We start from the raw sequence: 51507 nt of genomic DNA on the forward strand, positions 1-51507 counted from the left end.
AAAGCCCCATTCGCTGCCTTCGCGGTCGCGCTCGATCTGGTTGAGCGTGACCATGCGCAGGAAGGTGGGGCGGTCGGCCAGCGGCACGCCCATGTAGCGGCTGTGCACGTCGGCTACTCTCTGTACGGTGCTGGACAAGGCATCGACCTTGGCCGCGGGCAGGGTCTCATTGAGGATGGTGACCTGCGCGGTGCGGGTGATCGGGCCGCTGCCGCCGAACAACAGGATCGGCCGCGCGTTGTCGCTACGGAATCGCCCCTGCGCGCCTTCGATGGCCGGGCTGCCGTTGAGATACAGGAAGCGGCAGCCGGCGCAGTCTACCTGCAGGTCGTAGCGGCTTTGGCTGCTGCGCACGCGGGCCTTGGGGTCGAACGCCTGCGGCAGCCATGCGGACTGCTCGGTGAAGCGGGCGCTGTCGCCGTTGAAGGCCATCATGCCTTTGAAGTCGCCCAGGGCATCGTGCTTCGGGTACAGCGGGAACGCGCCGACGTACTGCACGCAGAGCGTGGTGGCGGGTTCGGCCAGGGTGTAGACGCGCGCTTCGCCATCCACGCCCGGGTCGTACCAGCCATCGAACCCTACGGGCTTGCCCTCGCCATCGATGACCCGTGCGACGTTGAGGCCGGCGTTGAGCACGAAGTGGGCTTGGGCGTTGGCGGGGGCATTGGATACGCATACATCGCCATCTACGCGGCCGGTCGCGATATCCACCCGCACGCTGCCGGTGGTGAGCGGCGTGGCTGGCTGCGCGGGCAGGGCGGCCTGGCTGATGGCAGGGACGAGCAGTGCGGCGACAACGGCGGGAAGCAGGGCCTTGCAGGGGTTCATCGGGCCATCCATGGGTGGATTGGGGTGAATATAGGGGGAATGTGGGTTTATGCCGAGGGGGAGCATCCACGCGGGGCGTGGATCTACACTGTGACTCCGTCCGATGGAAGCTCACCCATGTTCAGTGGAAAGGTTGCGGTGGTTACCGGTTCCACCAGTGGTATCGGTCTTGGCATCGCCACGGCGCTGGCACGGCAGGGGACCGACATCGTGCTGAATGGCTTCGGCGATGCGGCGGAGATCGAGCGCATCCGTACCGGACTGGAAGCCGAGTTCGGCGTGCGGGTGGCACATGACGGTGCCGACCTGTCCAAGGGTGAGGCGGTGCGCGCGATGATCGAGCACGCCGTTGCAAAGATGGGCCGCATCGACATCCTGGTGAACAACGCGGGTATCCAGCACACCGCATCGATCGAGGAATTCCCGGTCGAGAAGTGGGATGCGATCCTGGCGCTGAACCTGTCGGCGGTGTTCCATGCAACGGCAGCGGCCTTGCCGCATATGAAGCAGCAGGGCGCTGGTCGCATCATCAACATCGCGTCGGTGCACGGGCTGGTGGGCTCGGTGAACAAGTCGGCCTATGTGGCGGCCAAGCATGGCGTGGTGGGCTTCACCAAGGTGACCGCACTGGAGAATGCAGGCACTGGCATCACCGCCAATGCCATCTGCCCGGGGTGGGTGCGAACGGCGCTGGTCGAGCAGCAGATCACCGCATTGGCAGAGAAGGAAGGCACGGATCAGGAATCCGCTGCCCGCGCGCTGCTGGCTGAAAAGCAGCCTTCGTTGCAGTTCGTGACGCCCGAGCAGCTGGGCGAAATGGTGGTGTTCCTGGCTTCGGATGCGGCAGCGCAGATCACCGGCACGGCGTTGCCGGTGGATGGGGGCTGGACGGCGCGCTAGTTGGCTGGCTGCGCCTTACGCTGCAGCATCGGCAGCGCCACCAGCGTAACGAGAATGGTGAACAGCACCAGCGACGAGCCTACCGTGCCGAAGCCCAGGCCGCCCTTTTCCAGCGGCTTGGTGAGCAGGTCGCCGAAGGTGGCGCCGAACGGGCGGGTGAGCACGAAGGCGATCCAGAACAGGATGACCCGGTTGATGCCCTTGATGCGGCTGGCCAGCGCGGTGAGCGCGATGAGGCTGCCGATCAGCAGTGCGCCGCCGGTGAAGCCCAGCCCGGAATCGTCGGCAAGGAAGTCGCCCAGCGCTGTGCCGAGCGTGTTGGAGAACAGAACGGCGGTCCAGTAGAAGCCTTCGGCGCGGCGCGATGCGATGTTGCTGACCGAGATCGACTTCTCCGACATGCGCCAGGCCAGCAACACCAGCGCCAGGCAGCCGGCCAGCAGGCTGGCGCCGGTGGCGTAGCCCAGGCCGAGCGTGCGGTCGATCAGGTCGGACATCGTCGTGCCGGCGGTGCTGGTGGCGAGCACCACCGACCAGAACAGCACAGGATGGAAGCGCCGTGCCGACAATTGCATGCCCAGCAGGCCGGCGAAGATCGCCAGCAGGATGGCCGAGCTGGCCACGTAGCCCAGGTTGAGCGTCATCGACAGCAGATCGCCCGCAGTCTCGCCGAGGGTGGTGGCGGCGATCTTCATCACCCAGAAGCCAAGGGTGACCGCCGCCACTTTGCTGTGCAGGGAGTCTGCGTCTGAAGCACTCATCGAACGTCGCCTGGGGAGCCTGCCGGTGATGCTGTGGCGGGCGGCGTCGGAGCGCAGTCGGAACCGGGTTCGGTGAGGGTGAGCGTGGGGTTGGCGTTCAGCCCGCGCTGGCGGGAGCCGGCAGGCGAGCCAGCAGGGCGTCCCAATCGGCCACGAAGCAGCCGTCGCGACCACGATTGCACTCGGTGATCCACGCGTCCAGCGATTCGCTCTGTGCGCGGTAGTCGCTGACATCGCCCAGCACGGCGAAGTGCAGGCGGTAGTTCACCAGCATCTGCAGCCATTGCCCGGCCATACCGGAGCGCAGTTCGAAGAAGTCTGGCGACAGGCGTTGCACCGGAATGGCGATCCACTCGGCCTGATGCCCAAGGGCGTCGCCGACCAGATCACGCAGGCCGTTGCCGTCGAGTGCAGGGCCCTGCGACTCGACGCTTAGGATGCGGGTGCTGCCGATCTGTTCCAAAGAGGGAGGCATGAGGTGTCCTGAAGTCCGTGTCGTCTGCCCAGTATCGTCGCCTACGCCTTGGACAGCGAGCGGTCGCAGCATCAACGCCGCAGGCAAACGCGCTACGCTGCGTCCAGCACAGGGGAAGGGGAGAGGGACATTGGCCGGGTCGATTTCATCACTTGCCATGACGGTGGGCCTGTTGGCACTGTCCTGGCCGGTGTTCAGCGGCAACACGCAGCAACGCGCCGCCACGTATTCCAGCGTCTGCAGGCATGCCGAGTCAGGCGACCTGCTTGGCCTGGAGGTGTCATTCGTCAGCGATGTCGATGGCGGCTATGCCTTGGTCCAGCGCTACGAGGGGGCGGCCACTCCGCCGGAGCTGATGCAGGTCAAGCGGCGTGGCGATGACCTTGTGCTGGCGAGTGGTGCAACGGATGCCATTGCGCTGCACCAGGACGGCAAGCGCATGCAGCTGACCTACCTGGACGGCCAGCTGAGCGCGGCGGGCATGCCGTCTGACACCCTGACTCCCTCATCGCCGGTGTGGCAGGGGAAGAACGTCGCCGTCTGCAACTAGCGCGGCGACGCTCTTTCTGTACGGGGCGCGTTGCTCAGCTCGGCTTGGCAAACACATCCAGCCCTTTGCCAGTCTCCAACAGCGACTTCAGGCTCGACAGCACGATCGGCCAGCCCTGGCGGATGCCGGTATCCATGCCGCTGCCCGGTTCAAGCTCGTCGTGGGTAACGGTCAGCCGCACCATGTCCTGGTAGGGCACGATGTCGAAGGTGACGCGGCTGTAGGCAGCGGGATTGTCGGCCTGTGAGACGGCTGCCCAGGTGATGACCAGCCGCGAGGGCGGGGTGCTTTCCACCACTTCGCCGACCAGCTCGACCGAACGCGTTTCGTTGGCGCGCACATGCTGCCAGCGCGAACCGGGCTTCCAGTCCGAGACGTTTTCATGGCCCCAGTAGCGGCTGGCGATCTCGGGGCGGGTGATGGCCTCAAACACCTTTTGTGGCGTGGAGGCGATGTAGATCACGTGGATGAAGCGGGTAGTCTCTGCGGACATCGTCATTCTCCTTCCAGTTCGCGTTTCAGGTCATGCAGCAGGCTCAGGCGCTGCTGCTCGAACTTGCGTACCCAGCGCTCGTAGACTTCATGCAGCGGCACCGGGTTGACGAAGTGCAGCTTCTCGCGGCCACGGCGCACGGTGCTGATCAGGTTGGCGTCTTCCAGCAGGCCCAGATGCTGGGTGACCGATTGCCGGGCCATGTCCAGGTGCTCGCAGAGCTGGCCCAGGGTCTGGCCATTGTCTGCGCAGAGCAGGTCCAGCAGCGTCCTGCGCGTGGGGTCGGCCAGTGCCTTGAACACCTTGTCTGCATTCATGCGGGATGTCTTCAGTTCCAGTTGTCGATCCTGATGTCGTTCGGATTGGGCTGGCCCTTGCCGGTTTCCAGCAGGGCTTTGAGGCTCATCAGGAACACCGCCCACTTGGTGCTGCAGTGGGAGGTGAACTCGACGCGTTCCTTCCAGCCTTCGTGGGTGAACAGCACGATGCAGTAGTCGCCTTCCTGTTTCAGTGCGAAACGCGCATGCGTGCCGATCCATTCGGCGGGGCCGGCCAGGAACTTCCAGAGCACGAGTTCGCCAGGAACGAGCTGCTCCAGCTTCATCTGCATGGCGCCGATTTCCTGGCCGTTGTTGGTGAAGCGGACCTTCACCGTCCCTCCGACGTTGCGGTCGCCATGGGTGTCTTCGGCCCACCAGGCGGCGACGCCTTCGGGGGTCGCCAGTGCTTGATACACCTGGCTTGCGGGGGCCTTGATGCCGACCCTGTGTGCGATATCCACCATTGCAGGTTCCTCGCGATGGGCGGGCAGGTGCCGCCGTCGAGTGGACTATATGCAGGCAAATGCCTGCATGTCAAATCTGGTCGTTTGGAGGGACTTGCCAGGCATGGCCTGGCACTACTGCGTCACTGGGTCGCAGGCGGGCTGAAGCATGAGGGAGACGGGTTCGGCGCTAGAGTGGGGTGGACCCCCTCCAGGAAGGAGCAGTGCATGTACTACAGCAGTGGCAACTACGAAGCCTTCGCGCGCCCGCGCAAGCCGGTTGGTGTGGATGGCAAGAGTGCCTGGTTTGTGGGCTCGGGCCTGGCCTCGCTGGCCGGTGCGGCGTTCCTGGTACGCGACGGGCGCATGGCCGGTGAGCGCATCACCATCCTGGAGCAGCAGCAGATTGCCGGCGGCGCGCTGGATGGCCTGAAGGTGCCGGAAAAGGGTTTCGTGATCCGTGGTGGTCGCGAGATGGAGAACCATTTCGAGTGCCTGTGGGATCTGTTCCGCTCGATCCCCTCGCTGGAGATCGACGACGCCAGCGTGCTGGACGAGTTCTACTGGTTGAACAAGGACGACCCGAACTATTCGTTGCAGCGCGCCACCATCAACCGCGGCGAGGATGCGCACACCGACGGCCTGTTCACGCTGACCGAGCAGGCGCAGAAGGACATCATCGCGCTGTTCCTGGCCACCCGGCAGGAGATGGAGAACAAGCGCATCAACGAAGTGCTGGGCCGCGATTTCCTGGACAGCAACTTCTGGCTGTACTGGCGCACCATGTTCGCGTTCGAGGAGTGGCATTCGGCGCTGGAGATGAAGCTCTACCTGCATCGCTTCATCCACCACATCGGCGGGCTGCCGGATTTCTCGGCGCTGAAGTTCACCAAGTACAACCAGTACGAATCGCTGGTGCTGCCGCTGGTGAAGTGGTTGCAGGACCAGGGCGTGGTATTCCAGTACGGCACCGAGGTGACCGACGTCGACTTCGATCTGCAGCTGGGACGCAAGCAGGCCACGCGCATCCACTGGATGCGTGATGGTGTGGCCGATGGGGTGGATCTGGGCGCGGACGATCTGCTGTTCATGACCATCGGTTCGCTGACCGAGAACTCGGACAACGGCGACCACCACACGGCGGCACGCTTGAACGAAGGCCCGGCGCCGGCCTGGGACCTGTGGCGACGCATTGCCGCGAAGGATGCGGCGTTCGGGCGCCCGGACGTGTTCGGCGCGCATATCCCGGAAACCAAGTGGGAATCGGCGACGGTAACCACGTTGGATGCGCGCATTCCGGCTTACATCCAGAAGATCGCCAAGCGCGATCCCTTCAGCGGCAAGGTGGTGACCGGCGGCATCGTCAGCGTGCGTGACTCGCGCTGGCTGATGAGCTGGACGGTGAACCGCCAGCCGCATTTCAAGAGCCAGCCCAAGGACCAGATCGTGGTCTGGGTGTATTCGCTGTTCGTGGATACGCCCGGTGACTACGTGAAGAAGCCGATGCAGGACTGTACCGGCGAGGAGATCACCCGCGAGTGGCTGTACCACCTGGGCGTGCCGGTGGAAGAGATTGATGCGCTGGCCGCGACTGGCGCGAAGACCGTGCCGGTGATGATGCCGTACATCACGGCGTTCTTCATGCCGCGCCAGGCCGGTGACCGCCCGGACGTGGTGCCGGAGGGTGCGGTGAACTTCGCCTTCATCGGCCAGTTCGCCGAATCGAAGCAGCGCGACTGCATCTTCACCACCGAGTACTCGGTGCGCACGCCGATGGAGGCGGTGTACACGTTGCTGGACATCGAACGCGGTGTGCCGGAGGTGTTCAATTCCACCTACGACGTGCGCTCGCTGCTGGCTGCGACCGGACGGCTGCGCGATGGTAAGGAACTGGATATTCCCGGGCCGGCGTTCCTGCGCAACCTGCTGATGAACAAGCTGGACAAGACCCAGATCGGTGGGCTGCTGCGCGAGTTCAAGCTGGTGCAGGACGACTGAACCCCGCCGGGCGTGGCCCGGCGCTACCGGGAGAGCCTCGTCAGGTAACGCCGGGCAATGCCCGGCGAGCGTGGCGACGGAGAGATGGCATCAAGGCTGAGCCTGCGTGCCCCGGGGATCAGTCGGCCAATACGGTGTCGGCACCTTCGCGGTAGCTCGCGCGGGCGCTGCCACACACCGCATGGGTGGCCGCACTGGCGGGCAGGCCGGTGGCCTTGATGCCGCGCAGTTTGTCGCCCTCGAATACTTCGGCGTAGCGTTCGGCGGCCACCGTGCCGTCGGGCATTACGTACAGCAGGACGCGCTGCAACGTGGATTGCCCCTGCAGTGGCAGCGGCTGCCGGAACGCAGGCACCTGCACGCGCGTGCTGTGCCAATGCGCCGGTGCATCGACGGTCTGCCAGCGCACCTGCAGGGGGGCGTCCAGCGACAACAATGCGCCGCCGAGGGGGTAGCCGTAGGCCGTGCAGTCCCCGGGCACGTCCGGGATGCTCGCGATGGCCCTGTCACCAATGTCCAGTGCGGTGCCATTGACCTCCAGCCGCACGATCGGTGCACCGCCGTAGTTGTGGATTTTGAACAGCACCAGGCCTTCGAAGCGGCTGCGTTCCAGACCGTCGACAGTGAAGCCACTGAGGCGGGCGAGCGTGGGCGCGACCTCCACATGATCGCTGTAGTGGTAATAGAGGTACACGAGCTCCGGTGTGCCAGGGCGCCGCCATCCGGTGTTGAATGGCGCAAGGTCCGGATACGGCCGGCGCTCCAGGGGCACATCGGTGACAGCGCGATCTCCAGAGGGTGTGGCGTAGCGATAGTGGTCAGCGGAGCGCTTCAGGCGCCCGTCCTTATACGGGAACGCTCCGTCTGCATCGGACTGTGCATTGGGATAGCGATGGAAGGCCATGAACTGCCCGGGCGTTTCACCCTGCATGGGCAGGTCCGGGCCAGCGCCGGAGCCGGTGGATGCATACGGCGTGGTGTCCAGCCACAGCGGCTGCCCGCTGAGGTTGACGTGCAGCTCTGCGATGGAGGCACGCGAACCGCCACCAAGGCTGGCCCAACTGCTCTGCAGGGAATGCCACAGCGGAATGATGAGCATGGCGGCGACGGTCGGCACGAACATCAGCGCGTGTACCCGGCCGGGCACCTGACCGCGCTGCCGCACCATGTAACGCAGCCACGCCAGCAGCAGGACAAGCAGCAAGGGGAGGCCGACCCAGATCGCGACGGTGGCCAGCGCCACGACGCCCCAGCCCAGGTAGGGCGTCGCCACCGCGATGAGCGAGAGCGCGGTGATAAGCGCGGCCAGCAGCAGCGACACGCCGATGCCGACGCGGTAATTCCGGTAGGGGCTGTCAGTCATCACCGTTCCATCGGCAGTGTGGGGCGTGCGCCTATCTTGCGGCGGTGGGGGCGCCGTGGGAAGCCGGGAAAGAGGGCACTCAGCAGCCGACCAGGCGGTCGGCACCGATGCCGTTGCGATGCTGGCTGCGGTATTCGGTCGGGCTGGCGTCGGCCTGGCTGCGGAAATGGCGGCGGAACGACTCCTGCGAGCCGAAGCCGGCCTGTTCGGCGATCCACTGCAGTGGCCGGTCCGTGGTTTCCAGCAGCTCGCGGGCGTAGGCCACGCGTTCGCGGATCAGCCAGTCGATCGGCGACAGGCCGGTGGCTTCCAGGAACTGCCGTTGCAGGGTGCGTTGGCTGAGTGCGGCCTGCTCGGCGAGGCTGCCAAGCGAATGTGGCTCGCGCAGGTTGCGGCGCATCCACTCCATCAGCTTCGCCAACCGCGTGGGCTCGCCGTTGGGAATGGCACGGCTGACGCGCTGGCTGCGCCCGGCATCGCGCCACGGTGCCAGCACCAGCCGTTCGGCGACGAGGTTGGCCACGCGCGCACCGTAATCCTTGCGCACCATGTGCAGCATCATGTCCATGCCGGTGGCCGAACCAGCGGAGGTGATGATGCTGCCGGTATCCACGTACAGCACATCCTCGCGCACGTCGATGCGCGGGAACGCATGCGCCAGCGCTTCGGTGAGGCGCCAGTGGGTGGTGGCTTGGCGGCCATCGAGCAGCCCGGCCCAGGCCAGCACGAAGGCGCCGGAGCAGATCGAAGCGATGCGTGCGCCACGTGCGTGGGCACGGATGAGGGCATTGAGCAGCGCCTGGGGTGGACGCTCGCTGGGCTCGCGCCAACCGGGAATGACGATGATGTCGGCGTCGTCGACGGCATCGAGTGTGTAGGGCAGCTGCACCTGGGTGCTGCCGAGCATGCGCAGCGCACCCGGTTCGCCCGCACACAGCTGGGTGCGGTACCAGGCCACGCCGAGTTCCGGCCGCACGGGTGCGAACAGGCCGACCGCACAGCCGAATTCGAACAGCCCCTGGCCGTGGCAGGCGACGATGGCAACGAGCGGCGCGGTGGGATCGGCGGGAGGGCTGGGCATGGCCTGATGCTACGGGTCGAGGTGCGCGGCGCGGAGTGGTGCGCGGGCATGAGGTGATGCCTGTGGAGCATGTGCGCGGGGGGCGTTGATCGGAAGCAGGCTGGGGATGGCCATCGGGCTTGGGACAACCGACTGGGTAGAGTCGACTGTTAGTCGACTATCGCGCGTAGCGCGGGCATCCAAGCGGTGTCGCCAACAGCAGTCGACTAACAGTCGACTCTACCCTGCGGTTCGCCGTTCGTCCGTCGCCATCCATGGAAGCGCCATCGGGCGGCGTGGCGCCCAGCGTTGCCTAACCTCATTACCAGCAGTCATGTGGGTGGCCGGATGTTACGGCTGGGTGACGCGTTCATGCCTGTCGCGGTGGGTGAACAGGCCCTTGAATGGAAGCGTGTTTCCGGCCCACCCCCACGAGCCCCCATGCCTGCCGCCCACACTCCTGTCCTGAGCTCTCTTGCCGTCCTGATCGCGGCCACCCTCGCCACGTCGCCCAGCCATGCCGCTGAAGCCGATGCGGATCCTGCCACCACGGCCGCATCCGCCAATGTCGCGGCATCCACGCTGGATGCCGTGGTCGTTACCGGTTCGCGCACCAGTACGCGCACGGTGAAGAACAGCTCCACGCCGATCGATGTGATCTCCGCCGAAGACCTCACCGCCACCGGCCAGGCCAACCTGCTGGAAGCACTGCAACGCGCGCTGCCGTCGCTCAGCCAGATCGGTGGCTACCAGAGCGACCAGGAGAGCCTGATCCGCGGCTACCAGCTGCGCAACCTGTCGCCGGGTTACACGCTGGTGCTGGTGAATGGCAAGCGTCGCAATGCCAGCGCCTACGTCAGTGGCGCAAACGGTGGCGGCTTTCCGGGCCATGCCTGGGCCGACCTGGCGCTGATTCCGGTCTCGGCCATCGACCATGTGGAAGTGCTTCGCGATGGTGCATCGGCCATCTATGGTTCGGACGCGATCACCGGCGTGGTCAACGTGATCCTCAAGTCGCAGGCACATGGTGGCGAACTGGCCGTGGAAAGTGGGCAGAGCACCGACGGCGATGGATCGCGCACCAGCGTGCGGGCCAACGTGGGCCTGCCGTGGGGCGCCGATGGCTTCGTCAACCTGTCCGGCGAGACCACGCGGCAGCACCATGCGATTCGTACCCGCCGTTACATCGATGGCTACCTGAGCTATCCGGCAGTGGATGCCAACGGCAATCTGGTTGCACTGCGCCCGAACAACCGGTTGCCGGCCGGCGCCTCGCCCAACCCGGCTGAAGCCACCCGCAATGCCGAGGCCAACACGATCCTCAGCTCCCCTTCGTATGCGCTGAAGGCGTTTGCGGTGAACGTGGGCCATGGCCTGGGTGACAGCGCGCAGTTCTACGCCAATGCCACCGCCAGCGATCGCACCGCGCAGGCGATCCAGAACTTCCGCCTGCCGGCGACCATCTTCACCACCTACAAGGCACCCGGCGTGTTGAGTGTGTTCCCCGATGGCTTCCTGCCGGTGCTGGAAACCAAGGAGAAGCAGTACACCGGCACCGCGGGCGTGAAAGGCCAGATCGCGGGATGGGACTACGACGCCAGCCTGACCGGCAACCGCAGCACGGTGCGTACCTACACCCGTAATTCGGTGAACTACTCGCTTCCTTACCCGGGATCGCCCACGGATTTCTATGACGGCAAGCTGGACTACCAGCAGGGTATCGCCAACCTGGACCTGCGCCGTGGCTTTGAGGTGGCAGCGTTCGCCTCGCCGCTGGAAGTGAGTGCGGGCGCCGAGTACCAGCACGAACAGTACGAACGCGGAGCAGGGCAGTGGGAGTCGTATACCGGCTTCGGTGCGGCCGCCTTCGTGGGCTACTCCACCGCCGATGCAGTGAAGGCTACACGCAACAGCAAGGCAGTCTATGTGGGCGCGGCCACCAACATCACCTCGCGCTGGTACCTGGATGCCGCCGCGCGCTGGGAAGACCATTCCGACTTCGGCAGCGTTTCCACGGGCCGCCTGACCACGCGCTTCGACTTCACCGATGCGCTGGGCGTGCGGGCCACGGTCAGCAACGGCTTCCATGCGCCCAGCCTGGGCGCGCAGTTCTACCAGGCCACCGGCAGCTGCCCCTGCGGCACAACGCTGGTGGCGCAGGTGTCGTCGCCGGCGGCGATCGCACTGGGTGCCACACCGCTGAAGCCCGAGAAAGCCACCAACTACAGCCTGGGCGTGACCTGGGACCCGAGCCCGGCCTTCCACCTGGCAGTGGATGCCTATCAGATCGACATCCGTGGCCAGCTCGGGCAGTCCAGCCAGATCGGCTACAACGCACAGGACCCGGCGCGCGTCACCGACAACAGCGGCACGGTGCTGAGTGCGGCGCAGAAGAACACCATCGATGCGCTGCTGGGGTCGGCCGGCATCAGCATCCTGCCTGGTGATGCCTTCTACGCCAGCTACTTCACCAATGTGGGCAATACCCGTACCCGTGGCGTTGAGCTGACCCTGGAAGCGAACCAGGAAACGGCATGGGGCAAGCTGCGCTGGAGCTACGCGGCCAACGTGGGCCGCACCACCATCCAGAAGGTCAGCGACATTCCGGCGGCGCTGCAGGGACTGCCGAACATCAACCTGCTGACCAAGAGCAGCGAGTACGCGCTGCGCTTCCGTACGCCGAGCTACACGCAGGTGGCAGGGCTGGGCTGGCAGAACGGGCGTTGGCGCTCGAATGTGGACTTCACGTATTACGGCCCGATCAAGCGCCTGAGCAACGGCGTGGAGTACAAGCAGCCGCCGGTGCTGGTGACCAATCTTTCTGGTGCCGTGGAACTGGGTGCGGGCTGGAGTGCGGCGCTGGGCATCAACAACGTGTTCGACAAGCGCACCCGCAAGGTGCCGGAGTACGCGCGCAGTGCCACCGATGTGGCCAGCATCGAGACGACCTGGGACAACGGCGATGTGCTAGGCAACGTTGGGGCGTACTGGTATGGGCGGATCAATTACCGGTTCTGACCTGGAGCAGTCGAGCATGGCTCGACTCTACAAGGGCGGGAAGCAGCCGAGCATGGCTCGGCTCTACAAAAGGCGAACGGCGGCCGGACGTAGTCCGGCATCATCGAGGAGCAGTTCATGTCTTCTGCATTGAAGGTGGTTGCAGTGGTGGGGTCGCCGACCAGTTCGGCGACGTCGCGCACGTTGCTGCTGGTGCGGCATCTGCTGGAGTCGCTGCAGCAGCGGGTGCATGCGAGTGTGGATCTGGTGGAGCTGGCGCCGATCGCGCGCTCGCTGGGGCAGTCGTTGTCGCGCGATGAAGCGGAGCCCGCCGTGGAGCAGGCGCTGCAGACGATCGAGTCGGCCGGGCTGCTGGTAGTGGCCGCGCCGGTCTATCGGGGGTCGTATCCGGGGCTGTTCAAGCACCTGGTCGATTTCATCGGGTTGGAAGCGCTGGTGGATACGCCGGTATTGCTGGCGGCAACCGGCGGTAGCGAGCGCCATGCGCTGGTGATCGACCACCAGCTGCGGCCGTTGTTCAGTTTCCTGCAGGCGCACACGCTGCCGATCGGGGTGTATGCCACGCCGGCCGACTTTGATGGCGAGCGTATCAACAGTGCAGCCTTGCAGGCACGCATCGCGCTTGCGACCGAGCGCGCGGCCGGGCATCTGGCAGCGCAGGCGCTGGCGGTACCGGCGCCGCTGCGACGGATCGCCTGACGGCATAACCGGCGGCGCTTTGCTTATGGCCAAGGCGCATCTGCATGGCCGGATCTGACCGCCGATTGTCGCCTGGCATCGCCGTCCCGGCGGCCGTCATCTCTAGCATCGATATCGAAGCGGCATCGCATTGCCGCCCCCCCGATGAGGACGCCCCCGTGAGTCTGGACGCAACCGACAAGCCCATCCTGTTCCTGCTCGACCGTGAGTTCGAGGACGGACAGATTCCCGGCCAGCGCTTCTTCTGCCGGCACAGCCTGCTGCTGGAAGGCGCGCTGTCGAGCATCGACGGCCTGGACGCGCAGCTGGATGTGCGCCGCATCGGCTTCGCGCGGCCGCGCCGCGAGGTGATTGCCGAGATCGGCGAGCAGGACCAGTCGTTGCCCAAGCTGGTGCTGCCGCAGGGCGTGCGCAGCGAACTGGCCAGTGGCGCGCATCAGGATCGCCAGTACATCTCCGGCGCCGAGCCGATCCTGGCCGCGCTGAACGGATTGCTCGGCATTCCCGTGGCCCACCCCTGAGCGAGGACGCGACGATGAGCTATCAGATCAGCGTGCTGGACAAGAGCCCGGTGGCCGAGGGCGCCTCGCCGGAGCAGGCGCTGCGCAACAGCCTGCAGCTGGCGCAGCGCGCTGAGCAGCTTGGTTATCACCGCTACTGGTTTGCCGAGCACCATGCCGCGCCGACCTTGGCCAGCCCCGCTCCGGAAGTGCTGGCGGCCTGGGTGCTGGCGCAGACCCGGCGCATCCGTATCGGAAGCGGCGGAGTGATGCTGCGCCACTACGCGCCGTACAAGGTGGCGGAGAACTTCAACCTGCTGGCGGCGTTGGCGCCAGGGCGCGTGGACCTGGGCGTGGGCAAGGCCCCCGGTGGCCTGCCGGCCTCTACGGCGGCATTGGCAGCGGGGCGACCGGCGTTTGCCGATTTCGACCAGCAGCTGCGCGACCTGGAGGGCTACCTTTCCGGCACCGAAACCGAGGCGCAGGCGCGCCCGATCCCGCAGCAGGCGCCGGATCGCTTCCTGCTCGGTGCCAGCCCGCAGAGTGCGCAGCAGGCGGCCGAGCTGGGCTGGCGCTTCGTCTACGCCGCGCACTTCGATGGTGATCCGAAGCACATTGAGGTCGCGTTCGACGCCTACCGCAGCGTCTCCTCGCAGCCGCCACTGCTGGCCACGGTGGCCTTCGCCGCACCTACGGCCGAAGCGGCTGCGCGTCACATCGGTGCGCTGCGCGTCTACAAGCTGCACCTCGGCCCCGGCCAGACGGTGAACCTGCCCAGTCCCGAGGCGGCCGCCGAATATGCGCGCCAGGTAGGCGTGGCCGACTTCCGCATCGAGGAAACCCGCCCCAGCGTGCTGTCCGGCGATGCGCAGCATGTGCGTGACGAACTGGATGCGCTGCACCGGCGCTTCGGCGTGGGTGAGTTCATCCTCGACGCGCCGGTGGCCGACCTCGACGCACGCCTGACTTCCCTTGAGCTGCTGTCGCCCGCGCCACGCGCGGCGGTGGCCTGACCTGCAGGAGCGATTCCCATGAGCACCACCCCGCGCCACATTCCGTTCGGCATCATGCTGCAGGGCCCCGGCAGCCACATGCATGCCTGGAAGCATCCATCCAATCCGGCTGATGCCAGCGTCAACCTGCAGTTCTACATCGACATCGCGCGCACCGCCGAGGACAACGGCATCGCCTTTGGCTTCGTGGCCGATGGCCTGTACATCAACGAGAAGTCGATCCCGCACTTCCTCAACCGCTTCGAGCCGATCTCGCTGCTGTCGGCGCTGGCCACCGCAACGAAGAAGATCGGCCTGGCGGGCACGCTGTCGACGTCCTACAGCGATCCGTTCACCGTAGCCCGGCAGTTCGCTTCATTGGATCTGCTCAGTGGCGGTCGCGCCGGCTGGAACGTGGTGACCTCACCGCTGGAAGGCTCCGGCCGCAACTACGGCCGCCCGCATCCGGAGCACGCCCTGCGCTACCAGATCGCCGATGAGTATCTGGACGTCGTGCAGGGGCTGTGGGATTCGTGGGATGACGATGCCTTCGTGCGTGAGCGTGACAGTGGCACGTTCTTCGCGCCGGAGAAATTCCGCCGCCTCGACCACAAGGGCCGCTTTTTCCAGGTGGAAGGCCCGCTCAACATCCAGCGTTCGCCGCAGGGCCAGCCGGTGATCTTCCAGGCGGGTTCGTCTGACGATGGCATCGCGCTGGCCGGCAAGTACGCCGATGCAGTGTTCACCCATTCTCCATCACTGGAAGAAACCCGCGCCTTCACCCAGAAGGTGAAGAACTCGGCGATCGCGCACGGCCGCAGTGGCAACGACGTGAAGATCTTCCCGGGCATCGGCCCCATCGTCGGCCGCACCGCCGAGGAGGCCGAAGCCAAGTACCAGGCGATTGCCGCGCTGGCCACGCTGGAAGATGCGCTGGCCTACCTCGGGCGCTTCTTCGATCACCACGATTTCAGCCAGTACGACCCGGATGCACCGTTCCCGGAGCTGGGTGACATCGGCAGCAATTCGTTCCGCTCCACCACCGACCGCATCAAGCAGGACGCGCGCGAGAAGGGCCTGAGCCTGCGCCAGGTGGCACTTGAAGCGGTGAGCCCACGGCCGAACTTCATCGGCACACCGGAGCATGTGGCCGACGAGCTGATCCGCTGGTTCGATGCCGGCGCCAGCGATGGCTTCATTCTCGGCTTCGCCGCACAGCGCGAAGGCCTGGACGATTTCGTGACCCAGGTGCTGCCGATTCTGCAGGCGCGCGGCTACCACCAGCGTGAGCTGGAAGGGCAGACCCTGCGCGAGCATCTGGGCCTGCCGTACAAGGCCAGCCGTCATTCAACCGACGCCGAACCAGCGCGGAAGGTGGGGTAAGGCGATGAGCGGAGAGAGTTCGGTAGCGCCGGGCCACGCCCGGCGAAATCCCGCGTCCATCGGCGTGCTGCCCGAAATCGCAGCACGCGCCGAGGCCGCCATCGCGATCCGCCACGATCTGCACCGGCACCCGGAGCTGGCCTTCGAGGAGCATCGCACCAGCGCTCGCGTGGCCGAGCTGCTGCAGCAGTGGGGCTACGAGGTGACCACCGGCCTCGGTGGCACCGGCGTGGTCGGCACGCTGCAGCGCGGGCAGGGCAGCCGTCGGCTGGGCCTGCGTGCAGATATCGATGCATTGCCGATCCACGAAGACTCCGGGCTGGCCTACGCCAGCCAGAACGAGGGGCTGATGCATGCCTGCGGCCACGATGGCCATACCGCCATCCTGCTGTCGGCCGCGCATTACCTGGCCCACCACGGGCGCATCGACGGCACCCTGCAGCTGGTGTTCCAGCCTGCTGAGGAGACTGGTTCGGGCGCGTCGAAGATGATTGCCGATGGACTGTTCGAGCGCTTCCCGGTGGATGCGATCTATGGGCTGCACAACTGGCCGGGCGTGCCGGTGGGTCACTTCGGTTTCGTCGATGGGCCGGCAATGGCATCGGTGGACTGGGCGCGGCTGAAGGTGATCGGCAAGGGCGGTCATGGCGCCGAGCCACAGGGCAGCGTCGATCCGATCCTGGTGGCGGCGCACATCATCACCGCGCTGCAGAGCGTGGTGTCACGCAATGTCGATCCACGGCAGATGGGCGTGGTCACCGTCGGTTCGATCCACGGCGGGCAGGCCGCCAATGTGATTCCAGACGTGGTCGAGCTGAAGCTGACCGTTCGCGCCTATCTGCCTGAGGTGCGCGATACGCTGCGGCGCCGCGTCACCGAACTTGCCGAGCAGACCGCTGCAGCGTTCGGTGCGCGCGCCGAGATCGAGTTCCCGCGCGGCTTCCCCAGCGTGATCAATCACCCGCAGCAGACCGCCTACATCCGCGAGGTGGCGGTGCAGGGCTTCGGTGCCGAACAGGTCGTTCCCGAGTTTGCGCCGCGCACGGCCAGCGAGGATTTCGCCTTCCTGCTGCAGGCGCGGCCCGGCAGCTTCGTGTTCGTGGGCAACGGTGACAGCGCCCCGCTGCACAGCCCGCGCTATGTGTTCAACGACGCGGCCATCGCACCCGCCGCCAGCCTGTGGGCACGGCTGGCCGAAGACTATCTGGTGAAGGACGCGACATGAGCAGCAACGAACGCTTCCTCTATACCTCGGTGGATGATCCGCTGGCACGGCCACTGTTCGATGGCCTGGAGCAGGAGTACGACAGCCGCTACGCCGACGTGCGCCGCCGCATCGGCGGCAGCGCCCGCGAGGAACTGCAGCGCTACCCGGCGCAGGCCTTCGCCGCACCGGTAGGGGCGTTCGTGCTGCTGCTGCGTGATGGCGCTGCCATCTCGGGTGGCGCCTTCATGCCGCATCGTGATCCGGATACCGCCGAGTTCAAGCGCATCTGGACGCTGCCCGGGCTGCGCCGCCAGGGCATCGCGCGGCGCGTGTTGCAGGAGCTGGAAGACCAGGCGGCACGCCAGGGCTATCGGCGAGTGTTCCTGACAACCGGCTTCCGCCAGCCCGAGGCGGTCGGCCTGTACCTCAGCCATGGCTACACCGCGCTGTTCGATCTGGACGCGGATCCTGAAACCATCGCGCACCTGCCGTTCGAGAAGCTTCTTGGGCAACCGGCGCCAGTGCTTTCGCCGTCCCAGACAGTGCTGCACGGAGCCCACGCATGAGTACGCCGTCGTCTGCGCTTGAGGGGATCACCGCGCGTCCAGCGCCAGCGCCCGAGTTGAAGGTCGTACCGGCCCGGCATCCGCTGCAGGTGGTTGGCACGGTGCTGGCGCTGGCGCTGATCCTGATCGGCCTTCAATCAGTACTTGGCAATCCGCGCTGGGGCTGGGGCACCTTTGCCGAATGGTTCTTCGCGCGTCCGGTGCTTGAAGGCCTCGGCCGCACGTTGCTGCTGACCGCGCTTGGTACCGGCCTCGGTTTCGCGCTGGGTACCTTGCTGGCGCTGGCCCGCGTATCCGGCTCGCCGCTGCTGTCGGCGGTGTCGTGGGGCTACGTGTGGCTGTTCCGCTCGATCCCGCTGCTGGTGCTGTTGCTGCTGCTGAACAACCTGGGCTACCTGTACAGCACCATCGAGCTGGGCGTGCCGTTCACTGGCATCAGCCTGTTCTCGTACCCGACCACGCAGCTGATCGGCGTGTTCACCGCGGCCGTTCTGGGTCTGACCCTGAACCAGGCAGCGTTCTCGGCCGAGGTGATCCGTGGCGGCATTCTCTCGGTCGACCACGGACAGTATGAGGCGGCCGCTGCCCTTGGCCTGCCGCGTGGTCGCCAAGTGCGACGCATCATCCTGCCACAGGCAATGCGCTCGATCCTGCCGGCCGCGTTCAACGATGTGATCGGCCTGGCCAAGAGCACGTCGGTGGTCTACGTGCTGGCGCTGCCGGAGCTGTTCTACACCGTGCAGGTGATCTACCGCCGCAATCTGGAGGTGGTGCCGCTGCTGATGGTGGCCACAGTCTGGTACCTGGTGATCCTGACCGTGCTGTCGCTGCTGCAGCGGCGCGTGGAGCAGCGCTTCGCGCGCGGCCAGCTGCAGCGCGAGCGCTCGGTGTCGCGCATCTCATCGCCTCAGCGCGTGCAGAGCGATGCCGCACCGCGCGTGGCCAACCGCCCGCGCATCGCCACCCAGGTCGAAGCGGGCGAGGGTGCGGCGGTATCGCTGCACGGCGTGGGCAAGGCATTCGGCGAGCAGCCGGTGCTGGAAGACGTGAGCCTGGACCTGCGCGCCGGCAGCGTGACCGTGCTGATCGGCCCCTCGGGTGCTGGGAAATCCACGCTGCTGCGGCTGATCAACCACCTGGAGCGCGCCGACAGTGGCTACGTGACTGTCGGTGGCCAGCTGATCGGCTACCGACGCGATGGTGACACCCTGTACGAACTGCCGGAGCGTGAGATCCGCCGTCGCCGCGCCGAAGTCGGCATGGTGTTCCAGGGCTTCAACCTGTTCCCGCACCTGACCGCGCTGGAGAACATCATCGAGGCGCCGATCGCCGTGCGTGGCGTGCCGCGCGCGCAGGCCGAAGAGCAGGCGCGCACGCTGCTGGAGCGGGTCGGCCTGGCCGACAAGGCCGATGCGTTCCCACGCCAGTTGTCAGGGGGCCAGCAACAGCGCATCGCGATTGCCCGCGCGCTGGCGCTGCAGCCGAAGGTGCTGTTGTTCGACGAACCCACCTCGGCGCTGGACCCGGAGCTGGTGGCGGAAGTGCTCAGTGTGATCGAAGAGTTGGCCAGCTCCGGTACCACGCTGGTGATCGTCACCCATGAGCTGGGCTTCGCCCGCCGAGTGGCCGACCACGTGGTGATGATGGACCAGGGCCGGGTGATCGAGCAGGGCACGCCCGAGGCGTTGTTCGAGCGCCCGCGCCAGCAACGCACGGCCGATTTCCTGGCCAAGACCCTGTAAACCTCAAGGAATGCCATGAGCCCTGCAGCACCCCGTCGTCCCTCACGCAGTACCTTGTTGATCGCAGGTGTGCTGGTCATCGGCATCGCCGGCATCGTCTACTCGCGCGTGCGCCAGGCCCCGGAGGCTGCGGCGGTGGCCGCGACCAGCCTGGCCGGAGCGAACAGCACGGTGCTGAAGGGCACGCTCGATCCCAAGGCGCAGGCCTTGATTCCCGCCGGCTACCGCTTCGTCACGCCGGGGGCGTTCACCGTGGCGACCCATCCGGGACAGTTGCCATTGGCCGACTACGGCGCCGACAGCAAGGACGTGGTCGGCATCGAGCCCGACATCGCGCGCCTGATCGCCGATGCGCTGGGCCTGAAGCTGGTGATCGTGCCGGTGGCATGGGCCGATTGGCCGCTGGGGCTGGAGTCGGGCAAGTACGATGCAGTGCTGTCGAACGTGACGGTCACTGAAGAGCGCAAGAAGAAGTTCGATTTCTCCAGCTATCGTTACGACCTGCTGGGCATCTACACGCGCACTGACGGGCCGATCCAGAAGATCGAAAAGCCCGCCGATGTGGCCGGGCTGAAGGTGGTGGTCGGCGCCAGCACGAACCAGGACCAGATCCTGCGCCAGTGGGACCAGCAGAACATCGCCGCGGGCCTGAAACCGGTGGAGTACCAGTACTTCGACGACGCGGTGGTCGGGCGCTTGGCGGTGATCACCGGCCGCGCCGATGTCTCGTTCGAGCCCAATGCCACCGGCGCGTACTCAGCACGCGATGGCAAGGTTCGGCGCGTAGGCCTGTTCCCCGGTGGCTGGCCGAACGCCGCTGCGATCTCGGTGACCACGCGCAAAGGCAGTGGCCTGGCCGATGCGGTGACGCAGGCGTTGAACACGCAGATCGGCAGCGGCACCTACGCGCAGGCGCTGAAGCGCTGGAATGTGGCCGAGGAGGCGGTGCCGCAGTCGCAGACCAATCCACCGGGGTTGCCGACGCTGCAATGACGCCGGGCGTTGCCCGGCGCTACCTCCGTCTTTGTAGAGCCGAGCCATGCTCGGCTGCGGTTCGCGCGGTTCGCGCGGTTCGCGGCAGAAGCATCCACGCATGGCGTGGATCTACTCGCGGAATCTGCTTTCTGTAGAGCCGAGCCATGCTCGGCTGCTCTACCAACGCGCCTCCAGCGTCCTGAACGGCTTTGCCAACCGCACACCCTCGGCATCGAAGTTGGAAACGCTACGACCATCCACACGCACCGCCTTTGGCATCGTGCGCGCCGGCCACCAGACCTTCACCGCCGTCCCGCCGCGCAGCCCCTCACCAAGCGCCACCGTCAGCACGCCGTCGCGCTGCCGCGCCTGCATCTGCAACGTGCCATACGCGGTCGGCAGGCGTTCCACCGCCAATCCATCCTCCGCCACCCACGACGGCGGCGTACCCGGCAGCAGCGACAGCGCATCATCGTCTTCACGCATCAGCATGCCGAACAGCGTGCGGCCGTACTCGGCGCCGATCCAGGTGTGCGGCATGTCGCCGAGATAGCGCGGGAAGCGCAGCCGCGAATGCACCACTTCGGCCAGTACCTGCCACCCAAGCGGGCGTCGATCATGCAGAAGCCCCTGCAGCAGCTCGTCGGCCACCTGTGGTTGGCCGAGGTGCACGTAGCTCAGCACGTTGCGGATCTCGTACGGCGTGTAGGCGTACAGCGCGCCTGGCTGGCTGCGCTTGCGCACATCCTTGAGGTAACGGGCGAAGGTGGTCCGCAGTGCCTCGGCTGGTAGTACGCTCTGCGCCCCGGTGGGGTCCAGCGCGATCGATACCCCGGTGGGATCACCATCGCCCAGATCGGCAGAGGACGGAATGAAGTCGATGTCCTTCCACGCCATCGTCGCCCGGATCGAGGCGTGCAGCGCGTCGTAGAGCATCGTGTACTGTTCGCGTGCCCACACTGCGGTCTCGTGGTCGCCCAGCGATTCGGCCAGCCATGCGCCATCGTGCCAGCCCTTCAGTCCCCAGTAGTCATCCCAGTAGCTGTGGGTGGGCGAGGGGTAGCCCTCGTGGCTGATCGACGGCGCAAGAATGCCCGCGAAGCGCTCCGGCGCCGGCTGATCGGCCTTGTAGCCGGGCACCAGCGTGCGCTCGCGCAGTTCCTGCAGGAAGCGCAGCGCCGCTTTCACTTTCGGCAGATAGGCACGCACCGACCCGGGCCCGCCATCGAGGCGCGCGACATCGGCCACCAGCGCGACGTACTGGCCCTGGCTGTCGTACTCGATGTCCGAACCGAAACCGGTGTTGACACTGCCATCGTCGTTGAGGATCGGCGAGACCAGGCCGTTGGCATGCACCCCGTGTTCGCTGTACCAGGCCAGGTAGTCGCGCGCTACGCGGGCTTCGCCCATGCGCAGCAGCACCGCCGAGGTGGCCATGCCGTCGCGGATGAAGGAACGGTTGTAGTTGCGCGGGCCGGGCTGCATGGCTGGGCCGGTCTGGTTGATCAGCATGTAGGCGGCCTGCGCGCGCAGCATGTCCACCAGAGAGGGATCGGGCAGGCGCAGGCCGACCTGGCCCAGCCGTGCCTGCCAGTCTGTTGAAACCTGCGTGGCCAGGGTGTCGAATGCCGTGCTGGCGTCGCGCGGCAGCGAGGCCAGATCGAGCGGTGGTGCCTCGGGCAGCACACCATTGGTATCGGCGGCGGCAGTACCCAGCGGGAAGGCGGCCACGACGGCATCGCTGGCACCCGGATCCAGCGAGATACGGTAGTCCAGAGCGGCGGCGGCCAGACCCTGCTCATCGCGTGCCTGCTGGGTGGAGGGCAGCCGACCAGCGGCGAGGGCCGAGGTGATTTCCGTTGCGCCGTCCTTGCCGAAGGCTGCCGCACCGGACGCCGATACCGGCGTGAGCGAGCGCAACAACGTTCGCCCGTTGATGCGCACCGCCTGCCCATCGATGGTCACTTCACGGATCGGCGAAAGCCCCCCGTTCTGCCACGGCGGATTCATCTGCATCGGGCGCACGACAAGGCTGAGCGTGCCTTCGATCCTGGTACTGCCGGTGTTGTGCAGGCGGTGGCGCAGGAAGGTCACCGGCTGGCCATCACGTTCGATGGCGAACACTTCGCTGCGCAGTTCCAGCCCGGGCTGCGGCGACCAGGTGGCGGAGGGCATCGGCTTCCAGCCATCACGCAATGCATGCTGCACGTTCTGCCCGGCGGCACCTGCAGTGCTCCCATTGGCGCTGCGCCAGATCGGCTGCACCAGCGGCGCGCCCTTGAACGCTTCCAGGTTGCCGTACTCGTCGAAGATCGATTTCTGTCGCCCGGCATGCACACCGACAGCGGTCCAGTAGGTCTGCTGCATCTGCAGCGAGGCCGGGAACAACGCGCGCTGCGCACCGCTGGCGGCAATCTGGTACTGCTTCATCGGCGTCATCACCGCCTTCGGCCCGAGCAGGCGCAGGCGTGCCACCGTTGGTGCAGGGCCATCCACGCTCAGGCGGAATGCACGCACGGATTGCGCGGTACTGGCGGCGAGCCAGCTCTGCTTGTGATCTGCCGCTTGCGCATCGTGGGCCAGTTCCTGCCAGCGGCCTTGGGCGTCCTGTGCCTGCAGGCGGGCCACACCGCGCGCGCCATCGGCCCATTCCACTGCCAGGCCAGCCGTGGATTGCGTGCGCGGCAGCGTGATGTCGAGCGTGTGGCTGCCACCTTTCCCGGTCGGCAGGGCGACCGGACTGCCGCCTTGCCAGAGTGCGGCTGCCTGCGTCGCATCGACACCGCCGATGCGAGCGCTGAGTGTGCTGTCCAGTGGCTCCATCTCGAAGATCGACACGCCCCAGTCGGAGGTGCGCTGTGGGCTGGCCAGCCGCAGGTAGCGTGCCTGGCGTGGTGCGAAATACAGCGTTTCCACGTCGCCCAGCGAATCGGCCATGGTGTAGGCGGTCTGCCACTGCTGGCCGTCCAGCGAGGTCTGCAGCGAATAGCCTTCCGGGTTGGATACATCCCAGGTGAGGCGTACGCCGGCCATCATCGCGGGGGCCCCCAGATCGATCTGGAACCAGTGGCCAGGACTGAAGGCACCGCCGGTGACGGTCTTCGGGTCGCAGTCGATCAGGTGGCTGATGGCCATTGCCGGCACCTGCTGCGAGGAACTGCTGGCCTGCCATTGACTGCGCGGGGGAAGGGTCTGTGCCTGCGCGGCAGCGGTGAGGGCGGCCAACAGCAGGGGGGCGGCAGATTGCCATGGGAGAGCTGAGCGGGAGACCTTGGAGCGTTCGGCGCGCAACGTCATTACGGACAGCCTCGCAGGTTCGACCGGAATCGGGCGAGCCCTACGCTAGCAAGGGATGTAATCGGTTACATGACGCAGTGCAATAGCCCTTCGACGAGCGAGGAGATGAAAGGGAACAGCGCGGTGACGGAAGCGGCTCTGGACGCGCCCTCTGGATGGGCTACGTTCGGTGAAGATCGGTCAGTAGAGAGGGTTGTCATTTGACAACTTTCTTCTGGCGGGTGCAGACTTCGGAGAAGGCGGATGTCTCGTGTGCGTCACCCCGACAAGGACGTTGAAGCCGCATTGCGATTCGCGGAAGCGAGGGGTTGGAGATTGCGGGTAGGCGGCAGCCATGCGTGGGGGCGGATGTACTGCGCCTACAACGACAGCGAATGCCGGTGCGGAGAATTCTGCGTCGTGAGCATCTGGAGCACGCCGCGGAGCGGCTGCAACCACGCCAGAGCGCTGCGCCGCGTTGTGGAGAACTGCAGCCGCGAGCAATGAACAGTGGCCCAGGCGGAGACGAGGCGGGTAAATTATGGAATTCAATTTCACCCTGAAGTACCGCGTGCCAGGCGCATACGACGATGGTGACATTCTGGAGCGGCGCCTGGCGGAATCGGGCTGCGATGATGCGCTGCTGGGCATCGGGCGGCCGGGCCGGATGGCGTTGGCCTTCTGTCGCGAGGCGGACAACGCCGGTGCTGCACTGGCATCGGCGCTGGATGACGTGCATCGCGCCGTACCGGGGGCCGAGCTGGTCGAGGTGAGCCCCGATCTGGTGGGACTGACTGATGTCGCCGACCTGCTGGGGGTGTCACGGCAGAACATGCGCAAGCTGATGCTCGCCAATCCACAGTCGTTTCCATCTCCGGTTCACGAGGGAACCACTTCGATCTGGCATCTGGCCGACATCCTCGGTTGGCTGCAGGCGCGCGGCAGCGGGAAAGTCACCTCGGAACTGATGGAACTTGCCGCAGCCGCGTTGCAGCTCAACCTGGCCCGGGAAGCACACAGGTTGGGGCCAAAGGCGTAGCGCCGGACCAGGCCGGCGCACACGGGAGATGCAGGTTACAACTCCACCGTCTCCCACCAGCGCGTGCCCGCCTCCGGCGCCTGCATGTCGAGCGCTTCGCCCATCATCGGCGTGGCCACCGGCACGTTCTTCGCTGCGGCCAACGCGGTGATGCGTTCGAACGGCTGCTGCCACTCGTGCAGGGCCAGGTCGAAGGTGCCGTTGTGGATCGGCAGCAGCCATTTGCCGCGCAGGTCCAGGTGCGCCTGCAGGGTCTGTTCCGGCTGCATGTGCACGAACGCCCAGCGTGGGTCATAGGCACCGGTTTCGATCATGGTCAGGTCGAACGGACCGTACTTTTCGCCGATGGCCTTGAAGCCGTCGAAGTAACCGGTATCGCCGCTGAAGAAGATGCGGAAGTCGCCGTCCTGGATCACCCACGACGCCCACAGGCTGCGGTCGCTGTCGCCCAGCCCGCGGCCGGAAAAATGCTGGCCCGGGGTGGCGGTCAGGCGCAGGCCGTTGGCTTCGGTGGATTGCCACCAGTCCAGCTGTTCGACCTTGCTGGCATCCACGCCCCAGGCGATCAGCTGGTCACCCACGCCGAGCGGTGCGATGAAGCGCGCGGTCTTGCCGGCCAACTGCATCACGGCGGCGTGGTCGAGGTGGTCGTAGTGGTTGTGCGAGAGGATCACGCCGGCAATCGGCGGCAGCTCGTCGATGCTGATCGGCGGCGCATGGAAGCGGGCCGGTCCCATCCACTGCACCGGCGAGGCGCGCTCGGAGAACACCGGGTCGGTCAGCCAGTACTGGCCGCGAAGCTTCAACAGGATCGTGGAATGGCCGATGCGGAACAGGCTGCGGTCCGGCGCAGCGTCCAGCGTGGCACGGTCCAGCGGCTGCACCGGGATCGGATGGTTGGGCACGGTGCCCTTGGGCTTGTTGAACAGGAAGGTCCACCAGATCTCCAGGCCGTCGCGCAGGCCCATTGCCGGCTTCGGCAGGGCGTTGCGGAACTTGCCGTCGCGGTACTGCGGCGAGTCGGGGAAGTCGGGGAGAGACCAGGACTTGCAGAAGGTGTAGGCGGTCACGGCGAGGATTCCAAGCAGGAGGACAAGGAGCAGGCGCTTCATGGGTGACGTCCGCTGAGTACACTGCACAGTGTAGTTTCCGTTTTTTGAAAAGTACACTGCCGGGTGTAAAATGTCGGTGTCCGTTCAGCTATCCGGTTTCCGCCATGTCCCATGCCCCGCAACGCCTGACCGACCGCAAACGCGAAGCCATCGTGCGCGCGGCGGTGGAGGAGTTCCGTGCCTCGGGCTACGAGGCGACCAGCATGGACCGCATTGCCGAGGTGGCCGGGGTCTCCAAGCGCACCGTCTACAACCACTTCCCGAGCAAGGAAGCGCTGTTCTCGATGATCCTGGAGGAGCTGTGGGAACGCAGCGTAGCCAGTGATACGTTGCCGTACCGCGCCGACCAGACCCTGCAGGCGCAACTGCTGCAGCTGTTGGGGCAGAAGCTGGAACTGCTCAGTGATGCCAATTTCATTGATCTGGCAAGGGTGGCGATGGCCGAGATCATCCATTCGCCGGAGCGCGCGCAGGCCATCGTCTGCCGCATGGGCGAGAAGGAAAGCGGCGAGAGTGCCTGGATCCGCGCGGCCATCGCCGATGGCCGGCTGCGCGAGGTCGATCCGGAATTTGCCGGCCACCAGCTGCACGGCCTGGTGAAGAGCTTCGCGTTCTGGCCGCAGGTGACGATGGGGCAGGCGCCGTTGAATGCGCAGGAGCGTGCACGCGTGGCCGAGTCGGCGGTGGCGATGTTCCTGGGCTTCTACGCAGTCTAGTTGGCGGCGAAACGGCGGAACTCGTCGGCCGGCAGCGCTGCCGAGTACAGATAGCCCTGGCCGACATCCACGCCCAGTGCACGCAGTTGTTGTTCCTGCGCCAGGGTCTCGGTGCCCTCGGCCACGACAACCGCACCGCAGCGGTGCGCGACTTCGACGATGAAGCGCACGATCGACTGCGACTTGGCGTCGGACAGCGTGGCGATCAGCGCCTGTTCGATCTTGACCTCGGCAATGGCCAGCTGCGAAAGCAGGATCAGGGTTGAGTAGCCGGCGCCGAAATCATCCAGCGACAGGCTGACCTCGGCCGCCAGCAACTGCGCGATGTTGGCATCGACCACGTCGCGCTCGACGATCTCGGTCCATTCGACAATCTCCAGGCGCAGCATCGCACCAGGCACATCGTGCAGCTGCAGCAGTTCCTGCAGGCGCTGGCCGAAGCCGGGTTGGCGCAGGGATTCGGCGGAAACATTGACGGCAACGGTCAGCGCCGCACCATCGCGCCGGCACTGCTGCAGGAAATGGATGGCCGACTGCAGCGTGGCCCATTCCAGCTCGGCCAACCGCCCATGGCGGCGCAGCAGGGAGATCACCCGCATCGGTGCAATCATCCTGCCCTCGGTATCGCGCATGCGCAGCAGTGCTTCGGCGCCCACCAGCCGGCGGTCCTGCAGGCGATGCTTGGGCTGGTAGCACAGCGGCGCATCCCCCTGCTGCAACCAGCCTTCGAGCGAGCTCTCGATCAGGGCGTCGATCTCGCTGTCGCGCTGGATCGGATCATCGAAGAACACCACGCCCGATTCGATCGCACTCAGCGCCAGGGTGATCGCGCGGAACGGCAGGTGGCCATCGTCTGTATCGGTGGGTGGCTTGAGTTCGACCACCGCACAACGGAACAACGGGCGGAAGCCCGGCCAGTCACGGCCGACCCGGTCAGCCAGGTTGCTGGCCAGCTCGGTGATCTGTGGTTGCGTGCGCAGTTCGGGCAGGGTCAGGTCGCGCACCAGGATCGCCAGTGCGGCATCACCGAACTGATAGATCTCCAGCTGCCCGGCCGGCAGCGTGGGCAGCAACCGATGCACGTCATTGGTGCTTTCGCGCTGCCACAGGCCGTTGTCCTGCAGCGGACCGTAGCGTAGGCGCAGATCGCGCAGGTTGCCCATCTCGGCCACGATCAGGCAGGCCTTGCCGATGTCGTCGTTGTCGCGCCAGAAGTGCTGCAGGCGTTCGCCGAGCGCGCGCATGTTGGGCAGGCCACTGATCGGGTCGATACGCAGCCAGGCCTGTTCGCGTTGGCGCTGCGCGTCGATCTGCGCATCGTTGTAGACCAGTGCGAACACCGCGCCCAGCATCAGCAGTGACAGCGGCAGCGCCAGCAGGCGCTGGATCGCCAGCTCTTCCACCGGCAGCAGATCGGCGCCGATGATCGCCACGCCCAGGGCCAGGCCGAACGCGGTGACGGCGATACGTACGCCCCAGGCCTGCAGGATCATGCGCAGCGAGAGTTCGTTGAGCATGCGTGGATGCAGGCGCCTGCGCAGCCAGACGCCTGCCATCATCTGCAGTGCGGCCTCCAGGCCAGCAGGCAGGAAGTACAGCGTGCCGGCGAACTGATAGCGGGCCAGCAGGCTGGCGCCGAGGCAGGCCAGTCCGCCGCGCCAGCCGCCAAGCAGGCCACTGACCAGCAGGATGTCGAAGCCCAGATGGAGCTTGACCACCCCTTGCGTATAGCGGGCCACGAACCAGGAGTTGAACAGGTAGATCAGGCCCAGCGCTACGCCCACGTACAGGCGGCGGCCTTCAATGGCGTGGCCGGCGCGACGGGTGGCGATCAGCAGCACGCCGATCATGCCGATCACCGCCGTGGCCTGCAGCAGGTACAGCGGCAGGCTGGGCAGGGCGCTGTCCAGGACCTGGGCCGCAACCCGTGAAAGCGCATCCATAGCAGGTTCCCGCCTGTGACCGACGGCCAGTGACGAGCAGCGTAGTCGCAGCAGCGCGCAGGTTCAATTGCACTGGCCGCCCCGGGGCAGGAGGTGTTCGGCCATGAAATCGACGAACGCGCGCACGCGGGGCTGCTGATGGCGATGGCTTGGCCAGAGTGCCCAGAAGATGCTTTGTTCGGTGCTCCATGGGTCCAGGACACTGACGAGCACACCGCGGTCGAGCGCATCGCGGACGGCGAAGTCGGGCAGGCAGGCGATGCCATGGCCATCAATGGCCATGTGCAGGATCGTCTCAAGATGGTTGGCGGTCATGGCCGGTGCCAGCCGCGTCTCCTGGCCACCCTCTTGCGCCGTCAGTGGCCAACGTTCGATCAGGCCGGTGCCGGGAAAGCGATGGAGAAGGCATGCGTGGCTGCCCAGGTCGTCCGGGTGCTGTGGCGTGCCGCGCCTGGCGAAGTAGGCAGGGGCGCCTACGCAGCGCAGCCGGGTACTGCCGAGGTTGCGGCCGTGCAGCCGGGAGTCGGCGGGACTGCCTGTCCGGACCACTGCGTCGAAACCTTCTTCGATGACATCGACAAGACGATCGCTGAAGTGCAGGTCGAGTTCGACGGCGGGGAAGCGGTGCGCAAATGCCGAAAGCACGGGCAGCATCAGTCCGCTTGCGAGTGGGAGGCTGACTTTCAGGCGACCGCTGGGCGCGGCGTGGGCGTCGGTCAGCTCGCGCTCTGCGGCCGTGACCTCCAGCATGATGCGACGGCATCGTTCAAGAAACTGCTCGCCTTCGGCAGTGAGGCTGACACTGCGTGTATTGCGATTCAGGAGGCGCGTCCCAGGCGCTCCTCGAGCCGGGCGATGGTCTTGCTTGCCGCCGAGGGCGTGATGCCACGCTGTCGCGCTGCGGCCGCGAAGCTGCGCGCCTCGGCAACCAGAACGAAGAGGCTGAGGCCGGCAAAGCTGTCCATGGGGGTGATTGATGACGTTTGTGTCATCAAAGTATGTACCACTTGGTGGATTTTTCCAGAATAGCGTCGCCGATAGCATCAATGTCGTGGCGCTTGGCCACGCCAGCGCTTCATCGACATGTCTGTTGCCTCTGCCGAGACTGCCGGATCATCACGCCTTGGGTTGGTGTTGGCGGGCTGCCTGACCGCGCTCACCATTCCCTTGAGCATTGCCAGCCCTGCCGTGGCGGTTCCCGCGATCCGGGCCGCGCTGGGAGGTTCTCCGGCAGAGCTTTCCTGGGTCATCAATGCCTACCTGTTGACCTATGGCTGTACCACGCTGGTGGCCGGCGGGCTGGCCGACCTGCATGGCAGACGCCGGATCTGGATTCTGGGTGGTGCGTTGTTTGCGGTGGTGACAGGCCTGATTCCCCTGATGCCCGACGTGGCATGGATCAATGCTCTGAGACTGCTTCAGGGAATGGCGGCGTCGGCAGCGTTTGCCGGCGCGATGGCATCGTTGGCGCAGGTGTTCGACGGCCAGGCGCGGGCCAGGGTTTTCAGCCTGATCGGAACCACCTTTGGCGCGGGGGCCGCCGGCGGTCCTCTGCTGGCAGGCGGGCTGATCGATGCGCTGGGCTGGGAATGGGTGTTTTTCCTGCCTGCATTGCTGGCCGCCCTGATCTTGCCTTTGGCCGCCGTGTCATGTGTCGAATCCAGGAACGCCGGTTCGCCGCACCTGGATTGGCCGGGCGCCGTCACCTTCATGCTGGCGTTGGGTTCACTCACCTACGCCATGATCCTGCTTCCGGAGCGCGGTCCAATGCATCTGCAGACGCTTGCATTGCTGTTGCTCGCGGTCGTGCTACTGGCCGTGTTCATTGCCGTGGAGCGTTCCCGCCGAGCGCCGCTGCTGGACCTCGCGCTGTTCCGCAACCGGCGCTTTGTCGGCGTGCAGATTCTGGCCGCAGCGCCTGCGTTTTCCTACGTCGTCCTGCTGGTGGTGCTGCCGGCCGGCTTCATCGGTGTCGAAGGATTGCGGCCCACCGGGGCAGGACTGGCAATGGCAGCGTTGTCTGCGCCATTGCTGGTTGTTCCGCTGGCTGCGGGCTGCCTGCTGCGCTGGATGCCGGCGCGGGCGCTGTGCTGTGCCGGCCTGCTGATCGCAGCACTGGGCCTGGCATGGCTTGCGATGGAACTCCCATCCCCGCAGGCGCGCTGGATGCCGATGCTGGTGATCGGCATCGGCATCGGTCTGCCCTGGGGAATCATGGATGGCCTGGCAGTCAGCGTGGTCGGCAAAGAGCAGGCCGGCATGGCTGCCGGCATCTTCAATGCAATGCGCCTGGCCGGTGATGCAATCGCCCTGGCCCTTGTCGGCATCATGCTCTCGGCCCGCATCGGCGCGAGTGCGGCGCTGGATGCCGGTGGCGTAGCCCGTGCTGCCGCGCACAGGCTGTCCATGGGAGATCTTGCGGGTGCGGCGGACGCGTTGCCTGGCGTTTCACCAGCGATGCTGGCCCAGGCCTACATGGAGGCCGTCCGTGGCCAGCTGTTCGTCCTGGCGACGGCGACCGTGATCTGCGCCGTCGTGCTGGGGTACCTGCTGCGCGAAGAGGATGCACCTGGTCTGGGCGGCGGCGGTCAGTAGCGCGGGTCGGCGATGGCGGGCAGTACCAGTTCGCGCACGAAGCCGGACGGCGACAGTTGCAGGAGGGCGCGCACCATCGCCACCACGTCGTGCACCGGCACCAGTTCGCCATCGCCGCGCGCTGCCGCCGCTGCCACGGGAACCGACAGTGCATCGTCGGTATTGAGGTAGCCCAGCTGCAGGCTGGTCACGGCCAGGCGGCGGTCACGGAAGCCTTCGCGCAGGGCATCGGCGATGCCGTTGAGTGCGAACTTCGAGGCACCGAAGGCGACTTCCGGGCGACCGCTGCGTGGCAGGGCCGAGGTCGAGCCGGTCAGTACCAGCTGTGGGCGCGATGCACCCAGAACGCGCGGCAGCAGGCGCTGCAGCAGCACCAGGGTCGCGGTGATGTTGACGTCAACCAGCTGGGTGAGCGCGGCATCGCTTTCATCGAGAAAGGCGTACTCGTCGCTGAAGGCCTTCTCTTCCCAGATGCCCAGGTTGTGGATCAGCACATCCAGATCAGCGGGCGCCTGCGCTGCGATGTGATTGGCAGCGACTGCAGGCTGGGACAGGTCGGCTTCGATCCATTGCAGTGCGACGCCTTCTGGGCAGGCGATGTCGCGCGGGCGAGTGCGCGAGACACCGACAACGGTGTCGCCGGGCTGGCACAGACCTTCAACGAACGCCCGACCCAGGCCCCTGCTGGCGCCGATGACCATCAATTTCATGTTGCTTCCTTGTTGTGCATTGGCGGCCTTACCCGGCCGCCTCAGTTTCGGTCACGCTGCTGCCCCACGCCATCAGCTTGGCCAGGCCCGAGGACAGGAACACCACGGCCAGCAGCAGGCGGGCGAGGAACCACAGCACGCGGCTGTCAAGCAGGGTGGCGATCATCCGTGGCATGCAGGAGCTCCGGGAGGGGATGGGGCAGGCCGCGCAGCATCGGGCCTCAACCGCAGTTGAGGTCAAGGTTGGCTGAACGAAGCCCGGCGATGGCCTGGCGTGCATCTATTAAATGGACGAACGTTCGTTCACTATTTGCGCCATGAGCCGAACCGACCGCAACGAGCAACGCATCGCGCAGATCCTGCAGGCCGCCCTGCAGTGCTTCCTCGTCAAGGGCTTCCACCAGACCAGCATGCGTGACATCGCGCAGGCGGCCGGCGTCAGCCTGGGCAATCTCTACAACCACTTCCCGGGTAAGGAAGCGATCATCCTTGCGGTGGCGGTGGCCGAAAGCGAAGAACTGGCACCGTTGCTGCGGCGCCTGGCCGTGTCTGACGGCGACCGCGCACAGGTGCTGGCGTTCCTGCAGGAGTTCCACGCACTGTGCCGGCAGCCGGAATGGGCGATGCTTGCCGTTGAAGTGCTGGCCGAGAGTGCGCGCAATCCCGCTGTGGCCGAGGCCTTCGCGGCCAATCGCAGGCAACTGCACGAGGCGCTGGCCGAGGCGCTGCAGCGCGTGGCGCAGCGCGAACGTCGGCGCCCGGCGTTGACACCGGGAGTGCAGTCGCAGGTGCTGCTGGACGCCATCGAGAGCGACGCGCTGCGCCGGGGCCTGGCCGAGGGGGGCGATGCGGATGGCGCGCCGTTGGATCTGGGCCTGCTGACGCGGCTGCTCGGGGCACGCGCATGAGCGCCGACGACCGGCGGCTGCACGGCCTGGATCTGGCCCGCTATCTGGCGCTGTCCGGCATGGTGCTGGTCAACTTCCGCCTGGCGATGGCCGTTCCCGCAGAAGAAGCGGGCTGGCTGGCGGGATTCTTCCATCTGCTGGAAGGCAAGGCGTCGGCGACCTTCGTCACCCTGGCCGGTCTTGGCTTGGTGCTGGCCACGCAGCGGCAGCAATGGTGGCCGGCCAGCGTGCAGACCTGGCGGCGCGCACTGTTCCTCCTGGTGCTGGGCCTGCTCAACCTGACCGTGTTCCCCGCCGACATCCTGCATTACTACGCGGTGTACTTCGCGCTGGCCGTGGTGTGGCTGCGGGCCTCGCCGCAGGTGTTGCTGGCCAGCATCGTTGGCCTTGCCGCCTGTTCGTTCTGGGCGCTGCTGCACTGGGACTACAGCCAGGGATGGAACTGGCAGACGCTGGAGTACGCCGGCCTCTGGCAATGGCCAGGTGTGGCGCGCAACCTGCTGTTCAATGGCTTCCATCCGCTGCTGCCCTGGTTGTGCTTCTTCCTGCTGGGCATGTTGCTGGCGCGGCTGCAGTTGTCGCAACCGCGGGTGCAGCGTGCACTGCTGGTGCTGGGCGTGTTGTTGATCGGTGCGGGCCAGGGCGTGCAGCATCTTGCGCAGGGAACGCCATGGCAGGCGTGGCTGGGGACGCAACCGATGCCGCCGGGCCCCGCCTACGTGCTTACCGGTGCGGGCGCGGCCTGCAGTGTCATCGCCGCCTGCCTGTGGCTGGTACGGGTACATCCGGGCGACTGGCTGGAGCCGTTCACGGCGGCAGGGCGCATGACCCTCACGCTCTATGTCGGCCACATCCTGCTGGGCATGGGAACACTGGAAAGCCTCGGCCTGCTTGATGGGCGTGCTTCGCTTGCGTCGGTGCTGTTGTGGGCGCTGTTGTTCCTGATGCTGGCGACAGGCGCGGCGTGGCTGTGGTCGTGGCGGTTCGCACGCGGTCCGCTGGAAGCGATGATGCGGCGCATCGCGGGCTAGTCCTTTGGTCGCGCCGAGGTGATGTTGTGACGGACATGTCTGTGTCGCGGCGAACGCATCTGCGATAGTGGCGGCAGGTATTACTTTCCGCTTGCATCCATGTCATTCGCTTCGGCGCAGCATCTCGGCGAAGTTCTGCAACAATCCTATGGCATTACCGCCACCGCCGTGGTGCCGCGCCCGGTGGGCGCCGACGCCAATGCCAGCGTGTATCGTGTCGACGCGCGCCACGGGCAATGGTGGCTGAAATGCCGCACGTACCAGGTTGATCCGGCGGTATGGGACAGCCTGCACTGGCTGCGCGGTACGCTGGGCATCGATGAAATCGTTGCCCCGTGGCCGGCGTTGACCGGTGGTGCGTCGGTGCAGCGTTGGGGATTGCAGTTCACCCTGTTCCCTTACATCGAAGGCCAGTCCGGGTTCGAGGCGGCGTTGAGCCATAGGCAGTGGCGGCGCCTGGGCGAGGTGCTGCGGCGCCTGCACGCGTCGCAGCTGCCGACCGAACTGCAGCGTGCGCTACCGACCGCGCGGCTGGAAACTGCGGCACTTGAGACCGTTGGGCAGTGGCTGGCCGGCGAGGGTCTTGCGGCTGCAAAGGATGGGCTGGGCCGTGCATTCGTTTCCGTATGGGACCGGCAGCATGCGCGTATCACCGCGCTGCACGCGCAGGCACTGCAGCTGCACGCGGCATTGCAGGAGGTTCCGGCTGACCTGCACCTGTGCCATACCGATCTGCATGCCGGCAATCTGCTGATGGGCAATGACGGTGGCCTGCACCTGATCGACTGGGATGGCCTGTCGCTGGCCCCGCGCGAGCGTGACCTGATGTTCATCGGTGCCGCTGTTGGCGGGCGCTGGGGGCGCGAGAGTCCACTGGGCTTCGAGGAGGGCTACGGCAGCGACCGTGGCGACCCGCGCTGGATCGCCTGGTACCGGCACTGGCGCATCCTGCAGGACCTGATCGAGTTCCAGCAGGTGTTGCTGGGGAGCGATGGAGAGGAGCGTTCGCCTCCCTTGCGGCGGCAGTCGCTGCACTATCTGGGCGAACAGTTCGCGCCGGGCAATGTGTTCGATGCTGCGGAGCGTGCGTATCGCGCGCTGGGCTAGGTTCCTGGCCGTTGCCTGGCGCCCGGGTTGCCAGGATCGCCCAGGTTGCCAGGATCGCCCAGGTAGAGTCGACTGTTAGTCGACTGCTCTTCGATTGGAACAGGCAAAGCCCGCGCTGCGCGCGATAGTCGACTAACAGTCGACTCTACCCATGACCCGTTCATGCACAACCCATGGCTTGTCCATGCAGATGGTTTTCATTCTGCGGGCTTGGCTGCTGCCGAGGCTGCGGCGCTGGCGGCACGCCGCGACAACACCGCTTCGCGGTGGGCGATGTAGGCGTTCGCGGCGAGGATGATGCCGGCGCCGATGATCGTCCAGCGATCCACGCTTTCGTTGAACAACAGCCAGCCGAGCAGCGTTACCAGCGGCAGCTGCAGGAAGCTGATCGGGGTCAGCGCCGAGACTTCACCGAGCCGCAGCGCCCGCGTCCACAGCAGCTGGCCGATGGTGCCGAGTACGCCGGTGGCCAGCAGCCACAGCCAGGCGATGCCGGTCGGCCAGACCCAGACGAACAGGGCCGGCACCAGCGACAGGGGTACCCAGAACACGTAGGTGTAGAGCACCACGGTGTCGGCGCTGTCGATGCGGGTCAGCTGCTTGATCTGGATCGCCACCAATGAGCTGAGCACGGCGGCAGCCACCGCCACCAGGCTGCCCGCAGTGAAGCCGGCGGTACCGGGGCGCACGATCACCAGCACGCCGATGAAGCCGACCACGACCGCAGCCCAGCGCCGCACGCGCACGGTTTCCCCCAACCACAGCACGGCGGCAATCGTGACGAACAGCGGCGTGGAATACGACAGCGAAACCGCCTGCGCCAAAGGCAGGTGGCCCAGCGCCCAGAACGCGCACAGCATCGAACCGAGGCCGATCGCACTGCGCACGAAATAGCGCGGCAGCTGCTGGGTTTTCAGCGGCGCATGGCCCGGGCGCAACAGCATCGGCAACAGGGCCAGCAGGCCGAAGGCGTTGCGGAAGAACGCTACTTCCTGGGTCGGCACGTAGCGCGTGGCATAGCGGATGGCCACCGCCATCAGGCCGAACGCCATCGTACTGCCGAGCATCAGCAGCGCCGCCCGCATCGGGGTGGCGCCTGGGGAGAGGGCGGGGGTGTTCACCACTGCGCGCCGAGCAGGCGGGGCTCCGGTTCGATCGGCACGCCGAATTTCTCCAGCACCGAGGCCGAGATGCGGCGTGCCAGTGCCAGCAACTCTGCACCGCTGGCGTTGCCATGGTTGACCAGCACCAGCGCGTGGCTGGCGGCCACGCCGGCGTCGCCTTCGCGGAAGCCCTTCCAGCCGCAGGACTCGATCATCCAGGCCGCCGAGACTTTGCGCTTGCCGTCCTGGTCGGACGGGAACACCGGCAGGTCGGGGAAGTGCTGCAGCAGCACGTCGACCTGTTCCAGCGGCAGTACCGGGTTCTTGAAGAAGCTGCCGGCATTGCCCAGCACGTCCGGGTCGGGCAGCTTGCGGCGGCGGATCGCGATCACCGCATTGGCTACGTCTACCGCACCCGGCAGTTCCACGCCCTGTGCCTGCAGTTCCTCGCGGATGCCGGCGTAGTCCATGCGCAGGTCATGCAGCAATGGCAGCTTCAGCTCGATGGCAGTGATCAGGTAACGGTCCATCTGCTGCTTGAACACGCTATCGCGGTAGGCGAAACCACACTGTTCGTTGTCCAGCCGCACCCAGGCCTGTTCCTGGCAGTCCCAGGCCTCGACGGCCTGGATGAACTCGCCAACCTGCGCGCCATAGGCACCGATGTTCTGGATCGGCGCAGCACCGGCCGTACCGGGAATCAGCGCCAGGTTCTCCAGGCCGGACAGGCCCTCCTGCAGCGACCACATCACCAGTCCATGCCAGGGCACGCCGGCGCCGGCGCGGATCACCGCATGGTCGGCGCGGTGTTCCAGGAAGCTGATGTCACGGTTGCCGAACACCAGTACCGTGCCAGGCAGGTCCTCGGCGATCAGCACGTTGCTGCCGCTTCCCAGCACCAGCAGTGGGCCGCTGGCCACTTCCGGCAGCGCCAGCACTTCCGGCAGCAGGGCGGCGTCGTGCAGTTCCAGCAGCTGTGCCGCGCTGGCCTGCACATGGAAGGTGTTCAGTGCCTGCAGGGGCGCATTGCGGGTGAGCGTCCAGCGCAGCGGTGCGGCTGCATCGGTGGTGTCCATGGGCGCGCTCACAGCGGCGCCACCGCGCCGCGGCTCGGCGCCTCGCGGCGGCGACGGATCGCCTCCACGCATTCGGAGACCAAGGCGGGGCCACGGAAGATCAGGCCGCTGTAGCACTGCACCAGCGCGGCGCCGGCGGCCATCTTGGCCACGGCGTCGGCACCGGACAGGATGCCGCCGACCCCCACCAGCGGCACCGATTCGGGCAGGCGCGAGCGCAGGCGGCGCAGCACCAGGGTGGACTGCTCCAGCACCGGTGCACCGGACAGGCCGCCGGCCTCGTTGGCCAGCGGATCGCCGGCCACCTTGCTGTGGTCGATGGTGGTGTTGGTGGCGATCACGCCGTCCACCTGCAGTTCGCCCAGCACGCGCGCGGCGGCATCGATGTCGCGTTCACTCAGGTCCGGCGCCACCTTCACCAGCATCGGCACGCGGCGACCATGCTGCGCAGCCAGGGCTTCCTGGCGGTCACGCAGCTGGCTGACCAGCTGGCGCAGTGCGGTCTCTTCCTGCAGCTCACGCAGGCCGGCGGTGTTGGGCGAGGAGATGTTGACCGTGATGTAGTCGGCCAGCGGATACACCTTGTCCAGGCAGGCGATGTAATCGTCCACGGCCTGTTCGTTGGGGGTGTCCTTGTTCTTGCCGATGTTGATGCCGAGCAGGCCGCGACGGTTGCGCGCGCGTTCGACATTGCGCACCAGCGCATCCACGCCCGCGTTGTTGAAGCCCATGCGGTTGATGATCGCGTTGTGTTCCGGCAGCCGGAACAGGCGCGGCTGCGGATTGCCGGCCTGCGGGCGCGGAGTGATGGTGCCGATTTCGACGAAGCCGAAGCCCAGCGCGAACAGTGCATCGATATGCTCGCCGTTCTTGTCCAGGCCGGCAGCGAGGCCGACCGGATTGGGGAACGTCAGCCCGAACACGGTGCTCGGCATCGGCGCGATGCGGGCGGCCAGCAGCGGCGTGGTGCCGGTGCGGTAGGCCAGGTCCAGTGCGGACAGGCCGAGGCCGTGGGCGCGCTCGGCGTCGAGCGAGAACAGGAAGGGGCGGGCAAGCGAATACATGCGTCGGTTCAGTCCAGCGTGCCGAGGAAGGCTCGGGTTCGATATTCAAAAGCAACCTGGCCGTCGACCGCGTGGGCGGCGAACAGGTCCTGCAGAGCGGCGATCATCGGCGCATGGCGCGGGTGACCGGGTTGGGGGGCATAGGAGGAGGACAGCAGGCGCCCCTGCAGGGCGTCGAGATCCAGGTACTGCACGTTCGGCAGCTGCACCATGCCGCGCAGCCCGGCGCCGAACCAGGCCTGCATGGTGGCGTCGTCCTGGTAGCGCTCGGCCACGGCGGTGTAGTCGGTGCCGTAGTCCAGCAGCAGTTGTTCGTAGCCGACCAGGAACGGGCTGGCATCGAGCAGGCGCGAATTCCAGTAGATCAGTGCCTGGCCACCCGGGCGCAGGATGCGCTGCCATTCGGCGCGCACCGCCACGGTGTCGAACCAGTGGAAGGCCTGCGCGACGCTGACCAGGTCAACGCTGGCTTCGTCCAGCCCAGTGGCCTCGGCGCGGCCGTCGATGGCGCTGAACTGCGGGTACTGCGGTGCCAGCCACTGCTCGGACGCGGCGCGCATGGCGGCGTTGGGCTCCACCGCAATGACCGGATGGCCGGTGGCCAGGAACAGGCGGCTGGAAATGCCGGTGCCGGCGCCGATGTCGGCGACCACGGCCTCGTGGCTGACGCCCATGGGGCCATGCAGCCACTCCAGCAGGGCGGGCGGGTAGTCGGGCCGGTAGCGGACGTAGTCGGCGACGCGGCTGCTGAAGCGTTCAGTGCTGTCGGAAGTGGTCATGGCGATCAGTTCGACATCGCGGCGAGCCAGGCCAGGCCGCCGAAGAACAGGATGAAGACCAGGATGGCGGCGATCACGGCGCCGACCATCACCCAGCCAAGTACAAGACCAGTGACGGCCAAACCGTCGCCTTCCAGTTCGTGCGGGCGGCGGCGGATCTCGGCGCGGGCCATGTGACCGGTGACGATGGCCACGATGCTGGCCACGAAGGGCAGGACGGTCCAGCTGGCGATGCCCATGACCAGGCTGACTACGGCCAGGGCGCTTGTCTGTCGGGGTGCCACGCTCATCGGGGTCCTCCTTGGCAGTGTGCACATGATAGTGCCTCTGCCCGGGCAATCCCATGCCCGGCAAGTGCAAGGATGAGGTAGGTGTCGACCTTGGTCGACGAAAGGCATGTCAGCCAAGGTTGGCAGCTACAGGGTGCCGATGTCAGCCCATCAACACCTGGCCACCGTCCACATTGAGCACATGGCCGGTGATCCAGCGCGCCAGCGGCGAGCACAGGAACAGGACGGCGTCGGCAATCTCGCGCGGATGGCCGAAGCGGCCGAACGGGATCTTCGCCAGGGTGCCGTGGTACAGCGCGGGGTCTTCGATGCGGCGGCGATCCCACAGGCCATCGTCGAATTCGATGGAGCCGGGTGCGATGGCGTTGACCCGGATCCGGTCCTTGGCCAGCGCCAGTGCCTGCGAGGTGGTGTAGTGCGACAGCGCGGCCTTGGCGGCGGCGTAGGGCGCGCCACCGGGGCGTGGCTGCTGTGCGGCGATCGATGACAGGTTGAGGATGCAGGCATCGCTGGATGCGCGCAGCCACGGCTGTGCCAGGCGCGAAGCCCGCACCGCCGCCATCAGATCGATCTGCAGGCTGGCGGCCCAGCCCTCTTCGTCATCGGCCATCCCGTAGCCGGTGGCGTTGTTGACCAGCACATCGATGCCGCCGAGTGCATCGGCAGCGGCCTGCAGCCAGGCCTGGATCTGGCCGACGTCGGCCAGATCCGCAGAGGCGGTATGCAGCGGGGTGCCCTGTGCCTGCGCATCGGCACGCAGGGCATCCAGGCCGGCCTGGCCGCGCGCGCAGGCCGAGACCTGCGCACCGGCGCGGGCAAATGCCAGCGCCATTTCACGACCGATGCCCTTGCTGCCGCCGGCGATCAGCACGCGGCGACCGGTGAAATCGAGGGTCGGAGCCCCATTGGGGATGCGGCCTTGGGCAGGGGTCAGATCCCCGGAGGGGCTCTGACCCGCAGCCATGGCAGAAACGTCTGCCATCACAGATCGAACTTGATGCCCTGGGCCAGCGGCAGCGAATCCGAATAGTTGATGGTGTTGGTCTGGCGACGCATGTAGACCTTCCACGCATCCGAACCCGACTCACGGCCACCGCCGGTGTCCTTTTCGCCACCGAACGCGCCGCCGATCTCCGCACCGGACGTGCCGATGTTGATGTTGGCGATGCCGCAGTCGCTGCCGGCCGCCGACAGGAACTTCTCGGCAGTCTTCAGGTTCTGGGTGAAGATCGAGGACGACAGGCCCTGCGGCACGCCGTTCTGCATGTCGATGGCTTCGTCGATGCTGTCGTACGGCATCACGTACAGGATCGGCGCGAAGGTCTCGTGCTGGACCACGGCGTCGCTGTTCTTCAGGCCGGAGACGATGGCCGGCAGCACGAAGTTGCCTGCGCGGTCGATGCGGGTGCCGCCGGTTTCGATGGTGCCGCCGGCAGTCTTCGCCTGGGCGATGGCATCGAGGAACTGCTGCACGGCACCGTCGCTGTTCAGCGGGCCCATCAGGTTGGCGGCATCGGTCGGGTCGCCGATCTTGCCTTCGACCTGCTTGTAGGCCTTGACCAGGGTGGCCAGCACGTCGGCGTAGATCGAGCGGTGCACGATCAGGCGGCGGGTGGTGGTGCAGCGCTGGCCGGCGGTGCCGACGGCGCCGAACACGATGCCCGGCACGGCCAGCTTCAGGTCGGCGGTTTCGTCCAGGATGATGGCGTTGTTGCCACCCAGTTCCAGCAGGCAGCGGCCGAGGCGGCGGGCGACCTTCTCGTTGACGGTGCGGCCGACCTGGGTCGAGCCGGTGAAGCTGATCAGCGGCACGCGACGGTCATCGACCATCTTTTCAGACAGTGCGGTACCAGCGTCGTTGATCAGGAAGAAGATGTCCGGGAAGCCGGCTTCGCGCAGGGCATCGTTGCAGATCTTCAGCGAGGCGATGGCGGTCAGCGGGGTCTTGTTGGACGGCTTCCAGATGCACACGTCGCCACAGATGGCCGCCAGGAACGAATTCCAGCTCCACACCGCGACCGGGAAGTTGAAGGCCGAGATGATGCCGACCAGGCCCAGCGGGTGGTACTGCTCGTACATGCGGTGGCCGGGACGCTCGGAATGCATGGTGTAGCCGTACAGCATGCGGCTCTGGCCCACGGCGAAATCGGCGATGTCGATCATCTCCTGCACTTCGCCATCGCCTTCCGGCTTGCTCTTGCCCATTTCCAGGGCGACCAGCGAGCCCAGCGCATCCTTGTGCTTGCGCAGTGCTTCACCGCACAGGCGCACGGCTTCACCGCGACGCGGCGCCGGCGTGGTGCGCCAGACCTTGAATGCTTCCTGGGCGCGGGCGACGACGGTCTCGTACTCGGCCTCGGTGGTCGCGCGGACCTGCGCGATCGGCTCGCCGGTGGTCGGGTTGACCGGGGTGATCAGCTCACCGCTGGTCGCGCTCGACCACTCCCCGTTGCCCAGGTACGTGCCAGCGTTGATCGCGTCCAGGCCAAGGGACTTGAGCAGCTCGGAAGACATGCAGACTCCTGTGTTTCGTTACGTTGTTTGGTGCCATCGCGGGCAGGTGGGGGACGCGATGAACTGAATCGCCGATGGTAGCAGAGCGGCCTGTCCGGCCATGGTGCAACGCGCCAGCGGAATCGCACGGAGCATGAATGCTTGGAGGGCAGGGTATGTTGCCTGTAAACTTCACGGCTGCATGGCCCCGTAGCTCAGCTGGATAGAGCGTCCCCCTCCTAAGGGGAAGGTCGCCCGTTCGAATCGGGCCGGGGTCACCAGAATCAATGACTTGCAGCAGTCGTTATCCAGTCGCAGGCCATATCAGGCCATAAAAAGTTGCCTGTTGGTCACAGTGGTCACAATGGCGAATCAATAGGTTAGCTTCGCCACCGCGCCGTCATCGCCCTCAGGGGTCAGGTGCGCGTAGTACTTCTCTGTAGTGGCGTAGTCAGCGTGTCCGGCCAGGATCTGCACGCGTCGCAGCGGCACCCCGGCAATGACCATGTGGGCGCAGAATGTGTGCCTTAGGCGGTGAAGACTCCCGCCAACACCCGCCGCCGTCGCATCATCCTTGAACCAGTCGCTCACAGTGTCCTTGTGGACACTCACCAGCGGATCGGGGAGGGTGGCTAGAGCGGCTGCAGCATGGGTGTTCAGTGGAACCTCACGCCACTTCCCCGACTTCGTGCGCCCATCACCGTCCTCGTCCGGATCGCTCTCGACCAGTAGGCGACCAGCAACCACGTTCTCGTGCCGCAGGTGCATCAGCTCGCCGCGCCGGATCCCGGTGTGAGCCATGAACCGCCACAGATTCGCTCGGGCGGCATTGGCCGCATAGAGCTGCTGCATGGCATCGGCTGTGTAGAACCGGACGGCAACGCTCCGCACCCCTCTAGGCGCCTGGATCCCCTCAAACGGGTTCGCATCCAGTTCCTTCCACTGCACCCCGCATCTCAGCGCGGCCTGCAGGCGCCGAATCTCCTTCCCAACCGTCTCTGGCGCCATCTTGTCCTTCACCAGGCGCTTCGTCTTGTAGGCCTCCAGCTCAATAGGTCGCAGGGTATCGATGGGGCGATGGCCCATGCTATCCAAGATGATCCGCAGTTCGCTCTTGGCCTTCCCGTGCGTGGTCGGATGCTCGGCCTTGTACCAATCCAGCCATACGCCTAGAAAGTCGCGCAGGAGTGGCGCCCGGGAGATGATCCGGACGCCGTGCCTCAGCTCCGCTTCACGCGCTGATCGTATCTCCTCAGCTTTGCGAGGGCTGACACGACCGATGGATGGGCGGAATCTCTTCCCGCCATCGCGCCAGTTGAGGTAGGCGATCCCGTCCCGCCAGTAGATTGTGACCTTGACCATTTGCGTGCGCTGTAAATTGCCTGATAGAGGGCGGATTTCTCGTAGAGCTTTCTGCCCATGAACTCGCGTGGGTCGAGGTCGTACTCATGGGCCTTCGTTTTGAACTGACTTATCGACACCCCGCAGTAGTGCGCGGCTTCCTCGATGGTTAGCCAGTCCTTGCCTGCTAGGTTCAGATCCTCAGCTGCCCCCATCGCTCACCTCCATCACAGTCACGCCAGCATCTCGCGCCAGCTGCTTCATGTTTTCTGTGCCGCTTCCGCCGGGGAATGCCAGCACTCCATGGGGGCCGAGGGTCAGCATCGCCGCGTTTCGGATCGGCCCAGCCTTCCGGCCATGCGCATCCCACTGGGCAGGGACCGTGGCGCAGGTGACACCACGTAGGTGTGCCCATCGACGCGCGATAGCATCGGCTCCATTGGCGCCTCCCTCGATCAAGACGCGGATGTTTCTCTTGACGTGGATACGGTCCAGCGTCGAATACACGCGATCCTGATCGATGTAGTCCCGTCCCCCGCATACCAGCAGCTTCATGCCATCAGCCGCGCCCATTCGGCACCTCCTTTCGCCTCTGGTCGTCTCGGAGCTTAGCGATGTGCAGAACATCCGCCAGACACTCGACGTTATCGGTCAGCTCCATGGCGATCTCGGTCCCATCCACGGTTTCAACCATCTGAGTCAGCGGATTGAATGCCGTCCATTGGCCGCCCTTAATCATGGCGGCGCTCACGGCTTCACCTCCGGGCGAGCAGAGAGCATGGCTTCCCATGCGTAGTAGGCGACACACGCAATAGTCATTGTCGGGTCCGCTCTAACCCTGTCCATCTCCATGTTTCCAGCCGACCGCATCTCTTGCGTGGCGTATCTGGGAACCAGTACGAACCCATCTGGGACCGAAATGGGATTCCCCATATCGCCCTCGGGCGCCTCAAACTCCGCGATCACGGACAGAATCCGGCCTTCGTCGTCCTGGCGGGTGACTGCCACGGCTTGGCCTGCCTCGTTGCGGGTCACGACTACATGGCCCTCGGGCGGCGTGAGGGCGGCACGTACGTGCCCATCCGCAGTGTCCATTCCGAAGAATAGGAGCTGGGATATCAGGCGCAACTCGGATTCGTAGCTCTCCAAGTCCTCGCCTTCCCGGATGTTCTCGGCTTCGCATGGGTGTCCCCATTCGTCCAAGCAGCGAGCCAGCAGCTCCCGCGCCCTCTGTTCAACGTCCATCGTCGGTCTCCTTCAGTTCGTGGCCAGCGCAGCGCGAAGCTGCTCGGTGGCCTGGTAAATCTGGCCGCGCAGGCGCAGTACCTCAGCGCGCAGGCGGATCACTTCGTCGGCCGCGACCACCAGCTGCTCACGCAGCACGTCCTTGGCCGGCTGCTTCATGCGGCGCGGTTCGCGGGGGAAAAGCTGGGCTGTCATCTTCCTGGTTCCTTCCAGCGCTTGACCGCCTTGCAGTAGGCGATGACCTTCCGGCAATCCTCGCAGTCGATCGTCTGGCCAGCTTCGGCGAAGAACACGTCCGGTTCGTCGGCGCAGCTGTCCATGTGGTTGCAGTCCCAGGCGACACCGCACAACGTGTATTCCTCGCACGCGGGGTTGCCAGCATGGCGGGTGGCTCCTTCAGCCATAAGCGCACCTCCGCCAGCACCAGCGCAGCCCATTGCGCGCGGCGCGGCATGCGCGGCTGATCGCCCACAGGGTGGCGATGCCGGCCGCAAACCCGCCCAGGGCGAACACATGGACCATTGCAGCGGTGAGCAGCTGGTCAGCCATGGCTCTGCTCCGCTTCAATGCAGCGGGGATCGCAGTGGCAATGATTGAAGCCTTCGCCGGTGCTGAGGTAGTTGCGGCTGGAGATCAGCATCTGATCGCGCTCCCAGGGCGCCACCCTTTCGCCATCCGCCCACATGGGAGACGGAGATTCCAGCCAGGCCACTCGCTGCTCGTGGTGAGCTCGGTCGGCAGCCCTCTGTGCATCAGCCATTGCCTTGGCCGCTGCGCCGCTCATTTGCCCACCGCCTTGCCGTCGATCTTCGGGACGTGGATGCGGCACATCCTGTAGGTCTCACCACAACGCGGGCATTCGCCTATCACCTGCGCGTGTTCGCGGCCGATGCCGTCTCGGCCATCCAGTCGGACCTTCGCGTATTCCTCGCCGGGCGACCACCAACCCTTCCTGCCGTAGACAGGCGGCTGATGGCCTACGATCTTGCAGACAAGGCGCTTCACGGCTGAACCTCTGCGCGCGCGGTGAACACAGAAAGCGTCACGCTGCCTTCTTCGGGGCACTCGTCGCAGGACAGGTGCAAGCCATAGACGGCGCTTCCATCGTCCTGGAGCAGGTCCCCGACCCACGCGGTGCTGTCGAGGTAGGCTTCTCCCTCGCCGGTCCCTGGCCCGCCGATGACGAACTCGACGCCCTCCCACACTTCAGCCGGGATGCCGAACTTCTCCGGCACCAGGACGAATCCTGCGGGGATCTCCCCCACCGGCTGGCGGGCGGCGAGGGCTGCGTTCCATATGTGCTGTGCTGCGGCCCGCGAGATTGAGAAGGTGTCAGCGGCTTCGCGCCATGTCTTCTCAAACTTAGCGCCGACATCCCCCTGACCACCCGGGGAGGGCTGGGCGGAGAGGGCGAGCAGCTGCTTGCTCAGGGTGACGCGTGCGGTGACCAGTGCATTCGCTACCTTGTAGTTGCCAGCGTGCCGAGCATCGTTGGCTGCTTCGTTCACAGTGGCGAGGGCTTGGGCCACGTCTTCCGGCAGCACCCCCCCCAGCCTCACCCTCCCACCGGGCTGCACGCCAGCCAGGGTCTTGTTGTCGGTGATCATGACTTGGCCTCGATAGTCTTCTTGTGCTCGATCACGGCACAGGTGAGGTGGCGTGCTGCTGCCTTGGAGGTTTCAATGATGCTGTCGGCGCAGGTTCGGAAAATCTCTTCGATGTGTTGCTCGTTGAGGTTGAGCGTCACTTCGCCCGCGTCACCGGAGAACTTTGCCGTTCCGGTGTACTTCCCCTTGTTGGACCCCCAGCGCTCCATCTCAATTTCAAGCTTGTGGAGGATCATGCGGATGCTCCCATTGCGGCGTCGATCATGTTGGCGGCGTTGCGTAGGCCTGCGACGTACTGCATTCCATGCTGCTTAGCCGTTCCTTCGCTGTCTGCTCGTGCGCGGATCTTTCGCACTGCCTTCTGATACTTCTCTAAATTGGTGCGAATTTCTGAGATCTCGCGCGATTGCTCTTTATCGGCTTCGAAAGCTTCAGTAAGGGACTGTGCTAGCCCCTCCACCTCAGCGCGCAGGCGGGCTACCTCTGCCTCGTGGTCGGAGTTACGAACGAAGGCGCCATCATCTCTCTGCGTCATCCCAGTGAAGCCGTTTCCTAGTGCCGCAATGTCCCACCGCTTGATCTCGCTCATTCGGTCTCTCCCAAGATGTTGCGGAGCTCCAGCGCGATTCGGTTCCGCTCGATCTGCTCATCGCTGGCATTGGCCCACTTGCCGTTGTAGGTAAGCTGATCGGCGTAGTCGGAGACGGCAGCGACAACCCCGTTCAGTCGCTCAATCTCGTCCTGCAGCTCTTCCAGGTGCTTTGCGGCCTTCTCCTCGCGCTCGCTATCCACCCACTCACGGTGGACAGAATCGGCCACGGCGCTCCAATCGGTCTCGGCGCTCATCACCAGCCCCCCTGCATCGTCACGAATGGAATGTCATCCGGGAACTCATCGCGCGGCGCATTGTCCGTAGCCCTCTGCGGCCGCTCGCGCTGCTCCTGACCGCCTAGGCGGGAGCTGGTGCCGCCTGACTGGGTCGGCTTCCACTCGTCCACTGCGGCGTACCACTTTCCGTTCTGTGACACCTTCACGTCGAAGTTGATCCACTCGCCCTGTTCGGTTCCGAGCCACGCGATAAGATCTTCGCGCTTGATCGATCCGCGAGCCATGATGTAGCTGGGGGCCTTCTCATGCGGTGCCTTGAAGGTCAGGCCGCTGATGAATTTCACGTCGCTCATTGCTGTTCCTCAGTCTCGTTGGTGGCCTTCGGTACGCCGTTCTTGATTGCGGCGCGCTCAGCAGTGGTGAAGTAGCCGCCCTTGGTAGGTGCCAACCACAGGGCCATCTGGTCTTCTTGAGGAATCTCGCCCCACATCTCGGCGACCGAGTGCATGTCGGGTTCCTCAGCGGCCAGCGCCTCCTTGATGGCCTCTACGCTGCGAAAGTGACGGCCTAGCGCTGCGTCATGCTGCTGACGGCGCTTGTGCAGCTTCTCTTCCTCGGATTCCAGGTCGTAGCCGCCTTCGGACGTGTTGGCGATTTCGATGGCCTGATCAATGCGCCCCGACTGCTCGGTGTACGGCCACGTCTTGCTGGCGCGCTTGATCACAGCCTTCTTGCACATCTGGACGAACCAATCGACCCAAGGGCCAGACTTCGCCATCGACTTAGAGCGAACCTTGTCGATCTCGGCGCGGTCCATGACCTCGGTCAGGATGTCGCCTGCATGCGTCTTGGCGATGCAGTAGACGCCGATGATTTCGCCGCGATCCGTATTGAACGGGTTTGCGGTGTGTTCCGGCAGGGCAGCAGGGCCGTGGTAGGCGAAGCTGTCCCTCTCGTACACCACGTCAGCCCGCGCCCACTCAATCGAGCCGGTGTCGGTCGCGATCTTGATTAGGCCCTTGTAGCTGATATCCAGGTGGATGGCCCGGTCACGCGGCACAAGGTAGGCGTAGCCGTTGGCCGGATTCAGCGTCAGGCCGGTGGAGGCCACGTTGATCATCGCCATCTGGACGGAAACAGGGTTCTTGTTCGCAACCTGCATCGCAAAATCGGTCTTCATCAACGCCTGCAGTGCAAACATCGACTCGCGCTTGTAGTTGACCGACGACGCAGCGACCTCCAAGAACCTTTCCTGGCTCTTCTGGATCGCAGCCTGATAAGGCGCGAGCTGTCGATCTTCCTTCGTAGCGACTACTGCGTTCATGTGTGCCTCGTTGAATTAGTGCCAGCGTTGGACCCGGCTGGCGCGGGTCCCTGTCGTGGGGAGCGACAGGGCAGGGGATTGGGTGGAGGGGCCGGTGGTGCGGTTCCGGCTTGATGGACCGAGACGCTGTTGTTAAGTAGGCCCGCGTCATTCCATCGCTTAGGCATTTCGTTTGCGGATCACCACTCCGCATTCCCTCCGTAGAACTCAGCCCCGCTTACTCAGCGGCTGTCTTGTCTTCTTTCTCGTCAGCTACTAGCTTCTGCAGGCCCTGCTTAGCCAGCTGGTAAAGGTCGCCCGCCTCAGCCTGGAATCGCTCGTTGTTGGCGATTGCTGGGATGACGATCATTGCTGCTGCTGTTTTGCTGGTCGGAAGAAAGGTCGCAGCAGCAACTGGGAACAGAATCAGCGGAGCTAGGGAGTAGACTCGTTTCATGACCTTGTCGCTGCTGTACGAGTCAAAACCAATCACGATGAAAACGGTGAGCCCGACGATCCCAACGGCAGATGCCACAACCGATGCTTGTCGGATCGTATCAAGCTGCATCACCCAGTAGATTTCCCATGCGCTGATCATTTCCTAACTCCTTCATGTTCGGTGGTGAGCGGCGGCTGTTTGAATCGGTCGTTGCGCTTCTTGCGGATGATGTGCAGCTCGTCGTGGGCGAACAGCGCGGCGAAGATGGCGAGAAGCAGCGCACTTGCCGCGACCTCGTAAGCCTCGTACCGGTACACGAACCACGCACCGCAGCAGAGGAAGACGACCAGGCAGATGCACGAAGCCAGTACCAGGTAGTGGGTGCGCATTAGCCGTTCTCCTGTTGAACTCGGGCCACGATTCGAGCCGTGTGCAAGTAGCTTTTGCCTGTCTCTTTGGCGATGGCTGCGGTGCTGTATCCAGCTTCCAACAGCTCCCGAACTCTCCGCTCAAATATTTCTGAATTCCTACCAGTGGCTTTGGTGCTAGCCATCGCAATCCACCTGTGCGCAAGGGCCATGGTTTGTCTCGTCGGCGTCTACCTGATCAAACATCGCTTCGGCTTCCTCGCGACTGATCCACTTCATGACTGCGACGCAACGGTGGTTCTTCTGCTTGTTGATCTCTTCTTCCAGTTCGACAGTTCCCATGCCCAGCGGATCGGGCTTCGGGATGGCGGGGAAGAGGCGGTTGAGTTCGGAGGCGGGCGTCATCACTCGGCTCCGCACAGAAAGCCTGGGCTTGCCTCTTCCAGCCACGCCCGTATGGTCGTCATCTCGCCGGTAGGCAATTCGTCTTCCCCAAAATCTGGGATCGAACGGTCAAGCTCTGTTTCGGACACCTCTTGCGGATAGCCTTCATCGCAGGGATCGCCAACGTCTTCCTCATAGAGGCGTGCGGCTTCATCAGCCGACTCGGCGGCATAGATGGTCGGCATGTCATCGACATAGAAAGCTCTCAGATTCATCGCACAACTTCATTCATAGCCAGCACAAGCTGGGTCACTGTTGCGGCGGCAATGACTGCTTGCACTGCCAGAGGAAAGTAGGGCGAGCTGCGGAGGAAGCGGGTCATGGCTTTCTGCTCCAGTTCTGCAGAACCCATTCTGTCGCTACAATCCCTGCTGGCATGCCGAGGAAGAACGACGCGGCTGACGGAACACGAAGAACCGCAAGAAGAGCGCACCACGAAATGCAACCAACGACAGCGATCAAGATTCGGATTGTGTTGTTCACGCAGCCCCCTTCGGCCCGTGGCCCTGGTTCATGCGCTGGCGGCGGGCTGCCTCTGCAAGGTCGTTCATCTCGCTACGCTGGCAACCGTGCTGGATGAAGGCGCGGACTACGCCAACACTCCACCCGTGCCGCTTCGCCAGACCACGCACCACGCTTATGTCGTGGCGCTCCGTGGGGTTCGGGAACTGGATGATCATTAGCTGTTCCTCACGTCAGAGAAGAGACGGGCCTGCTCATCGACCTTCTTGTCGAGACTCAGGGCCAGCTTGAACAGAGCCATCGCGTTCACCGCTTCGGGTGCGCTCAGGCCAGGGATTCGTGACAGCTTCGACAGGACCGGAAGCGCATCGACCAGGGCCTGCACCATCTCGCCGACCCGTTCCTCTTCGATGCACTCGTTGGCTACGTCGCTGATCGCGTCCCAGCGCTCGGAGTCATCCGGCAGGCGAGCGTCGTAGCTCCGCTGAGCTTTCCGGGCAATGTCGGTCGGGGTGTGCAGGCCCATCACTCACCCGCCTTACCAGCAGCGATCAGCTGCTCGCCGATGGTCACGGCTTCGGAGGGGAGGAGGGCGATCATCAGGGTGAGCAGACCGCTGGCCGAAGACAGCCAAATCTCGTCGTCTCGGCGTTCGATGGTTGCCACCGAGCGCTCTTCGCCTTCGGCGGACGCTCTTACCAATTCAAGCTCAAAGGTCTTGTCCACTGCCTTCGTCTCCAAGCCCCGGCCCGGGATGGGCTGTGGTGGGCGTTGGAGACAGTAAACCATCGGTTACTCTTTGAGGTCAATCAAAAGTTACTTTCCGCGCAAAGAAAATTATGAACGAAATGGAATTCGTTCAGTTATGGGGTGGCGTTGGCTTCTTCATCCATCCTGGAACGGCGCATGTTCTGAAGGATTTGCTCCTGCACCTTCGCGCTTTCGAGACAGAGGTTTCCTTCCAGCTCGATGGTCTCTTGGTCGTTCATTTCGGCCAAGCCCATCATCCTAAGCTTCCCTGACTCGCGCTTTGGATCTGTCATTGTTTTCCAGCTCCCATAGGTGCGAGGCTTCCCGCCCGCCAACAGATGCTGGCTAGACAGAAAGTAGAGAGCAGCCGTTTCTGCGCCGTTCCCCATGTTGTGAAGTTGCTCAGCAACAGCTGGCTTCCCCGCAGCCTTAGCGGTATCACTTAGGAAGTCCCAATAGCCTGCACAGGTAGCCATATGCATCGCTGCATCCTCCCACCCCTCGTCTTTGCCGGAGGCCTCTGGAAGATCCTGTGGGACGCCCATCATTAGAAGTGTCAGTACCAAAGCTTGCATGCCCCCCCCCTTATCCGTACTGGTATCTAAGAAGCCCGGCATCTTCAAAGGAAATTCCTTCATGGATGCACTCTTGTGCCTTTTCTAGGTCGCGGTGAAGCTTTACCAGTTCTTCATCCGAAAGGCTCTCTGGACCTGACCGACCAAAGCATGCCTGGTCGATAAGAAGCTGCATTGGATATCCCCAACGCCTTCTATAGTGACGGATCATGCGGCAGTGAGACATTCTTAGGATGGGGTCCATCTGATCTTCATCAGATGGGGGCACCCCGCTTGAGACAACAGAAAAGCAGGGACGATTGGCCGAGCCTTTCTTTAGCTCCTCAGCCCTTGCTGCCAGACGCTGTGCGAGCTCCTCGAACCTGGTCTTGCTGTCCATCGCTATGCCCCCTGATCTTCTTGGCTAGGATCTTGGTCATGTCGAGGATGTTGTTCTGGGGCTTATCCCCATCGAACTCCTCGACAACCTCATAGGCCGCTTCAAGCATCACCGGGTCACCAAGCCAATCGACAGGATTCCCTGTCAGCTCAAGGTAGTGGCGAAGCACAACGACCGCATGGCCCATCTTCACGAAGTCAGGTCGCGCAGGCTGAGACGGTTCAGGAGATCCTTGCTTTGGCCCCTCCCCA

63 protein-coding genes, 1 tRNA gene and 1 pseudogene (2 of these 65 running past the window's edge) are annotated in these 51507 nt (G+C 65.3%); 20 read left to right on the forward strand and 45 right to left on the reverse strand.

Translation table 11 applies throughout. The annotated features are described in order from the left end of the window. Window positions 1-828: the 5' portion of a hypothetical protein gene (locus tag QP552_RS08815; RefSeq protein ID WP_286075603.1), read on the reverse strand. It extends 549 nt beyond the left edge of the window; only the first 828 of its 1377 coding nucleotides appear in the window; its start codon is at window positions 826-828; the stop codon falls past the left edge of the window. A gap of 117 nt (window positions 829-945) precedes the next feature. Between QP552_RS08815 and QP552_RS08820 the strand changes: the two genes are divergently transcribed. Continuing rightward, a complete protein-coding gene (locus QP552_RS08820) occupies window positions 946-1728 on the forward strand; it encodes a 3-hydroxybutyrate dehydrogenase (RefSeq protein WP_286075604.1) in 783 nt (260 codons plus the stop codon). On the opposite strand, the gene QP552_RS08825 is transcribed toward QP552_RS08820, so the two are convergent. Further along, entirely contained in the window at window positions 1725-2489 is a 765-nt protein-coding gene (locus QP552_RS08825; RefSeq protein WP_286075605.1) for a hypothetical protein, read from the reverse strand. The genes QP552_RS08820 and QP552_RS08825 overlap by 4 nt on opposite strands. 97 nt (window positions 2490-2586) lie before the next feature. Continuing rightward, the gene (locus tag QP552_RS08830; RefSeq protein WP_286075606.1) at window positions 2587-2964 is read right to left on the reverse strand and encodes a DUF4180 domain-containing protein; all 378 of its coding nucleotides are present in this window, start codon (window positions 2962-2964) and stop codon (window positions 2587-2589) included. 172 nt (window positions 2965-3136) lie between these two features. Between QP552_RS08830 and QP552_RS08835 the strand changes: the two genes are divergently transcribed. Then, a complete protein-coding gene (locus tag QP552_RS08835; RefSeq protein ID WP_286075607.1) occupies window positions 3137-3514 on the forward strand; it encodes a hypothetical protein in 378 nt (125 codons plus the stop codon). Window positions 3515-3548: 34 nt separating this feature from the next. Here QP552_RS08835 and QP552_RS08840 read toward each other — a convergent pair whose 3' ends face one another. Genes QP552_RS08840 through QP552_RS08850 form a run of 3 tightly spaced genes read right to left on the reverse strand, consistent with a single transcriptional unit; the run spans window position 3549 to window position 4791 of the window. Next, window positions 3549-4007 carry an SRPBCC family protein gene (locus tag QP552_RS08840; RefSeq protein ID WP_286075608.1) on the reverse strand — a complete coding sequence of 153 codons (459 nt, stop codon included), beginning with the start codon at window positions 4005-4007 and terminating at the stop codon, window positions 3549-3551. 2 nt (window positions 4008-4009) lie between these two features. Beyond that, entirely contained in the window at window positions 4010-4324 is a 315-nt protein-coding gene (locus QP552_RS08845) for a metalloregulator ArsR/SmtB family transcription factor (protein WP_286075609.1), read from the reverse strand. Between the two features lie 11 nt (window positions 4325-4335). Then, window positions 4336-4791 carry an SRPBCC domain-containing protein gene (locus tag QP552_RS08850; RefSeq protein ID WP_286075610.1) on the reverse strand — a complete coding sequence of 152 codons (456 nt, stop codon included), beginning with the start codon at window positions 4789-4791 and terminating at the stop codon, window positions 4336-4338. Window positions 4792-4998: 207 nt separating this feature from the next. Here QP552_RS08850 and QP552_RS08855 point away from each other — a divergent pair, with 207 nt between their 5' ends. Then, a complete protein-coding gene (locus QP552_RS08855) occupies window positions 4999-6768 on the forward strand; it encodes an oleate hydratase (protein WP_286075611.1) in 1770 nt (589 codons plus the stop codon). 118 nt (window positions 6769-6886) lie between these two features. Here the strand turns inward: QP552_RS08855 and QP552_RS08860 are convergent, their stop codons facing one another. After that, entirely contained in the window at window positions 6887-8131 is a 1245-nt protein-coding gene (locus tag QP552_RS08860; RefSeq protein ID WP_286075612.1) for a hypothetical protein, read from the reverse strand. Window positions 8132-8210: 79 nt separating this feature from the next. Continuing rightward, window positions 8211-9212 carry a transcriptional regulator FtrA gene (ftrA, locus tag QP552_RS08865; protein ID WP_286075613.1) on the reverse strand — a complete coding sequence of 334 codons (1002 nt, stop codon included), beginning with the start codon at window positions 9210-9212 and terminating at the stop codon, window positions 8211-8213. A 420-nt stretch (window positions 9213-9632) separates the two neighbouring features. On the opposite strand from ftrA, the gene QP552_RS08870 reads away from it, so the two are divergent. The 9 genes from QP552_RS08870 to QP552_RS08910 all read left to right on the forward strand — a co-directional run bounded on the left by QP552_RS08870 (window position 9633) and on the right by QP552_RS08910 (window position 20291). Further along, window positions 9633-12209: a TonB-dependent receptor gene (locus QP552_RS08870; RefSeq protein WP_286075614.1), complete on the forward strand. Its 2577-nt coding sequence runs from the start codon at window positions 9633-9635 to the stop codon at window positions 12207-12209. A gap of 117 nt (window positions 12210-12326) precedes the next feature. Continuing rightward, complete coding sequence (gene msuE / locus QP552_RS08875) at window positions 12327-12908, forward strand: FMN reductase (protein ID WP_286075615.1); 582 nt, start codon at window positions 12327-12329, stop codon at window positions 12906-12908. Window positions 12909-13066: 158 nt separating this feature from the next. Then, a complete protein-coding gene (locus tag QP552_RS08880; RefSeq protein WP_005416277.1) occupies window positions 13067-13429 on the forward strand; it encodes a DUF3088 family protein in 363 nt (120 codons plus the stop codon). Between the two features lie 14 nt (window positions 13430-13443). Next, window positions 13444-14421 carry an MsnO8 family LLM class oxidoreductase gene (locus tag QP552_RS08885; RefSeq protein ID WP_286075616.1) on the forward strand — a complete coding sequence of 326 codons (978 nt, stop codon included), beginning with the start codon at window positions 13444-13446 and terminating at the stop codon, window positions 14419-14421. 18 nt (window positions 14422-14439) lie between these two features. After that, the gene (locus QP552_RS08890) at window positions 14440-15783 is read left to right on the forward strand and encodes an LLM class flavin-dependent oxidoreductase (RefSeq protein WP_111113774.1); all 1344 of its coding nucleotides are present in this window, start codon (window positions 14440-14442) and stop codon (window positions 15781-15783) included. Window positions 15784-15787: 4 nt separating this feature from the next. Then, window positions 15788-17008 carry a M20 aminoacylase family protein gene (locus tag QP552_RS08895; protein ID WP_286075617.1) on the forward strand — a complete coding sequence of 407 codons (1221 nt, stop codon included), beginning with the start codon at window positions 15788-15790 and terminating at the stop codon, window positions 17006-17008. Continuing rightward, window positions 17005-17556, forward strand: coding sequence for a GNAT family N-acetyltransferase (locus QP552_RS08900; protein WP_106549611.1), 552 nt, complete (start codon window positions 17005-17007; stop codon window positions 17554-17556). The genes QP552_RS08895 and QP552_RS08900 overlap by 4 nt, the downstream gene beginning before the upstream one ends. Beyond that, window positions 17553-19298 carry an amino acid ABC transporter permease/ATP-binding protein gene (locus QP552_RS08905; RefSeq protein ID WP_286075618.1) on the forward strand — a complete coding sequence of 582 codons (1746 nt, stop codon included), beginning with the start codon at window positions 17553-17555 and terminating at the stop codon, window positions 19296-19298. The genes QP552_RS08900 and QP552_RS08905 overlap by 4 nt, the downstream gene beginning before the upstream one ends. Window positions 19299-19313: 15 nt before the next feature. Next, a complete protein-coding gene (locus tag QP552_RS08910; RefSeq protein WP_286075619.1) occupies window positions 19314-20291 on the forward strand; it encodes an ABC transporter substrate-binding protein in 978 nt (325 codons plus the stop codon). A gap of 159 nt (window positions 20292-20450) precedes the next feature. Here QP552_RS08910 and QP552_RS08915 read toward each other — a convergent pair whose 3' ends face one another. Further along, on the reverse strand, window positions 20451-23570 hold the full coding sequence (locus QP552_RS08915; protein WP_286075620.1) for a discoidin domain-containing protein: 3120 nt from the start codon (window positions 23568-23570) through the stop codon (window positions 20451-20453). 243 nt (window positions 23571-23813) lie between these two features. Here QP552_RS08915 and QP552_RS08920 point away from each other — a divergent pair, with 243 nt between their 5' ends. Then, a complete protein-coding gene (locus QP552_RS08920; protein ID WP_106549607.1) occupies window positions 23814-24056 on the forward strand; it encodes a hypothetical protein in 243 nt (80 codons plus the stop codon). Window positions 24057-24090: 34 nt separating this feature from the next. Further along, complete coding sequence (locus tag QP552_RS08925; RefSeq protein ID WP_106549644.1) at window positions 24091-24588, forward strand: DNA-binding protein; 498 nt, start codon at window positions 24091-24093, stop codon at window positions 24586-24588. Window positions 24589-24623: 35 nt separating this feature from the next. Here the strand turns inward: QP552_RS08925 and QP552_RS08930 are convergent, their stop codons facing one another. Next, the gene (locus tag QP552_RS08930) at window positions 24624-25700 is read right to left on the reverse strand and encodes an MBL fold metallo-hydrolase (RefSeq protein WP_106549606.1); all 1077 of its coding nucleotides are present in this window, start codon (window positions 25698-25700) and stop codon (window positions 24624-24626) included. Between the two features lie 104 nt (window positions 25701-25804). Here QP552_RS08930 and QP552_RS08935 point away from each other — a divergent pair, with 104 nt between their 5' ends. Beyond that, window positions 25805-26416 (forward strand): TetR/AcrR family transcriptional regulator, encoded by a 612-nt coding sequence (locus QP552_RS08935; RefSeq protein WP_106549605.1) that lies wholly within the window; start codon window positions 25805-25807, stop codon window positions 26414-26416. Here the strand turns inward: QP552_RS08935 and QP552_RS08940 are convergent. The 3 genes from QP552_RS08940 to QP552_RS08950 all read right to left on the reverse strand — a co-directional run bounded on the left by QP552_RS08940 (window position 26413) and on the right by QP552_RS08950 (window position 29324). Then, window positions 26413-28359 carry an EAL domain-containing protein gene (locus QP552_RS08940; RefSeq protein ID WP_286075621.1) on the reverse strand — a complete coding sequence of 649 codons (1947 nt, stop codon included), beginning with the start codon at window positions 28357-28359 and terminating at the stop codon, window positions 26413-26415. The genes QP552_RS08935 and QP552_RS08940 overlap by 4 nt on opposite strands. Window positions 28360-28422: 63 nt before the next feature. Next, entirely contained in the window at window positions 28423-29109 is a 687-nt protein-coding gene (locus QP552_RS08945) for a LysR substrate-binding domain-containing protein (RefSeq protein ID WP_286075622.1), read from the reverse strand. A gap of 68 nt (window positions 29110-29177) precedes the next feature. Then, window positions 29178-29324 carry a LysR family transcriptional regulator gene (locus QP552_RS08950; RefSeq protein WP_286075623.1) on the reverse strand — a complete coding sequence of 49 codons (147 nt, stop codon included), beginning with the start codon at window positions 29322-29324 and terminating at the stop codon, window positions 29178-29180. A gap of 202 nt (window positions 29325-29526) precedes the next feature. Here QP552_RS08950 and QP552_RS08955 point away from each other — a divergent pair, with 202 nt between their 5' ends. After that, window positions 29527-30954, forward strand: coding sequence for an MFS transporter (locus QP552_RS08955; protein ID WP_286075624.1), 1428 nt, complete (start codon window positions 29527-29529; stop codon window positions 30952-30954). Here the strand turns inward: QP552_RS08955 and QP552_RS08960 are convergent. Then, complete coding sequence (locus QP552_RS08960) at window positions 30948-31664, reverse strand: SDR family oxidoreductase (protein ID WP_286075625.1); 717 nt, start codon at window positions 31662-31664, stop codon at window positions 30948-30950. The two genes, QP552_RS08955 and QP552_RS08960, sit on opposite strands and share 7 nt — an antisense overlap. Before the next feature lie 17 nt (window positions 31665-31681). Next, window positions 31682-31839: pseudogene (locus QP552_RS08965) on the reverse strand (DoxX family protein); the annotation flags it as partial. A 142-nt stretch (window positions 31840-31981) separates the two neighbouring features. On the opposite strand from QP552_RS08965, the gene QP552_RS08970 reads away from it, so the two are divergent. From QP552_RS08970 to QP552_RS08980, 3 genes are all read left to right on the forward strand, one after another. Then, window positions 31982-32572 carry a TetR/AcrR family transcriptional regulator gene (locus QP552_RS08970; RefSeq protein WP_111113762.1) on the forward strand — a complete coding sequence of 197 codons (591 nt, stop codon included), beginning with the start codon at window positions 31982-31984 and terminating at the stop codon, window positions 32570-32572. Next, window positions 32569-33603 carry a heparan-alpha-glucosaminide N-acetyltransferase domain-containing protein gene (locus tag QP552_RS08975; protein ID WP_286075626.1) on the forward strand — a complete coding sequence of 345 codons (1035 nt, stop codon included), beginning with the start codon at window positions 32569-32571 and terminating at the stop codon, window positions 33601-33603. The genes QP552_RS08970 and QP552_RS08975 overlap by 4 nt, the downstream gene beginning before the upstream one ends. Before the next feature lie 99 nt (window positions 33604-33702). Further along, window positions 33703-34710: an aminoglycoside phosphotransferase family protein gene (locus tag QP552_RS08980; protein WP_286075627.1), complete on the forward strand. Its 1008-nt coding sequence runs from the start codon at window positions 33703-33705 to the stop codon at window positions 34708-34710. Between the two features lie 197 nt (window positions 34711-34907). Here the strand turns inward: QP552_RS08980 and QP552_RS08985 are convergent, their stop codons facing one another. From QP552_RS08985 to QP552_RS09015, 7 genes are all read right to left on the reverse strand, one after another. Further along, window positions 34908-35795: a DMT family transporter gene (locus tag QP552_RS08985; protein ID WP_286075921.1), complete on the reverse strand. Its 888-nt coding sequence runs from the start codon at window positions 35793-35795 to the stop codon at window positions 34908-34910. 32 nt (window positions 35796-35827) lie between these two features. Then, window positions 35828-36889 (reverse strand): UDP-N-acetylmuramate dehydrogenase, encoded by a 1062-nt coding sequence (murB, locus tag QP552_RS08990; protein WP_197619572.1) that lies wholly within the window; start codon window positions 36887-36889, stop codon window positions 35828-35830. An 8-nt stretch (window positions 36890-36897) separates the two neighbouring features. Further along, window positions 36898-37953: a quinone-dependent dihydroorotate dehydrogenase gene (locus QP552_RS08995; RefSeq protein ID WP_021202868.1), complete on the reverse strand. Its 1056-nt coding sequence runs from the start codon at window positions 37951-37953 to the stop codon at window positions 36898-36900. An 8-nt stretch (window positions 37954-37961) separates the two neighbouring features. Beyond that, on the reverse strand, window positions 37962-38732 hold the full coding sequence (locus QP552_RS09000) for a class I SAM-dependent methyltransferase (RefSeq protein WP_111113760.1): 771 nt from the start codon (window positions 38730-38732) through the stop codon (window positions 37962-37964). A gap of 5 nt (window positions 38733-38737) precedes the next feature. Further along, window positions 38738-39022 carry a DUF4190 domain-containing protein gene (locus QP552_RS09005; RefSeq protein ID WP_111113759.1) on the reverse strand — a complete coding sequence of 95 codons (285 nt, stop codon included), beginning with the start codon at window positions 39020-39022 and terminating at the stop codon, window positions 38738-38740. A gap of 142 nt (window positions 39023-39164) precedes the next feature. After that, window positions 39165-40004 carry an SDR family oxidoreductase gene (locus QP552_RS09010; RefSeq protein WP_286075631.1) on the reverse strand — a complete coding sequence of 280 codons (840 nt, stop codon included), beginning with the start codon at window positions 40002-40004 and terminating at the stop codon, window positions 39165-39167. After that, window positions 40004-41536 carry an aldehyde dehydrogenase family protein gene (locus tag QP552_RS09015; RefSeq protein ID WP_286075632.1) on the reverse strand — a complete coding sequence of 511 codons (1533 nt, stop codon included), beginning with the start codon at window positions 41534-41536 and terminating at the stop codon, window positions 40004-40006. Before QP552_RS09015 ends, QP552_RS09010 begins: the two co-directional genes overlap by 1 nt. A gap of 183 nt (window positions 41537-41719) precedes the next feature. Between QP552_RS09015 and QP552_RS09020 the strand changes: the two genes are divergently transcribed. Next, a tRNA-Arg gene (locus QP552_RS09020) sits at window positions 41720-41796 on the forward strand. Between the two features lie 91 nt (window positions 41797-41887). Here the strand turns inward: QP552_RS09020 and QP552_RS09025 are convergent. The 23 genes from QP552_RS09025 to QP552_RS09135 all read right to left on the reverse strand — a co-directional run. Then, a complete protein-coding gene (locus QP552_RS09025) occupies window positions 41888-42877 on the reverse strand; it encodes a tyrosine-type recombinase/integrase (RefSeq protein WP_286075633.1) in 990 nt (329 codons plus the stop codon). Between the two features lie 180 nt (window positions 42878-43057). Next, the gene (locus QP552_RS09030) at window positions 43058-43429 is read right to left on the reverse strand and encodes a DUF2493 domain-containing protein (RefSeq protein ID WP_286075634.1); all 372 of its coding nucleotides are present in this window, start codon (window positions 43427-43429) and stop codon (window positions 43058-43060) included. After that, entirely contained in the window at window positions 43416-43607 is a 192-nt protein-coding gene (locus QP552_RS09035; protein WP_286075635.1) for a hypothetical protein, read from the reverse strand. The genes QP552_RS09030 and QP552_RS09035 overlap by 14 nt, the downstream gene beginning before the upstream one ends. Then, window positions 43604-44101: a hypothetical protein gene (locus QP552_RS09040; RefSeq protein ID WP_286075636.1), complete on the reverse strand. Its 498-nt coding sequence runs from the start codon at window positions 44099-44101 to the stop codon at window positions 43604-43606. Before QP552_RS09040 ends, QP552_RS09035 begins: the two co-directional genes overlap by 4 nt. A gap of 12 nt (window positions 44102-44113) precedes the next feature. Next, on the reverse strand, window positions 44114-44296 hold the full coding sequence (locus QP552_RS09045; RefSeq protein WP_088611176.1) for a hypothetical protein: 183 nt from the start codon (window positions 44294-44296) through the stop codon (window positions 44114-44116). Beyond that, a complete protein-coding gene (locus QP552_RS09050) occupies window positions 44293-44505 on the reverse strand; it encodes a hypothetical protein (protein ID WP_286075637.1) in 213 nt (70 codons plus the stop codon). The genes QP552_RS09045 and QP552_RS09050 overlap by 4 nt, the downstream gene beginning before the upstream one ends. Next, a complete protein-coding gene (locus QP552_RS09055) occupies window positions 44498-44650 on the reverse strand; it encodes a hypothetical protein (protein ID WP_286075638.1) in 153 nt (50 codons plus the stop codon). The genes QP552_RS09050 and QP552_RS09055 overlap by 8 nt, the downstream gene beginning before the upstream one ends. A 231-nt stretch (window positions 44651-44881) precedes the next feature. Beyond that, window positions 44882-45106: a hypothetical protein gene (locus tag QP552_RS09060; RefSeq protein ID WP_286075639.1), complete on the reverse strand. Its 225-nt coding sequence runs from the start codon at window positions 45104-45106 to the stop codon at window positions 44882-44884. Then, window positions 45103-45708 (reverse strand): hypothetical protein, encoded by a 606-nt coding sequence (locus QP552_RS09065; protein ID WP_286075640.1) that lies wholly within the window; start codon window positions 45706-45708, stop codon window positions 45103-45105. Before QP552_RS09065 ends, QP552_RS09060 begins: the two co-directional genes overlap by 4 nt. Then, on the reverse strand, window positions 45705-45944 hold the full coding sequence (locus QP552_RS09070; protein WP_286075641.1) for a hypothetical protein: 240 nt from the start codon (window positions 45942-45944) through the stop codon (window positions 45705-45707). Before QP552_RS09070 ends, QP552_RS09065 begins: the two co-directional genes overlap by 4 nt. Then, window positions 45941-46297, reverse strand: a complete 357-nt coding sequence (locus QP552_RS09075) for a hypothetical protein (protein WP_286075642.1) — start codon at window positions 46295-46297, stop codon at window positions 45941-45943. Before QP552_RS09075 ends, QP552_RS09070 begins: the two co-directional genes overlap by 4 nt. Further along, window positions 46294-46554, reverse strand: a complete 261-nt coding sequence (locus tag QP552_RS09080; RefSeq protein WP_286075643.1) for a hypothetical protein — start codon at window positions 46552-46554, stop codon at window positions 46294-46296. Before QP552_RS09080 ends, QP552_RS09075 begins: the two co-directional genes overlap by 4 nt. Next, window positions 46554-46889, reverse strand: coding sequence for a hypothetical protein (locus tag QP552_RS09085; protein WP_286075644.1), 336 nt, complete (start codon window positions 46887-46889; stop codon window positions 46554-46556). Before QP552_RS09085 ends, QP552_RS09080 begins: the two co-directional genes overlap by 1 nt. Further along, window positions 46886-47860, reverse strand: a complete 975-nt coding sequence (locus QP552_RS09090) for a recombinase RecT (protein ID WP_286075646.1) — start codon at window positions 47858-47860, stop codon at window positions 46886-46888. Before QP552_RS09090 ends, QP552_RS09085 begins: the two co-directional genes overlap by 4 nt. A gap of 217 nt (window positions 47861-48077) precedes the next feature. Further along, entirely contained in the window at window positions 48078-48437 is a 360-nt protein-coding gene (locus QP552_RS09095; protein WP_286075648.1) for a hypothetical protein, read from the reverse strand. Further along, entirely contained in the window at window positions 48434-48667 is a 234-nt protein-coding gene (locus tag QP552_RS09100; RefSeq protein WP_286075649.1) for a hypothetical protein, read from the reverse strand. Before QP552_RS09100 ends, QP552_RS09095 begins: the two co-directional genes overlap by 4 nt. Before the next feature lie 156 nt (window positions 48668-48823). After that, on the reverse strand, window positions 48824-49051 hold the full coding sequence (locus QP552_RS09105) for a hypothetical protein (protein WP_286075651.1): 228 nt from the start codon (window positions 49049-49051) through the stop codon (window positions 48824-48826). Beyond that, complete coding sequence (locus QP552_RS09110; RefSeq protein ID WP_286075653.1) at window positions 49051-49305, reverse strand: hypothetical protein; 255 nt, start codon at window positions 49303-49305, stop codon at window positions 49051-49053. The genes QP552_RS09105 and QP552_RS09110 overlap by 1 nt, the downstream gene beginning before the upstream one ends. A gap of 264 nt (window positions 49306-49569) precedes the next feature. Then, complete coding sequence (locus tag QP552_RS09115; protein ID WP_286075655.1) at window positions 49570-49770, reverse strand: hypothetical protein; 201 nt, start codon at window positions 49768-49770, stop codon at window positions 49570-49572. Further along, complete coding sequence (locus QP552_RS09120; RefSeq protein ID WP_286075657.1) at window positions 49770-50078, reverse strand: hypothetical protein; 309 nt, start codon at window positions 50076-50078, stop codon at window positions 49770-49772. Before QP552_RS09120 ends, QP552_RS09115 begins: the two co-directional genes overlap by 1 nt. Further along, entirely contained in the window at window positions 50078-50278 is a 201-nt protein-coding gene (locus QP552_RS09125; RefSeq protein WP_286075659.1) for a hypothetical protein, read from the reverse strand. Before QP552_RS09125 ends, QP552_RS09120 begins: the two co-directional genes overlap by 1 nt. 137 nt (window positions 50279-50415) lie before the next feature. Further along, window positions 50416-50940: a hypothetical protein gene (locus tag QP552_RS09130; RefSeq protein WP_286075661.1), complete on the reverse strand. Its 525-nt coding sequence runs from the start codon at window positions 50938-50940 to the stop codon at window positions 50416-50418. Window positions 50941-51200: 260 nt separating this feature from the next. Then, window positions 51201-51507, reverse strand: partial view of a helix-turn-helix domain-containing protein gene (locus QP552_RS09135; protein WP_286075662.1) — the 3' portion only. Its footprint extends 191 nt past the window's final position; 307 of the gene's 498 nt are visible here — the last part of the coding sequence; its start codon lies off the right edge, out of view; its stop codon occupies window positions 51201-51203.

The sequence above is a fragment of the Stenotrophomonas sp. 59 genome (genome assembly GCF_030291095.1).
Taxonomy (GTDB): Bacteria; Pseudomonadota; Gammaproteobacteria; order Xanthomonadales; family Xanthomonadaceae; genus Stenotrophomonas; species Stenotrophomonas maltophilia_Q.

What these genes read in the sequence shown, in the direction of transcription:
- QP552_RS08820 (WP_286075604.1), top strand. Translation starts at nt 946, where the DNA reads ATGTTCAGTGGAAAGGTTGCGGTGGTTACCGGTTCCACCAGTGGTATC.
- QP552_RS08825 (WP_286075605.1), bottom strand. Translation starts at nt 2,489, where the DNA reads ATGAGTGCTTCAGACGCAGACTCCCTGCACAGCAAAGTGGCGGCGGTC.
- QP552_RS08830 (WP_286075606.1), bottom strand. Translation starts at nt 2,964, where the DNA reads ATGCCTCCCTCTTTGGAACAGATCGGCAGCACCCGCATCCTAAGCGTC.
- QP552_RS08840 (WP_286075608.1), bottom strand. Translation starts at nt 4,007, where the DNA reads ATGTCCGCAGAGACTACCCGCTTCATCCACGTGATCTACATCGCCTCC.
- QP552_RS08845 (WP_286075609.1), bottom strand. Translation starts at nt 4,324, where the DNA reads ATGAATGCAGACAAGGTGTTCAAGGCACTGGCCGACCCCACGCGCAGG.
- QP552_RS08850 (WP_286075610.1), bottom strand. Translation starts at nt 4,791, where the DNA reads ATGGTGGATATCGCACACAGGGTCGGCATCAAGGCCCCCGCAAGCCAG.
- QP552_RS08855 (WP_286075611.1), top strand. Translation starts at nt 4,999, where the DNA reads ATGTACTACAGCAGTGGCAACTACGAAGCCTTCGCGCGCCCGCGCAAG.
- QP552_RS08860 (WP_286075612.1), bottom strand. Translation starts at nt 8,131, where the DNA reads ATGACTGACAGCCCCTACCGGAATTACCGCGTCGGCATCGGCGTGTCG.
- ftrA (WP_286075613.1), bottom strand. Translation starts at nt 9,212, where the DNA reads ATGCCCAGCCCTCCCGCCGATCCCACCGCGCCGCTCGTTGCCATCGTC.
- QP552_RS08870 (WP_286075614.1), top strand. Translation starts at nt 9,633, where the DNA reads ATGCCTGCCGCCCACACTCCTGTCCTGAGCTCTCTTGCCGTCCTGATC.
- msuE (WP_286075615.1), top strand. Translation starts at nt 12,327, where the DNA reads ATGTCTTCTGCATTGAAGGTGGTTGCAGTGGTGGGGTCGCCGACCAGT.
- QP552_RS08885 (WP_286075616.1), top strand. Translation starts at nt 13,444, where the DNA reads ATGAGCTATCAGATCAGCGTGCTGGACAAGAGCCCGGTGGCCGAGGGC.
- QP552_RS08890 (WP_111113774.1), top strand. Translation starts at nt 14,440, where the DNA reads ATGAGCACCACCCCGCGCCACATTCCGTTCGGCATCATGCTGCAGGGC.
- QP552_RS08895 (WP_286075617.1), top strand. Translation starts at nt 15,788, where the DNA reads ATGAGCGGAGAGAGTTCGGTAGCGCCGGGCCACGCCCGGCGAAATCCC.
- QP552_RS08900 (WP_106549611.1), top strand. Translation starts at nt 17,005, where the DNA reads ATGAGCAGCAACGAACGCTTCCTCTATACCTCGGTGGATGATCCGCTG.
- QP552_RS08905 (WP_286075618.1), top strand. Translation starts at nt 17,553, where the DNA reads ATGAGTACGCCGTCGTCTGCGCTTGAGGGGATCACCGCGCGTCCAGCG.
- QP552_RS08910 (WP_286075619.1), top strand. Translation starts at nt 19,314, where the DNA reads ATGAGCCCTGCAGCACCCCGTCGTCCCTCACGCAGTACCTTGTTGATC.
- QP552_RS08915 (WP_286075620.1), bottom strand. Translation starts at nt 23,570, where the DNA reads ATGACGTTGCGCGCCGAACGCTCCAAGGTCTCCCGCTCAGCTCTCCCA.
- QP552_RS08920 (WP_106549607.1), top strand. Translation starts at nt 23,814, where the DNA reads ATGTCTCGTGTGCGTCACCCCGACAAGGACGTTGAAGCCGCATTGCGA.
- QP552_RS08925 (WP_106549644.1), top strand. Translation starts at nt 24,091, where the DNA reads ATGGAATTCAATTTCACCCTGAAGTACCGCGTGCCAGGCGCATACGAC.
- QP552_RS08930 (WP_106549606.1), bottom strand. Translation starts at nt 25,700, where the DNA reads ATGAAGCGCCTGCTCCTTGTCCTCCTGCTTGGAATCCTCGCCGTGACC.
- QP552_RS08935 (WP_106549605.1), top strand. Translation starts at nt 25,805, where the DNA reads ATGTCCCATGCCCCGCAACGCCTGACCGACCGCAAACGCGAAGCCATC.
- QP552_RS08940 (WP_286075621.1), bottom strand. Translation starts at nt 28,359, where the DNA reads ATGGATGCGCTTTCACGGGTTGCGGCCCAGGTCCTGGACAGCGCCCTG.
- QP552_RS08945 (WP_286075622.1), bottom strand. Translation starts at nt 29,109, where the DNA reads ATGCTGGAGGTCACGGCCGCAGAGCGCGAGCTGACCGACGCCCACGCC.
- QP552_RS08950 (WP_286075623.1), bottom strand. Translation starts at nt 29,324, where the DNA reads ATGGACAGCTTTGCCGGCCTCAGCCTCTTCGTTCTGGTTGCCGAGGCG.
- QP552_RS08960 (WP_286075625.1), bottom strand. Translation starts at nt 31,664, where the DNA reads ATGAAATTGATGGTCATCGGCGCCAGCAGGGGCCTGGGTCGGGCGTTC.
- QP552_RS08970 (WP_111113762.1), top strand. Translation starts at nt 31,982, where the DNA reads ATGAGCCGAACCGACCGCAACGAGCAACGCATCGCGCAGATCCTGCAG.
- QP552_RS08975 (WP_286075626.1), top strand. Translation starts at nt 32,569, where the DNA reads ATGAGCGCCGACGACCGGCGGCTGCACGGCCTGGATCTGGCCCGCTAT.
- QP552_RS08980 (WP_286075627.1), top strand. Translation starts at nt 33,703, where the DNA reads ATGTCATTCGCTTCGGCGCAGCATCTCGGCGAAGTTCTGCAACAATCC.
- QP552_RS08985 (WP_286075921.1), bottom strand. Translation starts at nt 35,795, where the DNA reads ATGCGGGCGGCGCTGCTGATGCTCGGCAGTACGATGGCGTTCGGCCTG.
- murB (WP_197619572.1), bottom strand. Translation starts at nt 36,889, where the DNA reads ATGGACACCACCGATGCAGCCGCACCGCTGCGCTGGACGCTCACCCGC.
- QP552_RS08995 (WP_021202868.1), bottom strand. Translation starts at nt 37,953, where the DNA reads ATGTATTCGCTTGCCCGCCCCTTCCTGTTCTCGCTCGACGCCGAGCGC.
- QP552_RS09000 (WP_111113760.1), bottom strand. Translation starts at nt 38,732, where the DNA reads ATGACCACTTCCGACAGCACTGAACGCTTCAGCAGCCGCGTCGCCGAC.
- QP552_RS09005 (WP_111113759.1), bottom strand. Translation starts at nt 39,022, where the DNA reads ATGAGCGTGGCACCCCGACAGACAAGCGCCCTGGCCGTAGTCAGCCTG.
- QP552_RS09010 (WP_286075631.1), bottom strand. Translation starts at nt 40,004, where the DNA reads ATGGCAGACGTTTCTGCCATGGCTGCGGGTCAGAGCCCCTCCGGGGAT.
- QP552_RS09015 (WP_286075632.1), bottom strand. Translation starts at nt 41,536, where the DNA reads ATGTCTTCCGAGCTGCTCAAGTCCCTTGGCCTGGACGCGATCAACGCT.
- QP552_RS09025 (WP_286075633.1), bottom strand. Translation starts at nt 42,877, where the DNA reads ATGGTCAAGGTCACAATCTACTGGCGGGACGGGATCGCCTACCTCAAC.
- QP552_RS09030 (WP_286075634.1), bottom strand. Translation starts at nt 43,429, where the DNA reads ATGGGCGCGGCTGATGGCATGAAGCTGCTGGTATGCGGGGGACGGGAC.
- QP552_RS09040 (WP_286075636.1), bottom strand. Translation starts at nt 44,101, where the DNA reads ATGGACGTTGAACAGAGGGCGCGGGAGCTGCTGGCTCGCTGCTTGGAC.
- QP552_RS09045 (WP_088611176.1), bottom strand. Translation starts at nt 44,296, where the DNA reads ATGACAGCCCAGCTTTTCCCCCGCGAACCGCGCCGCATGAAGCAGCCG.
- QP552_RS09050 (WP_286075637.1), bottom strand. Translation starts at nt 44,505, where the DNA reads ATGGCTGAAGGAGCCACCCGCCATGCTGGCAACCCCGCGTGCGAGGAA.
- QP552_RS09055 (WP_286075638.1), bottom strand. Translation starts at nt 44,650, where the DNA reads ATGGCTGACCAGCTGCTCACCGCTGCAATGGTCCATGTGTTCGCCCTG.
- QP552_RS09065 (WP_286075640.1), bottom strand. Translation starts at nt 45,708, where the DNA reads ATGATCACCGACAACAAGACCCTGGCTGGCGTGCAGCCCGGTGGGAGG.
- QP552_RS09070 (WP_286075641.1), bottom strand. Translation starts at nt 45,944, where the DNA reads ATGATCCTCCACAAGCTTGAAATTGAGATGGAGCGCTGGGGGTCCAAC.
- QP552_RS09075 (WP_286075642.1), bottom strand. Translation starts at nt 46,297, where the DNA reads ATGAGCGAGATCAAGCGGTGGGACATTGCGGCACTAGGAAACGGCTTC.
- QP552_RS09080 (WP_286075643.1), bottom strand. Translation starts at nt 46,554, where the DNA reads ATGAGCGCCGAGACCGATTGGAGCGCCGTGGCCGATTCTGTCCACCGT.
- QP552_RS09085 (WP_286075644.1), bottom strand. Translation starts at nt 46,889, where the DNA reads ATGAGCGACGTGAAATTCATCAGCGGCCTGACCTTCAAGGCACCGCAT.
- QP552_RS09090 (WP_286075646.1), bottom strand. Translation starts at nt 47,860, where the DNA reads ATGAACGCAGTAGTCGCTACGAAGGAAGATCGACAGCTCGCGCCTTAT.
- QP552_RS09095 (WP_286075648.1), bottom strand. Translation starts at nt 48,437, where the DNA reads ATGATCAGCGCATGGGAAATCTACTGGGTGATGCAGCTTGATACGATC.
- QP552_RS09100 (WP_286075649.1), bottom strand. Translation starts at nt 48,667, where the DNA reads ATGCGCACCCACTACCTGGTACTGGCTTCGTGCATCTGCCTGGTCGTC.
- QP552_RS09105 (WP_286075651.1), bottom strand. Translation starts at nt 49,051, where the DNA reads ATGACGCCCGCCTCCGAACTCAACCGCCTCTTCCCCGCCATCCCGAAG.
- QP552_RS09110 (WP_286075653.1), bottom strand. Translation starts at nt 49,305, where the DNA reads ATGAATCTGAGAGCTTTCTATGTCGATGACATGCCGACCATCTATGCC.
- QP552_RS09115 (WP_286075655.1), bottom strand. Translation starts at nt 49,770, where the DNA reads ATGATCATCCAGTTCCCGAACCCCACGGAGCGCCACGACATAAGCGTG.
- QP552_RS09120 (WP_286075657.1), bottom strand. Translation starts at nt 50,078, where the DNA reads ATGGGCCTGCACACCCCGACCGACATTGCCCGGAAAGCTCAGCGGAGC.
- QP552_RS09130 (WP_286075661.1), bottom strand. Translation starts at nt 50,940, where the DNA reads ATGAAGGAATTTCCTTTGAAGATGCCGGGCTTCTTAGATACCAGTACG.